The sequence below is a fragment of the Clostridium sp. N3C genome, assembly GCF_900095445.1.
Classification (GTDB): Bacteria; Bacillota; Clostridia; order Clostridiales; family Clostridiaceae; genus Clostridium_AU.
In genome coordinates this window covers 1-57,671 of sequence record NZ_FMJL01000006.1, presented here as the reverse complement: position 1 = coordinate 57,671, position 57,671 = coordinate 1, and the positions used below count along the sequence as shown (strand labels likewise).

48 protein-coding genes and 20 tRNA genes (1 of these 68 running past the window's edge) are annotated in these 57,671 nt (G+C 32.9%); 66 read left to right on the top strand and 2 right to left on the bottom strand.

What is annotated here, in order from left to right:
- The 12 genes from guaA to N3C_RS03975 all read left to right on the top strand — a co-directional run.
- Positions 1 to 107 carry the end of a glutamine-hydrolyzing GMP synthase gene (gene guaA / locus N3C_RS04030; protein ID WP_074364782.1) on the top strand. It extends 1,426 nt beyond the left edge of the window, so the window shows 107 of its 1,533 coding nt (coding positions 1,427-1,533); its start codon lies beyond the left edge, outside the window; it ends in the stop codon at positions 105 to 107.
- Between the two features lie 462 nt (positions 108 to 569).
- Positions 570 to 2,501 (top strand): methyl-accepting chemotaxis protein, encoded by a 1,932-nt coding sequence (locus N3C_RS04025; protein ID WP_083604405.1) that lies wholly within the window; start codon positions 570 to 572, stop codon positions 2,499 to 2,501.
- A gap of 326 nt (positions 2,502 to 2,827) precedes the next feature.
- Positions 2,828 to 4,519, top strand: coding sequence for a sensor histidine kinase (locus N3C_RS04020; protein WP_074364781.1), 1,692 nt, complete (start codon positions 2,828 to 2,830; stop codon positions 4,517 to 4,519).
- On the top strand, positions 4,500 to 5,219 hold the full coding sequence (locus tag N3C_RS04015; RefSeq protein WP_074364780.1) for a LytR/AlgR family response regulator transcription factor: 720 nt from the start codon (positions 4,500 to 4,502) through the stop codon (positions 5,217 to 5,219). The genes N3C_RS04020 and N3C_RS04015 overlap by 20 nt, the downstream gene beginning before the upstream one ends.
- 154 nt (positions 5,220 to 5,373) lie before the next feature.
- Positions 5,374 to 6,582, top strand: coding sequence for an L-lactate MFS transporter (locus N3C_RS04010; protein ID WP_074364779.1), 1,209 nt, complete (start codon positions 5,374 to 5,376; stop codon positions 6,580 to 6,582).
- A gap of 428 nt (positions 6,583 to 7,010) precedes the next feature.
- Complete coding sequence (locus N3C_RS04005) at positions 7,011 to 9,518, top strand: hypothetical protein (RefSeq protein ID WP_074364778.1); 2,508 nt, start codon at positions 7,011 to 7,013, stop codon at positions 9,516 to 9,518.
- On the top strand, positions 9,511 to 9,738 hold the full coding sequence (locus tag N3C_RS04000; RefSeq protein ID WP_074364777.1) for a hypothetical protein: 228 nt from the start codon (positions 9,511 to 9,513) through the stop codon (positions 9,736 to 9,738). The genes N3C_RS04005 and N3C_RS04000 overlap by 8 nt, the downstream gene beginning before the upstream one ends.
- Positions 9,739 to 10,054: 316 nt before the next feature.
- Complete coding sequence (locus tag N3C_RS03995; protein ID WP_074364776.1) at positions 10,055 to 10,678, top strand: HAD-IA family hydrolase; 624 nt, start codon at positions 10,055 to 10,057, stop codon at positions 10,676 to 10,678.
- 135 nt (positions 10,679 to 10,813) lie between these two features.
- A complete protein-coding gene (locus N3C_RS03990; RefSeq protein ID WP_074364775.1) occupies positions 10,814 to 11,998 on the top strand; it encodes an MFS transporter in 1,185 nt (394 codons plus the stop codon).
- A gap of 244 nt (positions 11,999 to 12,242) precedes the next feature.
- Entirely contained in the window at positions 12,243 to 13,946 is a 1,704-nt protein-coding gene (locus N3C_RS03985) for an ABC transporter substrate-binding protein (RefSeq protein ID WP_074364774.1), read from the top strand.
- A 114-nt stretch (positions 13,947 to 14,060) separates the two neighbouring features.
- Positions 14,061 to 15,410, top strand: coding sequence for a glucose-6-phosphate isomerase (locus N3C_RS03980; RefSeq protein WP_074364773.1), 1,350 nt, complete (start codon positions 14,061 to 14,063; stop codon positions 15,408 to 15,410).
- A gap of 1 nt (position 15,411) precedes the next feature.
- Entirely contained in the window at positions 15,412 to 15,852 is a 441-nt protein-coding gene (locus N3C_RS03975) for a YaiI/YqxD family protein (protein WP_074364772.1), read from the top strand.
- A 71-nt stretch (positions 15,853 to 15,923) separates the two neighbouring features.
- On the opposite strand, the gene pulA is transcribed toward N3C_RS03975, so the two are convergent.
- Complete coding sequence (pulA, locus tag N3C_RS03970; RefSeq protein WP_074364771.1) at positions 15,924 to 18,059, bottom strand: type I pullulanase; 2,136 nt, start codon at positions 18,057 to 18,059, stop codon at positions 15,924 to 15,926.
- A gap of 105 nt (positions 18,060 to 18,164) precedes the next feature.
- Here pulA and N3C_RS03965 point away from each other — a divergent pair, with 105 nt between their 5' ends.
- The 8 genes from N3C_RS03965 (at position 18,165) to N3C_RS03925 (ending at position 29,189) form a co-directional block, all read left to right on the top strand.
- The gene (locus tag N3C_RS03965; protein WP_074364770.1) at positions 18,165 to 20,168 is read left to right on the top strand and encodes a triple tyrosine motif-containing protein; all 2,004 of its coding nucleotides are present in this window, start codon (positions 18,165 to 18,167) and stop codon (positions 20,166 to 20,168) included.
- Positions 20,169 to 20,354: 186 nt separating this feature from the next.
- A complete protein-coding gene (locus N3C_RS03960; protein ID WP_074364769.1) occupies positions 20,355 to 21,089 on the top strand; it encodes a pseudouridine synthase in 735 nt (244 codons plus the stop codon).
- 410 nt (positions 21,090 to 21,499) lie between these two features.
- Positions 21,500 to 21,685 carry a hypothetical protein gene (locus N3C_RS03955; protein WP_074364768.1) on the top strand — a complete coding sequence of 62 codons (186 nt, stop codon included), beginning with the start codon at positions 21,500 to 21,502 and terminating at the stop codon, positions 21,683 to 21,685.
- A gap of 191 nt (positions 21,686 to 21,876) precedes the next feature.
- Complete coding sequence (locus N3C_RS03950; protein ID WP_074364767.1) at positions 21,877 to 22,218, top strand: YerC/YecD family TrpR-related protein; 342 nt, start codon at positions 21,877 to 21,879, stop codon at positions 22,216 to 22,218.
- A gap of 239 nt (positions 22,219 to 22,457) precedes the next feature.
- On the top strand, positions 22,458 to 24,722 hold the full coding sequence (gene pcrA, locus N3C_RS03945; protein ID WP_074364766.1) for a DNA helicase PcrA: 2,265 nt from the start codon (positions 22,458 to 22,460) through the stop codon (positions 24,720 to 24,722).
- 14 nt (positions 24,723 to 24,736) lie between these two features.
- Entirely contained in the window at positions 24,737 to 26,737 is a 2,001-nt protein-coding gene (gene ligA, locus N3C_RS03940; protein WP_074364765.1) for an NAD-dependent DNA ligase LigA, read from the top strand.
- Positions 26,738 to 27,229: 492 nt separating this feature from the next.
- Complete coding sequence (locus N3C_RS03930) at positions 27,230 to 27,709, top strand: hypothetical protein (RefSeq protein WP_074364763.1); 480 nt, start codon at positions 27,230 to 27,232, stop codon at positions 27,707 to 27,709.
- An 82-nt stretch (positions 27,710 to 27,791) separates the two neighbouring features.
- The gene (locus N3C_RS03925) at positions 27,792 to 29,189 is read left to right on the top strand and encodes an ABC transporter substrate-binding protein (protein ID WP_074364762.1); all 1,398 of its coding nucleotides are present in this window, start codon (positions 27,792 to 27,794) and stop codon (positions 29,187 to 29,189) included.
- Between the two features lie 41 nt (positions 29,190 to 29,230).
- Here the strand turns inward: N3C_RS03925 and N3C_RS03920 are convergent, their stop codons facing one another.
- Positions 29,231 to 30,601 (bottom strand): hypothetical protein, encoded by a 1,371-nt coding sequence (locus tag N3C_RS03920; protein WP_242944039.1) that lies wholly within the window; start codon positions 30,599 to 30,601, stop codon positions 29,231 to 29,233.
- 130 nt (positions 30,602 to 30,731) lie between these two features.
- Here N3C_RS03920 and N3C_RS15390 point away from each other — a divergent pair, with 130 nt between their 5' ends.
- The 46 genes from N3C_RS15390 to N3C_RS03700 all read left to right on the top strand — a co-directional run bounded on the left by N3C_RS15390 (position 30,732) and on the right by N3C_RS03700 (position 57,637).
- On the top strand, positions 30,732 to 30,866 hold the full coding sequence (locus N3C_RS15390) for a hypothetical protein (protein ID WP_278281009.1): 135 nt from the start codon (positions 30,732 to 30,734) through the stop codon (positions 30,864 to 30,866).
- 39 nt (positions 30,867 to 30,905) lie between these two features.
- Positions 30,906 to 31,649 (top strand): ribonuclease PH, encoded by a 744-nt coding sequence (gene rph / locus N3C_RS03915; RefSeq protein ID WP_074364761.1) that lies wholly within the window; start codon positions 30,906 to 30,908, stop codon positions 31,647 to 31,649.
- A 1-nt stretch (position 31,650) separates the two neighbouring features.
- On the top strand, positions 31,651 to 32,265 hold the full coding sequence (locus tag N3C_RS03910) for an XTP/dITP diphosphatase (protein ID WP_074364760.1): 615 nt from the start codon (positions 31,651 to 31,653) through the stop codon (positions 32,263 to 32,265).
- Positions 32,266 to 32,280: 15 nt separating this feature from the next.
- Entirely contained in the window at positions 32,281 to 32,760 is a 480-nt protein-coding gene (locus tag N3C_RS03905; RefSeq protein WP_074364759.1) for a YfcE family phosphodiesterase, read from the top strand.
- A 130-nt stretch (positions 32,761 to 32,890) separates the two neighbouring features.
- A tRNA-Pro gene (locus N3C_RS03900) sits at positions 32,891 to 32,966 on the top strand.
- A gap of 3 nt (positions 32,967 to 32,969) precedes the next feature.
- A tRNA-Gly gene (locus tag N3C_RS03895) sits at positions 32,970 to 33,043 on the top strand.
- Between the two features lie 5 nt (positions 33,044 to 33,048).
- Positions 33,049 to 33,122: transfer RNA gene (locus tag N3C_RS03890), tRNA-Arg, on the top strand.
- 40 nt (positions 33,123 to 33,162) lie between these two features.
- Positions 33,163 to 33,238: transfer RNA gene (locus N3C_RS03885), tRNA-Lys, on the top strand.
- Between the two features lie 4 nt (positions 33,239 to 33,242).
- Positions 33,243 to 33,318 (top strand) — tRNA-His (locus tag N3C_RS03880).
- Positions 33,319 to 33,321: 3 nt separating this feature from the next.
- Positions 33,322 to 33,396, top strand: a tRNA-Gln gene (locus N3C_RS03875).
- Positions 33,397 to 33,399: 3 nt separating this feature from the next.
- Positions 33,400 to 33,472 (top strand) — tRNA-Lys (locus tag N3C_RS03870).
- A 36-nt stretch (positions 33,473 to 33,508) separates the two neighbouring features.
- Positions 33,509 to 33,592, top strand: a tRNA-Leu gene (locus N3C_RS03865).
- A 44-nt stretch (positions 33,593 to 33,636) separates the two neighbouring features.
- Positions 33,637 to 33,711: transfer RNA gene (locus N3C_RS03860), tRNA-Gly, on the top strand.
- Between the two features lie 3 nt (positions 33,712 to 33,714).
- Positions 33,715 to 33,785, top strand: a tRNA-Gly gene (locus N3C_RS03855).
- A gap of 8 nt (positions 33,786 to 33,793) precedes the next feature.
- Positions 33,794 to 33,867: transfer RNA gene (locus N3C_RS03850), tRNA-Arg, on the top strand.
- Between the two features lie 37 nt (positions 33,868 to 33,904).
- A tRNA-Lys gene (locus tag N3C_RS03845) sits at positions 33,905 to 33,980 on the top strand.
- Between the two features lie 9 nt (positions 33,981 to 33,989).
- Positions 33,990 to 34,065, top strand: a tRNA-Pro gene (locus N3C_RS03840).
- Between the two features lie 3 nt (positions 34,066 to 34,068).
- Positions 34,069 to 34,139 (top strand) — tRNA-Gly (locus N3C_RS03835).
- Positions 34,140 to 34,148: 9 nt separating this feature from the next.
- A tRNA-Arg gene (locus tag N3C_RS03830) sits at positions 34,149 to 34,222 on the top strand.
- 37 nt (positions 34,223 to 34,259) lie between these two features.
- Positions 34,260 to 34,332: transfer RNA gene (locus N3C_RS03825), tRNA-Lys, on the top strand.
- Between the two features lie 8 nt (positions 34,333 to 34,340).
- Positions 34,341 to 34,416 (top strand) — tRNA-Lys (locus tag N3C_RS03820).
- Between the two features lie 31 nt (positions 34,417 to 34,447).
- Positions 34,448 to 34,531 (top strand) — tRNA-Leu (locus tag N3C_RS03815).
- A gap of 23 nt (positions 34,532 to 34,554) precedes the next feature.
- Positions 34,555 to 34,626, top strand: a tRNA-Gly gene (locus tag N3C_RS03810).
- Positions 34,627 to 34,973: 347 nt separating this feature from the next.
- Positions 34,974 to 35,153, top strand: coding sequence for a hypothetical protein (locus tag N3C_RS15245; RefSeq protein WP_074364758.1), 180 nt, complete (start codon positions 34,974 to 34,976; stop codon positions 35,151 to 35,153).
- Positions 35,154 to 35,159: 6 nt separating this feature from the next.
- The gene (locus tag N3C_RS15240) at positions 35,160 to 35,411 is read left to right on the top strand and encodes a methyltransferase domain-containing protein (RefSeq protein ID WP_074364757.1); all 252 of its coding nucleotides are present in this window, start codon (positions 35,160 to 35,162) and stop codon (positions 35,409 to 35,411) included.
- A gap of 385 nt (positions 35,412 to 35,796) precedes the next feature.
- Positions 35,797 to 36,021: a (2Fe-2S)-binding protein gene (locus tag N3C_RS03795; RefSeq protein ID WP_074364756.1), complete on the top strand. Its 225-nt coding sequence runs from the start codon at positions 35,797 to 35,799 to the stop codon at positions 36,019 to 36,021.
- A gap of 68 nt (positions 36,022 to 36,089) precedes the next feature.
- Positions 36,090 to 36,166: transfer RNA gene (locus N3C_RS03790), tRNA-Arg, on the top strand.
- A 113-nt stretch (positions 36,167 to 36,279) separates the two neighbouring features.
- A complete protein-coding gene (locus N3C_RS15385; RefSeq protein ID WP_278281008.1) occupies positions 36,280 to 36,408 on the top strand; it encodes a hypothetical protein in 129 nt (42 codons plus the stop codon).
- A 246-nt stretch (positions 36,409 to 36,654) separates the two neighbouring features.
- Positions 36,655 to 37,578 carry an aspartate carbamoyltransferase gene (pyrB, locus tag N3C_RS03785; protein ID WP_074364755.1) on the top strand — a complete coding sequence of 308 codons (924 nt, stop codon included), beginning with the start codon at positions 36,655 to 36,657 and terminating at the stop codon, positions 37,576 to 37,578.
- A gap of 11 nt (positions 37,579 to 37,589) precedes the next feature.
- Entirely contained in the window at positions 37,590 to 38,021 is a 432-nt protein-coding gene (locus N3C_RS03780; protein WP_074364754.1) for an aspartate carbamoyltransferase regulatory subunit, read from the top strand.
- 9 nt (positions 38,022 to 38,030) lie between these two features.
- Entirely contained in the window at positions 38,031 to 39,227 is a 1,197-nt protein-coding gene (locus tag N3C_RS03775; protein WP_178377759.1) for a dihydroorotase, read from the top strand.
- A 28-nt stretch (positions 39,228 to 39,255) separates the two neighbouring features.
- A complete protein-coding gene (gene pyrF / locus N3C_RS03770) occupies positions 39,256 to 40,140 on the top strand; it encodes an orotidine-5'-phosphate decarboxylase (RefSeq protein WP_074364752.1) in 885 nt (294 codons plus the stop codon).
- Entirely contained in the window at positions 40,140 to 40,877 is a 738-nt protein-coding gene (locus N3C_RS03765) for a dihydroorotate dehydrogenase electron transfer subunit (RefSeq protein WP_074364751.1), read from the top strand. Before pyrF ends, N3C_RS03765 begins: the two co-directional genes overlap by 1 nt.
- Before the next feature lie 13 nt (positions 40,878 to 40,890).
- Positions 40,891 to 41,793, top strand: a complete 903-nt coding sequence (locus N3C_RS03760) for a dihydroorotate dehydrogenase (RefSeq protein WP_074364750.1) — start codon at positions 40,891 to 40,893, stop codon at positions 41,791 to 41,793.
- A gap of 42 nt (positions 41,794 to 41,835) precedes the next feature.
- Positions 41,836 to 42,393 (top strand): orotate phosphoribosyltransferase, encoded by a 558-nt coding sequence (pyrE, locus tag N3C_RS03755; RefSeq protein ID WP_074364749.1) that lies wholly within the window; start codon positions 41,836 to 41,838, stop codon positions 42,391 to 42,393.
- A gap of 239 nt (positions 42,394 to 42,632) precedes the next feature.
- Positions 42,633 to 43,721: a glutamine-hydrolyzing carbamoyl-phosphate synthase small subunit gene (carA, locus tag N3C_RS03750; protein WP_074364748.1), complete on the top strand. Its 1,089-nt coding sequence runs from the start codon at positions 42,633 to 42,635 to the stop codon at positions 43,719 to 43,721.
- Positions 43,711 to 46,893, top strand: a complete 3,183-nt coding sequence (gene carB, locus N3C_RS03745; protein WP_074364747.1) for a carbamoyl-phosphate synthase large subunit — start codon at positions 43,711 to 43,713, stop codon at positions 46,891 to 46,893. The genes carA and carB overlap by 11 nt, the downstream gene beginning before the upstream one ends.
- A gap of 345 nt (positions 46,894 to 47,238) precedes the next feature.
- The gene (locus N3C_RS03740; RefSeq protein ID WP_074364746.1) at positions 47,239 to 48,033 is read left to right on the top strand and encodes a hypothetical protein; all 795 of its coding nucleotides are present in this window, start codon (positions 47,239 to 47,241) and stop codon (positions 48,031 to 48,033) included.
- A 226-nt stretch (positions 48,034 to 48,259) separates the two neighbouring features.
- Complete coding sequence (tig, locus tag N3C_RS03735; protein ID WP_074364745.1) at positions 48,260 to 49,552, top strand: trigger factor; 1,293 nt, start codon at positions 48,260 to 48,262, stop codon at positions 49,550 to 49,552.
- Positions 49,553 to 49,723: 171 nt separating this feature from the next.
- Positions 49,724 to 50,326: an ATP-dependent Clp endopeptidase proteolytic subunit ClpP gene (clpP, locus tag N3C_RS03730; RefSeq protein WP_074364744.1), complete on the top strand. Its 603-nt coding sequence runs from the start codon at positions 49,724 to 49,726 to the stop codon at positions 50,324 to 50,326.
- A gap of 65 nt (positions 50,327 to 50,391) precedes the next feature.
- Entirely contained in the window at positions 50,392 to 51,681 is a 1,290-nt protein-coding gene (clpX, locus tag N3C_RS03725; protein WP_074364743.1) for an ATP-dependent Clp protease ATP-binding subunit ClpX, read from the top strand.
- A 161-nt stretch (positions 51,682 to 51,842) separates the two neighbouring features.
- The gene (gene lonB, locus N3C_RS03720) at positions 51,843 to 53,525 is read left to right on the top strand and encodes an ATP-dependent protease LonB (protein ID WP_074364742.1); all 1,683 of its coding nucleotides are present in this window, start codon (positions 51,843 to 51,845) and stop codon (positions 53,523 to 53,525) included.
- Positions 53,526 to 53,786: 261 nt separating this feature from the next.
- Positions 53,787 to 56,111 carry an endopeptidase La gene (gene lon / locus N3C_RS03715; protein WP_074364741.1) on the top strand — a complete coding sequence of 775 codons (2,325 nt, stop codon included), beginning with the start codon at positions 53,787 to 53,789 and terminating at the stop codon, positions 56,109 to 56,111.
- The gene (gene yihA / locus N3C_RS03710; RefSeq protein WP_074364740.1) at positions 56,111 to 56,725 is read left to right on the top strand and encodes a ribosome biogenesis GTP-binding protein YihA/YsxC; all 615 of its coding nucleotides are present in this window, start codon (positions 56,111 to 56,113) and stop codon (positions 56,723 to 56,725) included. Before lon ends, yihA begins: the two co-directional genes overlap by 1 nt.
- A gap of 155 nt (positions 56,726 to 56,880) precedes the next feature.
- Positions 56,881 to 57,267 (top strand): hypothetical protein, encoded by a 387-nt coding sequence (locus tag N3C_RS03705; RefSeq protein ID WP_074364739.1) that lies wholly within the window; start codon positions 56,881 to 56,883, stop codon positions 57,265 to 57,267.
- A 37-nt stretch (positions 57,268 to 57,304) separates the two neighbouring features.
- Positions 57,305 to 57,637, top strand: a complete 333-nt coding sequence (locus N3C_RS03700; RefSeq protein ID WP_074364738.1) for a hypothetical protein — start codon at positions 57,305 to 57,307, stop codon at positions 57,635 to 57,637.
- The last annotated feature ends 34 nt before the right edge of the window (positions 57,638 to 57,671 follow it).

Genomic DNA, 57,671 nt, shown 5'->3' with positions numbered 1-57,671 from the left:
AGGTATTGGATAAGGTATCAAGAAGAATCGTAAATGAGGTTAAGGGAGTAAATAGAGTAGTTTATGATATAACAAGTAAACCACCGGCAACTATTGAGTGGGAATAGAATGTATTATAAGAAAAACATTAAAAACAATTAGTTTAATAATAACTTGGCATTAAAAAAAGTAGTTTAGATATTTACATATTGTAAATATATCTAAATTACTTTTTTGCTCATTTTGCTAGAAATATATTAGTAATGTTAAAAATGGTGAGCAAATATACCTTATATGAAATTAAATTTGTCATTTTACATGAATATCATATAATCAAGAAAAATGTAGAACTTTGTAGTACAATTAAATTATATGATATAATATAAAATATAGAAGAAAAATTCATTTGAAGGGGGAGAACAAGCAAGTGAAAAAAGTGCTAAACTTTAATTCTAGTATTAAAAGCAAATTAATATTTAGCTTTGTTTCTTTGACTTTAAGTTCATTGTTATTAATGGGTATAATTACTTATGCAAAAGTAGTTAACCAAACAAAAAAAAGATTATACAAATTCTATTCATAAGGAGATAATGCATGTAAATAGCGGTATAGAAAATTATCTAGAATTAATTAAAGAAGATACCATCATGTTAGCTCAAAGTGCTCTTATTCAAGAGGCAGACTCAAGAATAACTTCATATGTTGAAAAAGAAGATCCTTCTGGCAAAGTTCAAATGACACCCCTTGAAAATGATCCCTACGAAGCAAACGTTTACAATTATTTTAAAAATTTTAAAGATGCGCATCCAGAAATAACAAGTGTAGGAATCGGACTTGAAGAAAATGGTGGCTATCTTCTATATCCGGCTTCACCTAGATCAAATGGATATGATCCTAGAACAAGGGATTGGTATAAATTAGCACTTCAAAGTCCCGATCAACCTATTTTTAGTGATATTTATTTTTCTTCAAATGGTGCTATAGATATTATTTGCCTTTTAGCATTGAAGGGGCCTAATGGCGATATTAAAGGTGTTATAGCTTTGAATGTTAACCTTAATAAACTTACAGAAATGATTGGAAATATTGATATAGGAAGGAATGGATACATTGTTGTAGCAGATAAAAATGGTAATATTTTAGCCCATCCTAAAGATACAAGCTTGATTTCAAAAAAGGTAGAGGAATTAAATATAAGTAAATTAGATATTACTAATACTGACAATACTTCTTTGGAGATTAAAATGCCAGATGGTAATAATTATCATATAACCGTTCAAAAACCTTCAAATTCAGGTTCAAGTTTAGATTGGACATATATATGTTTTGTAGAAACAAGTGAATTTATGAGTAGTGCTAAAAGCATAGGAATGATAACCATTTTATTTATTTTAATTTTTTCAATATTGAGCATAATAATAACAATTCTTATTGCTAGAAAAATTGCAAATCCTATAATTGACATTGCTAAGCATCTACAATTAATGGGAAATGGTGATTTTTCAGTAGAAATGGATTCAAAATATTTAAATATTAGTGGTGAAGTAGGTGAAATTGCTAAATCCACTAAAACAATGCAGTCATCACTAAAAGAAATGTTATCAATAGTACAAAATCATTCTAATGCAGTTAATAGTAAAGCGGAAAATTTACATGAGGTTGCTGAATCTGTAGCTAAATCATCAGAAGATGTTGCAAATGCAGCTCAAGAAGTTTCTAAAGGAACAGAACAACAGTCACAAAATCTGATAGATGTAACTAATATACTTTCAAGTTTTGCAAAAGCAGTTGAAACAATGACAACAACATTAACGGATATACAAGAAAAAGCTAATTTCATTAATCAAATTGCAAGTGAAGGAAATAAAAAAATGAGTGGATTAGTTCTATCAGTAGAAAGTGTAGGTACAACTTTTAAAGAATTTGGAGACAAGCTTAGTGTTTTAGGCCAAAATGTAAATCAAGTAAATGAAATTACGAATTTGATAGATAGCATTGCAGAACAAACAAATTTACTAGCACTAAATGCAGCAATTGAAGCGGCTAGAGCAGGAGAAGCGGGTAAAGGATTTGCTGTAGTAGCGGATGAAATAAGAAAATTATCCGAGCAAAGCAAAAATTCTGCTAATAAAATTGCTCAATTATTAGGTAATATTACTTATGATACAGGTGTTATTTTAAAAAATAGTGACAATATGAAAGCTGAATTGAATAATCAATTAATAGGAATAAATGCAACAATAAAATCCTTTAAAGAAATTGTTATTGAAATTGAAAATATAATTCCTGAAATAAGCAATGCAAACTATTTTGCCCAAAATATAAATGAAGAAAAGGAAAATATTTTAGATAGAGTAGAAAGTACATCTGCAATTTCAGAAGAAACATCAGCTTCATCAGAGGAAATAGCAGCTTTATCAGAAGAAATGAGCGCAACTGCTGCGGACGTATTCTCTACAGTGGCTAGCTTAAAAGATATGGCTAAAGAGATGATTAAACAAGTAAATAATTTTAAATTATAATAAAATTTTCGATGGTGTACAACACTTTAAAGACTAAGATTACAAGTACAATCTAGAAAAAGTCTTCTAGATCTGATACTTGTAGTCTTTTTTGATTAGGAAATTATAAAATTTTAGAGTTATAGAGTACTCTATATATCTATAATTAGGCTTGCATTTAAAATAATGTTATGGCTTTTAGATGGTGGGGTTCTAATTTCCTAAGGATGCCATTGTAAAAGTCGCTACTAAATAGTATACTGCTTGCAAGGGATAGTATACTGATGCCTTACTGAGTATATTCTATTAAAAAAGAAGGTCTTTTAAAGAAGGGAGAAGAATTATTATTGAATAATGTATATGACATATTAGTACAATTTCTAGAAAGAGCGGCTTTGCTTCTTATATGCTTATATGCTATGACAAGACTAAAAGGCTTCAGAGAAATCTTTGGTAAAGAAACCTATAGCAAAAAAGATTATATAATTATATGCACAGTGTTTTCAAGTTTTGCAGTATTGGCAACTTATACAGGCCTTAATGTGGAAGGCTCTTTAGTGAATGTTAGAATAATTACTATAGTGTCCGGCGGAATAATATTTGGTCCTGTGGTAGGAATGGTAACAGGGGTCATATCGGGTGTGCACAGATTTTTGATTGATATAGGAGGGATAACCTCAATCCCCTGTCTAATAAGCAGTATAATTGCAGGGGCTATATCTGGATACATTAATAAAAAGATTAAAAAAGAATATAAGTGGATAGCTGGTATAATAGCAGGTGTCTTTTCTGAAAGTATAACAATGACCCTAATACTTTTGTTAAGTAAACCCCACTCTTTAGGTATAGACATAGTTTCTAAAATTGCTATTCCAATGATACTTGGGCAGGTTTGCGTAGGTTTCATTGTTTTGTTAGTTCAAAATGTAGAGGACGAGAAGGAAAAGATAGCTGCTGCACAGGCTAAATTAGCCCTTGATATAGCCAATAAGACTTTACCCTACTTTAGAAATATTAATAGTGATTCTTTAAATCAGATATGTACTATTATAAAAGAGGATATTAATGCGGATGCAGTGGCCATAACTGATACAATGAATATATTAGCTTATGTTGGTCTTGGAAAAGAATATTACAATATTGGTCATGAAATAATAACTGAAGCAACTAAAGAGGCAATAAGTAGCGGTAATATAGTTATAAAAAATGAGGGCTTTGAAGATAAAAGTGGAATGTTAAAATCAGCAATAGTAATACCTTTTAAAGAAAAGGGGGAAGTTACTGGAACTTTGAAAATATATTATAAAAGTCCTCATAGGATAACCTATAATGTACAGACCTTAGCTATAGGACTTTCTCAAATTATATCAACTTTGATGGAGGTTTCAAGGATTGAACATATAAAGGAAATGGCCAATAAGGCAGAGCTTAAAGCACTTCAGACTCAGATAAATCCCCATTTTTTATTTAATGCTTTAAATGCTGTAGCTTCTTGTATAAGAATAGATCCCAATAAGGCCAGGGAACTTATAATAAATCTTTCTAGCTATTTAAGATTTAATTTAGAGTTAAATAGTGAATTTATAGATATAAAGAAAGAACTTAAGCAGGTTATGGACTATATAGAAATAGAAAAGGCTAGGTTTGGAAATAAGCTAGATGTAGTCTATGATATCGATGATGTTAATATTAAAATACCAAGTCTTACAATACAGCCCTTGGTGGAAAATGCCATAGTTCATGGTATTTTAAAGGATAAGGGTAGGGGAACAATAAAAATTAGCGTAAAGGATGAAGGGGAAAAGGTTAAGATTTCTATAATAGACAGTGGTATAGGTATAAGTGAAGATGTAATCCAAAATATTTATAAGGATAAGGTTCCGGGAAATAAAATAGGTCTATACAATGTACATTCAAGAATTAAGCTTATTTATGGAGAAGGACTCGTTATAGAAAGATTGGAAAAGGGAACTAAGATAGAGTTTTATATAAAGAAAAACATAGAAGGAGTTGAACCACATGAAAGCTATAGTAGTTGATGATGAATATTTGGCAAGAGAAGAACTAAAATATTTTATCAAAAATTATAGTCAAATAGAAGTAATAAATGAGTTTGAAGATGGAATAGAGGTATTAAAGTTTATCCAAAATAATCAGGTGGATGTTATATTTTTAGATATAAACATACCATCTCTAGATGGAGTATTACTTGCCAAAAGCATTAGTAAGTTTTCAGTAAAACCCTATATAGTTTTTATAACAGCCTACAAGGAACATGCGGCAGAAGCCTTTGAAATAGAGGCTTTTGATTATATATTAAAGCCCTATTCTGAATCTAGAATTGTATCTGTGCTTAAGAAGCTGGAGAATACTAATAATCATGATCAAAATAAGGTTAATAATTATGTGTCGGATAAAATAAATCTATGGAAAAATGAGAAGATTATAGTGGTGGACATGGATGATATATATTATTGTGCTGCCAGTGATAGAATCACTCATGTTTTTACTAAAAATGAGGAGTACTCGGTAAACTTAAGTGTATCTGAGTTCTATGACAAGTTGCCGAAGAATAAGTTTTTTAGATGCCATAGATCCTACATTGTTAATGTAAGCAAAATACGAGAAATAATACCTTGGTTTAATAATACTTATAATTTAAAACTTCAAGATATAGAGTTTGAGGTTCCGGTAAGCAGAAGCAACATAAAAGAGTTTAAACGGATAATGAATTTATAGGTGCATTCTACTCAAGTTTTTTTGTATTTCACTCATAAAATAATAAATTTATTCTGTACTAAGTTATAATTGACTCATAGTTAATACTTCATTTGATTTTTTACTGGGATTGTAAAGGTTTTCTTAGTACAAATAAATTTAAGGAGTGAAACATATGAAAAAAACATCAGAAAACCGATTATTAATACTTTTAGGTACAATAATCGCTCAATTAGGATTAGGAACAATTTATACCTGGAGTTTATTCAATCAACCTTTAGTAGATAAGTTTGGTTTTCCATTAAGCAAAGTATCCATTACCTTTTCAATAACTAGCTTTGCTTTAGCATTTTCAACATTAGCCGCTGGAAAGATTCAGGATAAATTAGGTATTAGGAAGCTTGTATCCATTGCTGGCCTAGTATTAGGAGCGGGATTAATATTAACATCAATGGTTTCTTCTCTACCAATGTTATATATTACAGCCGGTGTAATAGTTGGAGCGGCAGATGGTATTGCATATATAACCTCCTTATCTAATGTTATAAAGTGGTTTCCTGATAAAAAAGGCCTTATTTCAGGTTTTTCAGTGGGAGCCTATGGCACAGGAAGTTTAGTTTTTAAATATATTAATGGAAGCTTTATCAGTAGTAAGGGGGTATCAGCTGCCTTCTTATATTGGGGAATTATAGCTGCAGCGTTAATTTTCTTTGGTGCCCAGTTAATCAATGATGCTCCAGAGCAAAGTGTGTCTAACACCAATGTTTCAGATAAAAGGGAATTTGCAGTTAGAGAAATGCTTAAAACTAAAGAAGCTTATGCTCTATTTGTAATATTCTTTACAGCATGTATGAGTGGTCTTTATTTAATAGGAATTGCAAAAGATATGGGAGTACAACTCGCTGGACTTGACCCTACTGTGGCAGCAAATGCAGTAGCCATGATAGCAATATTTAATACAGCAGGAAGAATTATTTTAGGCGCTTTATCGGACAAGTTTGGAAGATTAAAGGTAGTAACCTTCTCACTTGCAGTTACAGCTTCAGCAGTATTAATATTAAGCTTTGTGGCTTTAAATTATGGAATTTTCTTTGCCTGTGTTGCTTCCATTGCCTTTTGCTTCGGTGGAAATGTTACAGTGTTCCCTGCAATTGTAGGAGAGTTCTTCGGTGTTAGAAATCAAACTAAAAACTATGGAGTGATCTATCAAGGCTTTGGTATTGGAGCTCTTTCAGGTTCAGTTATAGCTTCTTTATTAGGTGGATTTAAGCCAACCTTTATGGTTATCGGAGCTCTATGCTTAGTTTCAATTGTATTAGCTTATGCAATACAACCTGCAAAGACTCATAAGTATGATTATAGATTAGTGGAAAAGGCAGCTTAAAAAATATGAAATAGTATTTGATTTTGAATTATTCACCAATAGTATAAAATAATTTGATGTTAATAATGTTTCCGAAAAGTAGGTTTTGATTATGGAATAGGTTTCTAATATATCAAGGCCTACTTTTTTATGTTTTGCTGAGCGTTTAATATTTATACAAGTAACAAAAATAAAAGCCAAAAGAGAATTTAAAAAAGAAGCTAAAAATTGAAAATTTAGTTGCTTTGATTTAATATTATTGCTTTTTAAAATTAAATAATCATTAAGAAGGTATACCTATATTTGATGAAATATGTATAATAATGTAGAATATTAGTAATAGATTTAACTCTATATGGTGGTTATATTGAATAAATAGAAGATAGATTAACAGTTAAAAACACAGCATGTATGCAGAACAAAAGTAGTAAGAGGTGTGAAAACTAACAATGAATGATAATGTAAACAGCAAGCAAAATAGTACTACATATTTTGATTATTTTTCAGTAGCTGATATAGTGAAAGAAGCTATCTGTGAATTAAAGAAGAAAGAAAGTGATATTGTAACTAAGCTTAGAGATTATGAGCCCTCTATAGCTTATGAAGCTTTGCTGCAAGTACTAGAAGCAAGAAGGGGAAAAGTTGTTTTAATAGATAAAGATAAAAACAGTTTAGAAATAGCGGAAAATAAATTCGGAACTATAGTGAATAATCTTAAACACACAGTGAATAAAATTATTGATACTGTAGAAAAAGATGAAAAAGTTAATATGATAGGAAGAATAAATGATGTCATAGCATATAATATCGATTTTAACATGTTAAAGAAAGCCAGAGATACATTTATTACTGTACCTGTGATTGTGCAAAATAAGCTAATAGAAAATGAATATATTATTTTTAGAAGTGATAATGCTGAATTTAATATTCCTAATAAGTCCTTGATAGGGAATCATACCTTATTTATTAGCAATAAAGGAAGAGTGATTGTTTACAACTCCGGAGGAGATTTTGGAGGAGAAGCTGTTTACATAACAATATATCCTATAGAGGTTAGTTTTTCGGGAGGTATAGATTTTAAATCTGATATTAATGAAGAGTTTAGTTATAATTATAAAATAAGTATTAATGACTTTTTTCAGTTATTAAAAAAGATTGATAAGAAATGCTTTAGTGTTGACGATTATTATGGAAAGAAGATTATTAAAATTGATGGCAACAGTTATTTTATTAGTAATATAACTATAGATAAAGATAAGATTATAGTAGAAAATCTGAATAACCATAATATTGAAATTAATTATAAGCATATTCAAGAATATGAGTATTGTAATGGCTTACTAAACATAAAGGGATATTTTTCTTTTAAAAATGATGTTGAAGAAAGATATTGTAAAGAAATAAGTTTATTTATTCCCAATGAAAGTAAGTTAGAAAACTTAAGAAGCTTTTTTTATAATAGAAATAACCTAACATCTATAATTCCAGAGGAATCTGAAGTACTGTTTGGAAGATTAACTGGATATGTTAATGATATTTTGTATAATAAGAAAGATATTGCTATTGTAAAAAAGGAGAATATCATTAATTTTGTAAATATTGATTCATTGCGAAAAATATATGGGTTTAGTTTGGAAAATGTTAGTTATTATATTGAAAATAATACTATTTTTATAATTCAAGATAAGAATATCTTTTTGTTAAATTTAGCAGAAGAATATAATGATAAATTTGGATTGAGTGAAAAAACTAATTTTGATAGTAACTTGTATAGATTTGGCTATACTGATGAAGGCTATCCTTTTATCATTAATATAAGCAGTGAAGGAGTTGAATTCAAGCAATCAGCTAATAGAAATTTTCTTTATTTAGAAAATACTCAAATTAAGGATATAACGGTTAAAGAATTTATAGATAGCTCTGAATTTGTAAAGATTAATATAACTAAAATAGATAATGAAAATTTTACTTTTTATTTATATGGCAAAAATGTTAACGAATTGGTGAAGAAAACTTTTAAGAATTCTAAACTAAAATTATATAATTCCTTGAAGGTGGAAGATTTATTTACAAGTTGGGCTAGACAAATAAATGATATTTTGAATTATTATTATTTTGGTTCTTTATTTTGTGTAAAAGAAGAATTAGATAAGTTGCTAGAAGAAAAGTCTAGCAATTTAGATTATGAAGATAAGTTAAAGGCTGTTAATATTCTTTACTATGCAGTACAAGAACAAAAGAAGCAGCTAGATATAGTTGGAATTTACTTGCCTAAATTGCTTGAAAATAATGAGAGAGAGTTAATGAAGAAGTTAGGAAGAAATATAAGTTCTATGCCTTTTAAAGGTCTTCAAAAGCAACTCTTATCCATAGCTTCTCAAATTCTAAGATCTTTAAATGAAATAGAGAGGACTTTAGCACATATACCTTATGCTATTTATCCAAATACTAATACAAGGTTTGCTACAATTAATAGCCGTTATAGGCAGGCAGGTGCACAGGGATTAGTAGGTGCTGCTGGGGCAATATTTACAGGGGCTTTTTCATTGATGGGTATCTTAAATTCAGCAGTGAATATTTTGAATACATATAAAATGGACAAGGAACTAGAGAAAGTAGAAAAAAATAAAGTTGATATATATACATACCAAGCTATTGATTACTTTAAACATATTATGCAAATAATGATTCCTTATTATATAGATGAAGTTAATCAAGCTTTATTTTATACGTTTAAGCAAATATCTCAATATTATGTAAATCTTAATGATTCAAGTGAAGTTAAAATGGAATTAATCCATAGAATTAGTGATTTATATACAATGAAGCAGTTACCAATCAGTGACTTAATGGTGAAACCTAAGAAATATTTAATAGAGCAAATACAAAGTTCTATCAATGTTAATATGGCTGAAATTAATAATAACTTGTTAAAAGGAGGAGGAGAAAATGTTTGACAATCCATTTAGACCAGAAGGTTGGGATGAAAGTGACTTTTTTTTCGATATGAATCATAATGATATACCGGATAATGTAGATTTAGTAACTGACCATGACAATGATGGTATATTACATCATCATGATTTATTTTTTGATATGGATCATGATGGAATTCCTGATAAACATGATGATTTTATTGACTTGGATCACAACGGAATTCCAGATTATAATTATTAATTTTTAATATAAATAAGGTAACAATCAATAGTATAGTGGAAATAAAAAGATATGAAGTTTGCAAGCTTAAAAAATAATTGATTTTATAGCAATTGAAAATAATAGCATTAATTTCCTAGGTTTAAAGATAGGAGATACTTACCAAGATCTAAAAAATAAACCTGTTTATATAGTAGAATTACATCAATTTACATAAGGCTTGGAACCCTTATAAGCAAAGGGCTTCAAGCTTTTTGCTTTTATGATTCTTGCTTTATACTGGAAAAGTTATAGTGTATGATATAATGTGAATGATAAGAAACAGAGGAGGAATAACATGAAGAAGGCTTTTATTTGGGATTTAGATGGCACTTTATTGGATTCCTACGATATTATTGTATCTAGCTTACAGGAAACTTATAAGGAATTTGGAATTGATACTAATAAGGATGACATATTAGAACATTCAATAAAGTATTCCGTAAGCTCGTATATTCAAAGTATGGAGCAAAAGACTGGAATACCCTTTGAAAAAGCAAAGGAACGTTATTCCGAAATTAGTGGTAAGAAAAAGCTAAATATTCAGTTGATTCCACATGCTGAGGAAATACTTGAATGTTTATCTCAACAAGGGTCACAAAATTTTGTTTTTACCAATAGAGGAAAAACTACAGAAGATGTTTTAAAAAATCTAGGTATATTTGAATTCTTTGCAGAAATTATTACTAGTCAGGATGGTTTTCCACGTAAGCCAGCGCCAGATGCAATAAATTATCTTATGGACAAATATCACTTAGATCCAAGCTTCACCTATTATGTGGGGGACAGAACTCTTGATATGGAGTGTGCAAAAAATGCTGGCATAAAAGGAATACTTTTCTTATCAAAGACTAGTGTGGGAGAAAGAAGCGGTTTAGAAGATTTTGTGGTAGAAGATTTGTACGAAATAAAGGAAATTTAAAATATTTATAAATACTATAAAAAAGTCCATTGTATCTTGCTTTGAATATTAATAGACTGAACATGTAAATAACATGTTCAATTGAGCAAAAAATAATTTGTTTAGTGCACTAAAAAATAAGGGTGAGAGGTGGATATGTTTACAGCATTATTAATTATTATTTATATTTCCTTTATTAGTTTAGGATTGCCTGATGCTTTGCTTGGTTCTGCTTGGCCTAGTATGCATGTGGAACTAAATGTACCAGTGTCTTTTGCCGGGATAATTTCTATGATCATTTCGGGAGGAACTATAATATCAAGTTTTTTCAGTCACAAGCTTATTAATAAACTAGGTACTGGAAAGGTTACTGCAATCAGTGTAGCCTTGACTGCTTTAGCACTTTTTGGTTTTTCTATATCTAAATCTTTTTATTTTCTATGTTTTTGGGCTATCCCATATGGTTTTGGAGCAGGCTGCATAGATGCAGCTTTAAATAACTTTGTTGCACTGCATTATAAATCAAGACATATGAGTTGGCTACATTGTTTTTGGGGAATAGGGGCTACTACAGGACCATATATTATGGGATATTATTTAAGCGGCGGCAGGACTTGGAATGGCGGCTATCGAGCTATTAGTATTCTTCAAATTGTCTTAACTGCAATTTTAATATTTTCGCTACCACTTTGGAAGAAGGCAAACTCTCAGGTGTCAGAGAGTAAAAAAGAAAACAAAAGTATTACTATAAAAGAGTTAATAAGCTTAACTAGAGCAAAGCCAGCCCTTATGGCCTTTTTTTGTTACTGTGCTTTAGAACAGACTGCTGCATTATGGGCTGCTAGCTATATGGTTATGAATAGAGGCATAGTAGCAGAGACTGCTGCTAAATGGGCATCACTTTTTTTCTTAGGTATTACAGGAGGAAGGTTTATTTCCGGTTTTATTACTATGAAATTGAAGGATAAGGCTATGATTCGGTTAGGACAAAGCGTAGCATCAATTGGTATAATTATGCTGTTCCTGCCTCTTGGAAATCTTACCTTGATTTTAGGACTTATTCTTATGGGATTAGGATGTGCACCAATTTATCCTAGTTTTATCCATGCTACACCGGACAATTTTGGGAAAGATTTATCTCAGTCCATTATGGGAATGCAAATGGCTTCTGCCTATATTGGAGCAACCTTTATGCCACCGTTCTTTGGAATTTTAGCTCAGAATATTAGTATAAAAGTATTTCCAATCTTTTTAATTATAATAATGACAACAATGATTGTTATGGCGGAGAAATTAAACAAGATAAATACTAAAGAAAATAGTAAATCGATATTTAGCTAGTAAAGGGTATATAGATTCTATGTAAGGACAAAGCTTCTTGCATAGAATCTATTATTTTTATTCCAAATTTTACTTAAATTTGTATAAAAAATAGTAAGTTTATGGTAAGATGTTCTTGCATAAAATATGTAACTGTATTAAGGCTAATAATATGTTTGGTATGAAAGTTAAAGGTTTAAAAAATTTCAATTAAAGATATATTTGAAAGTGAAAATATATATCTAAGTGTGGAAGGAGTATAGGAATGAAAAGAGCTCTAAAACTTTTAATAGCTTCCTCTATCACAACCTTCATGTTATCAGGCTGTATTTGGAATGGTGGGAAGAATCAAGTTAGGAGAGAGCAAAATAAATATGAAGAGATTATTACGATAGGTAGAAAAAGGGCAAATCCTAAGGTGGCTAAAAATAGAGAGGATACTTTAGTAGTGGCAGTAAATGACTTTAGCGGTAGTAAAAATCCTCTTTACACCACTAATGGATATGATTTGTGGCTTAGTACTTTAATCTTTGAGGGATTGGTATGCCATGATCAAGGCGGAAAGATAATAAACAATATAGCTAAAAAGTGGGAAGTTAGTGAGGATGGTAAGAAGTATACTTTTTACTTAGTAGAAGGTATAAAATTTAGTGATGGTTCTGAACTTACTGCAGAAGATGTTGCTTTTACATATACAGCACTATGTGATCCTTCCTACAAGGGGCCCTTTGTTAACAGCATGAGGCTTTTGGAAGGCTATGATTATTATAAATATGGAAGTGAAGAAGAGGTTATTGGTATTGAGGTAGAGGATAAGTATAAAATATCTTTTACCTTTAGGGAAGTCAATTCCTCTTTGATTTATGATTTTGAATTTGGGATTTTACCTAAAAAGTATTATAATTTTACTAAAGGTCAAATTAATGAAATGGATAAAATGATAGATAAACCTGTAGGTTGTGGTCCCTATTGTTTACAATTCTCTGATGGGGATAAAGAGGTGAAGTTGATAAAGAATGAATATTATTGGAAGGATAAACCAAAGATAAATAATATCATATTTAAAAAGGTACCTGGAGATGAGGCTTTAAGACAATTAGCTAGCGGAGAGGTAGATATAGCTAAGTTTATAGCAAATGATCATAGGGTAGAATATTTAAAGACTTTGGGTTACGTGGATTTACATATTTTTGATAGTAATAGCTTTCAATATATAGGGTTAAATTTAAGAAATCCTAAATTTCAAGATATAAGGGTTCGGAAGGCTCTTATATATGGATTAAATAGAGAGAAGCTAATAAAAGAAGTTTATGGTAATTATGGCTCAACCTTTGATACTCCTTTAGCTAAATGCTCTTGGGCTTATCCTGACAATCTAACTCCATATTTGTATGATAAGAAAAAAGCGGAAGAGCTTCTAGAAGAATGTGAATGGACTAAAAGAGAAGATGGATATAGGTATGATAAAAATGGAAATAAATTTGAAATTAAATGGTCAACCTATGGAGATACTAAATATGCAGAGACTTTAAGAAAGCAACTTGTAGAAGATTGGAAAGAAATTGGTATAGAAGTGATTGTAGAGGAAATACCTTTTAGTGATTTAATGAGCAAGATATATGACGAAAGAGACTTTGAGATGTATAATATGTCCTGGGCTTTAACTCAAGATCCAGACCCTTCGGAAATATTTTCTATAAAAGAAGATTATCCAGGAGGCTATAACACCGTTGGATGGAGAAATATGGAGAGTGATAAATTAATTTATTCAGCACTTAAAGAAAGTGACATGGAGAAACGAGGTATTATTTATAGTGCTTGGGCTAAACTAGCCAATGAGGATTTACCTTACATATATCTGTGTCAAAACAAAGAGCTTTTGGGAGTAAATATAAGAGTGAAAGGAGTTAATGTATCGCCGTATAAGGAATGGACTCAAGATGCCTACAAGTTAGAATTAGACAATTAAGTTGTTTAATTGACAGAAAGTTACTGAAATATATAAATTTTTGCTTAATAGACTTGATTTAATTTAGATAATAAAATAAAATTTTATAAGGGATAGAAATGGAGGTTTTATTGAATGGCAAAAGGAATTAGTTTAGATTTATCAAAATTAAGCCCATATGTTGCTGAACATGAAATTTCATATATGGCAGAAATGGTTAAGAGCGCACACAACACTCTACATAATAAAACTGGAGCAGGTAGTGACTTTTTAGGATGGGTTGACTTACCAGTAAACTACGACAAGGAAGAATTTGACAGAATCAAGAAAGCAGCAGAAAAAATAAGACAGGATTCTGATGCACTTATAGTTATCGGTATCGGGGGATCTTACCTTGGAGCTAGAGCGGCTATAGAAATGCTAAATCATAGCTTCTACAATGTGCTTCCTAAGGAAAGAAGAAAATCACCATTAATATTATATGTAGGTAATAACATTAGTTCAACATATATGGCAGACTTACTAGAAGCTATTGAAGGAATGGACATTTCCGTAAATGTTATATCAAAGTCTGGAACAACAACAGAACCAGCTTTAGCCTTCAGAATATTCAAAGACTACATGGAAAAGAAATACGGAAAAGAGGAAGCAAAGAAGAGAATATTTGCTACTACAGATAAGGCTAAAGGTGCTTTGAAGAATTTAGCAGATGCAGAAGGCTATGAAACTTTTGTTATTCCTGACGATGTAGGTGGAAGATACTCAGTATTAACTGCAGTAGGATTATTACCTATAGCAGTAAGTGGTGTTAATATAGATGAAATGATGCAAGGTGCTGCAGATGCTAGAGAAGCTTATTCAACTCCAGAGCTAGCAAACAATGATTGTTACAAGTATGCAGCTGCAAGAAACGTGCTTTATAATAAGGGTAAAGCTATAGAAATCCTTGTAAACTATGAACCTGCTTTACATTATTTCAGTGAATGGTGGAAACAGCTTTATGGAGAAAGTGAAGGAAAGGACAACAAAGGCTTGTTCCCAGCATCCGTTGATTTCTCTACAGACCTTCATTCTATGGGACAATATATTCAAGAAGGAAGAAGAAACATATTTGAAACTGTGTTGAATATAGAAAAGCCAAGAAAAGAAGTAGTAGTTGAAAGCAGTGAAGAAAATATTGATGGATTAAACTTCTTAGCTGGAAAGACTATGGACTTCGTAAATAAGAAGGCATTCCAAGGAACTTTATTAGCTCACAATGATGGAGGAGTTCCTAATATCGTTGTAAACATTCCAGAAATCAGTGCTTACTACTTTGGTTACATGGTTTATTTCTTTGAAAAGGCTTGTGGAATCAGTGCTTACTTATTAGGAATAAATCCATTTGATCAACCAGGTGTAGAAGCTTACAAGAAAAACATGTTTGCTCTTCTTGGAAAGCCTGGTTATGAAGATTTAAAGTCAGAATTAGAAAGTAGACTATAATATGAAAATAATAGTAGACGGAGATGGCTGCGCCGGAAGACATGTAATTGAAAGGATAGCTAAAGACTTTAACATACCTTTGCTTATATTTTGTGATATTCATCATATGATAAGCAGTGATTATGCTGAAGTTAGATTGGTAGATAGCTGCTTTCAAAGTGTTGATATGTATGTAGTCAATAATTGTAGTAGTGGCGACATTATTGTAACTCAAGACTATGGAGTAGCAGCTCTGTGTCTACCTAAGGGAGCAAAGTGTATAAGTCCTTCAGGATATATTTTTAATGAAGATAATATTGATAGGTTACTGTTAGAAAGACATATTAAGTCTGAAATTCGTAGAGCTGGAGGCCGAACTAACAATCCCAAAAAGAGAAGCTCAGAAGATGATAAAAGGCTTGAGAAAAGGTTAATAAAGTTAATTAAAGAGTCAAATATTTAAGATAGAGACCCAGAAGAAGGGTCTCTTATTTTTTACATAAGTATATGAATAAAGAAAGAAGGTGCTACAGTTTACCTGTAAAGCACCATCATTGATGTGGATTCCACAGCAACATTGTTGCCTTCTATAGTTTCAATAATATCAGTGCCAGCAGAATTTTTGTTAACAACAACATTCCAAGAGCCTTCTGGTATACTTACAGAATTACAATGGTTGGCTCCATTATATATTACAACTATATCCTTCCAAGTGTCACCGTTAGCATGGTTTTCAAGAATGAAAGCCACACAGCTTCTGGCTCCTGGCAGGAATTTTAGATGGTTGGCTACTTGCTCCCTATCATACATTCTAAAAGCCTTGTGCTCTTTTCTTAATTTTATTAATCCTTTGTAATATTCCATTACGTCTAAGAAGTTAGCTTTTTCATACCAGTCCATTCTATTTATGGTATCAGCACTGTTGTAGCTATTTTCTATACCACCCTTTGTTCTGCAAAATTCAGCACCAGCATGTATAAAGGGAACTCCTATGGAAGTAAGAACTATTCCGTCTGCTAACTTACTCATATTTTTAAGCTCTTCTTCTGAAGCATCTGGACAACTCAATTTAAGTTTATCCCATAAAGTATAATTATCATGACAAGAAGAGTAATTTATGTTCTGCTCTGGGGAATAGAAAGTAGCAGGTTTTCCAAAGATATTTAGTGCGCAACCGGCTGCACAAAACTTTATAGTGTCTACCGTTGATTCATTATCACTTACGAAACCTCTTTCATGTATATTAAATACGCTTCCTTTTACAGCGTCTCTAATTTTATCATTAAAGAAACCAATGTTCTTCAATTGGAAGCTATTGTATATATTGGCTTTTTGATCATCTCTAAGATTAGTATTAAGATACCAACCTTCTCCATAAACAATGAACTTTCTTCCTAGTGATTTTAGGTTTTCATAGATTTGCTTCATGGTTTCTATATCATGAATGCCCATAAGATCAAATCTGAAGCCATCTAAATTATATTCTTTTGCCCAATACATTACAGAATCGATGATGAACTTTCTTACCATAGATCTTTCTGATGCTGTATCATTACCACAGCCAGTACCTTGGCTTATAGAACCATCATCGTATTGCCTGAAGTAGTAGCCTGGGAAGATTTTTTCAAAATTAGAGGTTTCATGATGAAAGACATGGTTATAAACCACATCCATAATAACACCTAAACCATGCTTGTGCAGAGTTTTTATTAGCTCTTTTAGTTCACGTATTCTGATAGTTGGGTTATATGGATCTGTAGAATAACTTCCCTCTGGTATATTGTAGTTTTGAGGATCGTAACCCCAATTATATTTATAAGGATGTCTTTCATCTACACTTAAATAGGAGTAATCAAATATAGGCATAAGTTGAACATGGGTTACACCTAATTCTAGTATGTGGGACAGTCCAGTACTTACTCCCTTTGAGGACTTAGTATTTTCTTCAGCTAAGCCTAGATACTTGCCCTTATGAGCAATACCACTGTCGGGATGTACCGATATATCTCTTATGTTAGCTTCATATATAATTGCATCATTATAATGTTCAAAGTTTGGTCCCTTATAAGAGTAAAAATTATCAGGTGTTGTTTCCCTTAAGTTTACAATAGCACCTCTTAGGCCATTAATGCCACAAGCTTTAGCATAGGGATCTACAACTTCATTTGTTTCTCCAAATACATTTATCTCATAAGTATAAAAAGATCCCTTTAGATCTCCATCTATCTTAATTTCCCAAAGGCCTTTATCCTCCACCATTGTAAATTTTTTTACTTCTCCCTCTACAGAAGGATCGCCGTTTTCATATATCAAAAGATTTACAAAGGAAGCTACTGGTGACCAAAGTCTAAAAATTGTGTGGTCTTTGGTATATATTGCACCAAGTTCTTTGTTAGTATAGTAGGTATTATGAAATTCTTCTGAGGAGTAAAAGGAAAAATAGCTAACTTTTGCACTGAGATCATTGTAGAAAACAGTGGTTTCTTTTTTTATGTCTATGGCATTTTTAAGATTAATAAGTACTTGGTTGTTGTTTATTGTCACATTCTCTGGATTTATTGAAATATCGCCGTTTTTGACTATAAAATTATTATAATCAAATTGTGAAAAATCTCCAATTAATACAGAAATTGTGGTAAAATTAATTAGAGAACATTTTTGGATATACATTAGCGTCAGTCCTCCTTACATAGTATTACAGTACTATTATATTATAAAGCTTCATTACTTTAAACTAAAAATAAAAATATATCTTATGATGAGGTGATATAGTCTATGAGTAACATGGAAATCAATTTTAGTATTCCAAGCCCAACTGCTAAAAACAATGCTATAAAAGTGTATGTAGACAAGTTTAATGAAGAAAAGCTATTATATAAGTTCATAATAGGTTGTGACGGTATATGGGATACTATTGAGGATTTCACAGAAAAGAATTATACAATTTGGACACCAAATAAGGATGGTAAATACATAGTTATGGTGCAGGCTAAGAAAATGGATAGCACAAAGCCTTTTGATTATGTTGCTAGAACAGATTACATTATAGGTGAAGTAGAAACAAAACTTATTAACCAAGTAAGTCTAAATAACAACCAATTAAAGGTGGGGGACAAGCTTCATGTGTCTGTGGAGTCCAGTGTTGCTCCAGTAGTTTACAAGTACTGGATTTGCAGCGGAGACAACTGGGAACTTATTAAGGATTATAGTGCTGATAACACTCTTAGCATTACAGTTAAAACTGCAGGTAAGCATCAACTTCTAGTGGAATGTAAAATGTTAGATTCCAAGAATAATTATGATGATTTTTATAAGGTGGATTTTAATGTTGATACTGTACAACCATTAGAAATTAAAGATTTTAAGTGTCTTTCTACGGAACTATTAGCTTATAAGGATCTAATATTTCAAGTGGATGCACAATATGAAGATAATAGAATGATTCTTTATAAGTTTATAAAAATTGATGCTAATGGAAAGGCAGAAGTGATTCAGGATTACTCAACTAAGCGAATAGTAAGCTATGTGGAAAGAAAAGCAGGAGACTATAAAATTCTGTGTTTAGCTAAGGATATGTATTCGCAAAATCAATATGATGATAGAGCTTTAATTGCTTATACGGTAAAACCATATAAAGAAATAAAAATTATAAGCTTTACCAGTGATTTAATTTCACCACAGATAGTAGACAGTGATATAGAATTAAGAGCAGTGGTTGATGGTGGAAGAAAACTATTATATAGATATATAATAGATGGTAATTACTCAGAGGATTCTGACTACATAAAAGAGGATCATTATACTTGGAAACCTCAAAAGGCTGGTAAGTATAAAATTACCCTTTGGGTTAAAGATGAGAGTTTTAAAGGAAAGTTTGAAGAAAGTGCTGAGATGGAGTTTCTTATCGATGAAGTATCAAATAATGAAGTGAAAATAAAAGAAGTTATAATGAATAAAGAAGAGAATTTTGTTAGGGGAGAAAATATTCATGTAAGTGTAATGGCTACTGGAGGTTCGGATTTAAGGTATGCTTTCAAGGTTTTAAAAGAAGGAAAGGAAATTGAATGGGTAGATTATAGTACTTGCAATTGGGTTAATTTCACTCCAGAAGGTATAGGCAGTTACACTATGGAAATAATGGTTAAGGATAAGTATTCTAAACAGAAGTACGATTGCCATGAGATAAAGCATCTAGAGGTAATGGAGTTTATACCAGCAGAGATAGACTATGTGCTTATGCCTTCCAAAGAAATTTATATGGTAGGGGATAAAATTAAGTTTGATATAATTACTCAAAGAACAAATGAAACCTTGATAAAGTATGTTTTAAAAATTAATAAACATACGGTAGAAGAAACAGACTATATAGAAGATAAGAGCTATCTATTAGAGCCTAGATGTCGAGGAGAATATATATTAGAAATAATGGCTAAGGATAAGGCAAGTGATCAGTTTTTTGATTCTAAAAAGGTTATCAGATTATATATAAAGGATGCAGTTCCAGTAGCAAACACAAAAATTCTAAGGGATAAAGTAAAATTAAAGGTAAACGAAGGAACAGTATTCACTGTAAAAGCTGATGGGGGCAGGGACTTGCACTATGAATTTTATCTAATGGAGCAAGGACAATGGAATTTGGTACAAAAATATAGTAAGATTAATTATTATAGCTTTATGCCTTATAAACAAGGGACTTATAAATTGTTGGCCTTAGTGAAAAGTTTTTATAATGAAAATTCTTACGAGGACTATGATATGGTGGAATTTAAAGTAGAGTAATTGCTTTATAAAAAATTTAGTGCTGTAGATTTCTTAGGGCTTCTTTCACAGATTTATGTGAAGGAGCCTTAGTTTTCACTTCTATAATTTAATATTGGAATAAGGAGCTTATATATTGTAGAATATAAATTAGACAAAAAATTACCTAGGAAATATAGGTGTATACATATTGAGGAGGGGATTTTCCTGGAACGATTAGATAAAATCTTGAGTAATTTGGGTTATGGCAGCAGAAAGGAAATAAAAGGCATAGTTAGAAAGGGGCTAGTTACTGTAGATAATCAGGTAGTTAAAGATAGTGGCATGTCAGTTGATCCAGAGAAGAGTGAGATATATATTGGTGATGAAAAGGTCATTTATAAAAAATATATTTACTTGCTAATGAATAAGCCTGCAGGGGTAGTTTCTGCTACCTTTGATAATTATGATGAAACTGTGGTGGATTTACTTGAAGTTCAACATAGTGTTTTTAATCCCTTTCCAGTAGGCAGATTAGATAAGGACACCGTTGGCTTTCTTTTACTTACCAATGATGGAGAGCTAAATCATAGATTGATTTCACCTAAATGGCACGTAGATAAAGTTTATTATGCCAAAATAGATAAAAGGGTAGATGAGAAGGACATAAAGTCCTTTCAAAAGGGCGTTGTTTTAGATGATGGTTATAAGTGTCTTCCTGCAAAATTGGAAATTTTGGAAGCTTCAGAAGAAGGCTCTGAGGTATTAGTTACTTTGCAGGAAGGTAAGTTTCATCAGGTAAAGAGAATGTTTGAAAGTGTTAATAAAAAGGTTATGTACTTAAAAAGAATATCCTTTGGACCTTTGAAGTTAGACGAAAATTTAGAAGAGGGAGAATACAGGGAATTAACGGAAGAAGAATTAACTCAGTTAAAAGAAGCTGTAGGATTATTGGATGAATAAATTAAATTTTGAAAGTTTTCCTTCATATTGATTAAATGTTTACAATTTATTTTTTAAAATGGACTTGCAAAATAATGTTGAATTATATATAATAAAGTTGCAAGGATAAATAAAAAGATTAAATAGCCCCCTTTTTATTTAGATGCGAACACAACCTAGCCCCAAGGGTTGTGTTTTTCCTTTTTTGCTTTTTTATTGATAAGATTAGAATGTACTAAGTTTTGAGGTTAATCATGGGCAGATAATATAAATTGAATGATTGCATGCAAAATATCATATTAAAAGTTGCTGTTGAGGATATAGATAAATAAACATATTATTAGGGAAGCTATAATACTTATATTAATGTAGATCCTTAGATAATATTAATTTATGTGATCTCAACTATAATGAAGGCTGGTGACAATTTTATGAAAGTGAGAAAGTTTGATTACATTGTAGTTTATCTTATGATATTTGCATGGATTTTCTTTGGGATTTTAGGGCCTTTAACCTTTAGTGGAATTATTGCAATGTTTACAATACTAGTAATACCAGCTTTGATAATTGGAACTTTGTCCAATATTATTATAAGATTCAATAAAACTAAGATTTAATTATCTTTAATTTCTTCTATATTTCTTTTCAAGAGCTGTTCTTCTGCTGAATAATCCTATCTTCTTTATCTTTCTGCATTTCTTTTTTATTGTCCTAAATGACTTGTTGGTATATAATATTAGTATAGGACTTTAGGAGTTTACCGTGTAAAAGCGACTATATATAAATACATAATTTAGGAGGAAAACATATGAGTGAATATAGATCAAAGCTTCAGGATGCAGAAATGGATTTTCTATTTGATGCTATATTAAGCTTAAAAAATAGGGAAGAGTGTTATCGTTTTTTTGAAGATCTTTGTACAATAACAGAAATCAAGGCTCTGGGACAGCGGATGCAGGTTGTAAAAATGCTTAAACAAGGTAAAACATACAATGATATTGCTCACTTAACAGGGGCAAGTACTGCCACAATAAGTAGAGTAAACAGGTCTCTTAATTATGGAAGTGATGGCTACAATCTAGTGCTTAGTCGTATTAATTGGAAGGAAGAAGTAGATACTGAAGCTTCTAATGATAAGAAAGAAGTATAAAAAGGTTTAAAGTTATATATTTAAAAAAGTTGCCAGAAGCAATATACTAGCTTGTAATTGAGCTTGTTTAGGGCTTCTTATTTTTTTGCTATTATGTATACTAAATTCCTATGCCTATTAAAATATGCTATAATATACTCCGAACAAATGATTATAGAGTATATTAATTGGAAAGTATTATAATAGTAGTTATTTGGTAAGAAGATTAGTAGAAAGCAAATGAATATAGGAGGAAGGACATGGATCTTAAAAAATTGCTTAACCCGGAGCAGTATGACGCTGCTACCACCATTGATGGCCCGGTGCTTATACTAGCTGGTGCTGGTAGCGGAAAGACAAGAGTGCTTACATATAGAATTGCCCATATGATTGAGGATTTAGGAATCTATCCTTCACAAATTTTAGCCATAACTTTTACAAACAAGGCTGCTGGAGAAATGAAGGATAGAGTTAGGAGAATGGTAGGAGACATAGTAGACAATATGTGGATATCCACCTTCCACTCCTGTTGTGTGAGAATCTTAAGACGAGAGATAGATAAACTAGGATATAAAAAGGACTTTACTATTTACGATAGCACAGATCAAAAAACTTTAATTAAGCAATGTATGAAGGAACTTAATATAAATGAAAAAGATATAAGTGACAGTGAAATTATTGGCCGTATTGGAAAGGCTAAGGATAATTTGATTTCTGCAGAACAGTTTAAAAAGGATAACCAGTACAATTTCAGAGATAACAAAATAGCAGATCTTTATTTGCTTTATCAGAAAAAGTTAAAGAGCAATAACGCCTTAGATTTTGACGATCTTATTTTTAAAACTGTAGAGTTATTTAGAACTAATAATGAAGTTTTAGAATTCTACCAGAGAAAGTTTAAATATATAATGGTGGATGAGTATCAAGATACCAATATGTCTCAGTATGAGCTTATACGTTTGTTAGGTAAAGCTCATAAGAATGTTTGCGTTGTAGGAGATGACGACCAGTGCATTTACGAATGGAGAGGGGCAAATATTAGAAACATCCTTGACTTTGAAAAGGACTATCCAGAGGCTAAAGTAGTAAAACTAGAGCAAAACTATAGATCAAAAGGAAATATATTAAATGCTGCTAACAGCGTTATAAAAAATAATAGTGAACGTAAGCACAAGGTTTTGAGAACAGAAAGTGATGCTGGAGAAAAGATAAAGATTTATAGAGCCCCTTCAGATAGAGATGAAGCACAGTTTGTAGCTTCAGAGATAGCAAAGCTTATGGAAGAGGAAGGTAGAAGTTATCGTGATTTTGCTATCTTATATAGAACAAACGCTCAATCCCGTATTTTTGAAGATACCTTTATAAAGAGGCATATACCTTATAGATTAATTGGAGGTCATAAATTCTATGACCGAAAAGAAATTAAGGATATAATGGCTTATTTAAAAGTGCTCAATAATCCAGATGATGATATAAGCCTTCAAAGAATAATAAATGTACCAAAGAGAAGTATAGGAGCAGCTACTGTAGAAAAGCTTCTGCAACAGGCTAATGAAATAGAAGATAGTCTATATAATGTAATGCTGGATGTGGATGTATTACCAACACTATCAGCAAGAAGTAAGACTTCTATTAATAAGTTTATGGATCTTATGGAAAACTTACAGGCATTAAAGGAACAGTTGACGGTTTCAGAATTGGTAAATGCAGTTTTAGAGGATACAGGATATATTAAGGAGTTAGAAAATTCAAAGGAAATAGAAGATGAAAGCCGAGTAGAAAACTTGAAGGAATTAGTTTCTGCTGCTGTTGATTTTGAAAATACGTCAGAGGATAAATCCTTAGCAGCATTTTTAGAAAAGACTGCTTTAGTAGCAGATGTAGATAACTATGATGAAGAAGCGGATTCTGTAGTGATGATGACAGTGCACAGCGCTAAAGGTCTTGAGTTTCCTGTGGTTTTCATGGTAGGTATGGAAAATGGTATATTCCCTGGTAATTCATCCTTTCAAAATCCTCATGAGATGGAGGAGTCTAGAAGGCTTTGCTACGTTGGTATCACAAGGGCTAAGGAAAAGCTCTATATGACCTCTGCGGAAATAAGAATGGTATTTGGAAGAACTTCAGCCTTTGCTCCTTCAGATTTCTTAAATGAGATTGCTTGTGACTTGGTGGAATATATAAACAAGGCACCATTATCTTCAGGGCAGGGAATTCAAAGAAATGGATACATAGGAAACTTTAATTCACAGCCATTAAATAATAGTAGCACAAGCTTTGAAACTGCAGCTAAAGAATTAAGTAAAAAGTTAAATTATTATATGAATGCAGAGCCTGCAAAGCCAAAAGCAGTTTTAACAGAGGCTGAAGCAGTAGTTGGTGCAAAGGTAAAACATGCTAAGTTTGGTGTAGGTACTATAGTGAGTGTTAAGAAGGAAAAGGATGATGTAAAGCTTACAATTGCCTTTGATAACATGGGAATAAAGATGTTTTTATTAAGTATGACACCATTAGAACTTATATAAAAGGTGGTAGAGGTATGGAAGATAAGTTGAAAAGAATGGAGGAGCTCGCCCAAGAGCTTAATAAATACTCTTATGAATATTATGTTCTAAGTAATCCCACTGTGTCCGATAAGGAGTATGATTTAAAATACGATGAACTGAGAAAACTAGAAAAGGAAACAGGAGTTGTGCTACCTTATTCACCAACTTTAAGGGTTGGTGATGTAGTGCTACCTGAATTTCAAAAGTATACCCATAAGGCTCCTTTGTGGAGTCTTGATAAGGCGCAAACTGTAGAAGAACTTAGAGATTGGCATAATAGAAATTTAAGGTTTATAAATGAATATAATATGAGCCATGAGGATAAACTTCCTAAGCCTAAATACATTATTACGAAAAAATTTGATGGACTTACTATAAACTGTACTTATGATGAGGAAGGGATTTTGGTAAAGGCTGCTACTAGAGGGACTGGAGAAGTAGGTGAAGATATTACTGCTCAAGCTAAAACTATTAAAAGTCTTCCTTTGAAAATCGATTATAATCATACAATAGAAATTCATGGAGAGGCTATAATGACCAAGGAAGCCTTTGAAGCCTATAATAAGAAGGCAGAAGTACCTCTTAAAAATTTAAGAAATGGGGCAGCAGGAGCTTTAAGAAACTTAAATGTTAAAGAAACTGCTAGAAGGAATCTTTCAGCCTTTTTCTATGATGTAGGATATAATGAAGGGATACCATTTACTACATATACAGAAATGTTACAGTTTATAAAGGAAAAAGGCTTTCCAATTGATGATTACATAAAGACCTGTGAATCTGTAGAAGATATAGAGAAGGAAATAGAATATGTAGCTAGCATTCGTGATAAATTAAATTATGATATAGACGGTATAGTAATTGCTATAGACCATATGAAGACAAGAGAACTTTTAGGCTACACTGTTAAATTTCCTAAATGGGCTATTGCTTACAAATTTGAGGCTTTAGAAGTTACCACTGAGCTTTTAGATGTAGAGTGGAATGTAGGACGAAGTGGAAGAGTTACTCCTACAGCTATTTTAGAGCCAGTAGAATTAGGCGGCGTAACCGTAAAAAGAGCAACCTTAAACAATATGGATGATATAAAAAGAAAGGGAGTAAGGATTGGAGCTAGAGTATTTGTAAGAAGGTCTAATGATGTTATTCCTGAAATTATGGGAGTGGTAGAAGAAAGCTTAGAAGGTAGTAGAGAAATTCTTCCCCCAAGCAATTGCCCTTATTGCGGTAGTAAAGTAATTCAAGATGGTGCCCATTATTTCTGTGAAAATACCTTATCTTGTAAACCTCAATTAGTAAAGAGTATTGTGCATTATGCTAGTAGGGAAGCTATGAACATAGAAGGTTTTAGCGAAAAGACTGCAGAGCAGCTCTTTGAAAAGCTAGACATAAAATCTATACCGGATTTATATAGGCTAAAGAAAGAAGAATTGCTTACCCTAGATAAGTTTGGAGAGAAAAAAGCTCAAAATTTACTAGATGCAGTGGAAAAGAGTAAAAACTGCGATTTAGCTTCATTTATATTTGCATTAGGCATACCTAATGTAGGTAAGAAAACTTCCAAGGATATAGTTAAGAAATTTAAAAGTCTAGATAGAATTATAAAAGCTTCTGTTGATGAGTTGCTTGAAGTTCAGGATGTAGGCGAAATTGTAGCTAATAGTGTTGTAAAATTCTTTACTCAAGAAAAAATTATTAATAACATAGATGAACTACTAAAACTAGGAGTAAAACCAAGTTTTGAAGAAATAGAAGTGTCCCATAATCCCTTTGAGGGTAAAACTGTGGTAATAACTGGCAGTCTTAAAAACTACAGCAGAACTGAAATAAAGGAAAAATTAGAATCTTTAGGAGCAAAGGTTTCTAGTAGTGTAAGCAAAAAGACCAATTATGTGCTGGTAGGAGAAGATCCAGGTTCAAAGAGGGATAAGGCTATAGAATTAGGAGTTACCATAATTACAGAAGAAACTTTTGAGGAAATGATTAAGGAACAATAATAAAAATAAGAGATTTGGGGGGAAAAAGTTGAAAAAGGTTTTAGATGCTTTGTCCTGGGTATTTGTGGTACTTACAACCTTTTCAGTTATATGTACTCTGCTTTATCAATATAATTTTGCCTATATTGCAGGATTCTCTAGGTATAGTATCATGAAAATATGCATATTTGTCACTATGCTTTTATGGTCCATCAAAATGTTAAAATTAAATTCAGGCAATAAGAAATGGGTATATTCATTAATATTTTTTATATTTGCTTTGACCTCATTTATCTTCATTTTTATTAAAGACGTATGGTAGGTTATATGAAAGCGGCTTAGGCCGCTTTTTCTTTATGGTGATTTTTTATTTGATTTTGTGGATAAGTTAACCTGTAATTAGTTATTTTGTGGATTAATATAATGTAATAAGTGGAAGGATCATAGAGAAGTAGATAGATCTTTCCTTTGGTTTTATCCTTTTGTTTGCAGTAATTTTGAGGTGGGATGTCTTTGCTTTCTTTTATGGATAGTGTTTACTGCAGAATAAGAAGAGAAGAAGCAGAGAAATTGAGAAGGTTTATAAGAAGATTGAAGGTATTAAAATTTTATGAGAGCTTAACAAAAGGCTGTTGGGAGTTTGGCGTACAGGAGAAGATTATAACAAAAAATAATGATATTTTGGAAGTAAAGTTGAGTCGCGGTGAAAAAGAGCTTCTTATAAGGTTTCATAAGTGTTTTAAGGTGCTTGTAGAGGACTATGAGAATTTTATTAATACTTTACAGGAAAATGATATTCATAGGGGGATATATATTACCACTGGTGAATTTCATAAGGACATAATAAGCAATTATTATAGATTAACGGGGGCTAATAATAAGGTTACTTTAGAAGATGGAATAAGTTTTGGAAGAAAGCAGATTGGATGGAGAGGGAAGGCTAGAGATATTTTGGTGTATAAAAAATTCAAATTAGCTAGGTATCTTCCATAAATAATGCAAGTCCATATGTTTAATATGGACTTTATTTGCTAATAATTTCATATATAGACATTGTAATCAAAAGGAGAAAAATATGAAGAAACTCGTATTTTTATTATTACAATTAATATCTATATTTTTAATGACAGCATGCGTACAGGAAAAAAAGTATATGAATGCACAAGTTGAAGATTACATAGTTTGCAGTTTTGGGGGACTACCTAGTAGCTTGAATATGCTAGATAATAACAGTAAAAAGGGAGAGGAACTGTATAAGTACCTTTTTGAAGGACTTGTTAATATGAACAGAAGTAAGGAAATAATACCGGCTTTAGCAGAAAGTTGGGAAATTGAGGACAATGGTATACAATATACCTTTCATATTAGGGAAAAGGCTTGCTGGAGTGATGGAAGTCCTATTTATGCCAAAGATGTGGAAGATTTTTTTAAGTACATATTGTCAAGAGAAGCAGAGAATCCTATGGCTAGAGAGCTTTACCCTATTTTTGGGTCAGAGGACTATTATAATGGTAAGGTTGAATTTGATCAGGTGGCAATAAGGGCTACGGATGCAAAAACTCTAGTTATTCGTTTAAATAGAAGTTATCCAAAATTTTTGGAGGTTTTAAGCAAACCTAGATATGTAATAAGAAAAAGTAAGTTAAAATTAGAGAATTGGAAGGATAATTATTCAAATATAGCATATAGTGGTCCTTTTATTATTAGTGCTATAGAGGAAAAAGGAGTAGTATTGAGTAAGAATCCTAGCTATTGGGACAGTGAAAATATAACAGATGAAAAGTTCCTTTTACTATCTGAAATAAGCAAAGAAGAGGCATTGGCGGCATACGAGTCAGGGCAGGTAGATATTATATACAATCCACCGCTAAGTGAAGTGGAGCGTTTTATTTCTAGTGATAACACTATTATTGTGAACAGTGATGATGTAATAGCTCTTTGTTTTAACGAAAGCTCTGGAACCATTGGCTATGAGAGAAATATAAAAAAAGAAATTATGAAGTATATAAATGTAGATAACTTGGTTAAACAGGGGTTAGCAGTGTTTAAGCCAAATGAATATGGTATTTTTAAACTTATAAACCTAGACTACAATGTAATAAATAGCGGTACAGGAGCCAGTGTCGATAGTGATGAGGATATATCCTTAGTATTAGTTACTGATAGTGATGATATTAATAAGCGTATAGTGAAAAAATTAGTTGAACAAGTTGAAGAGAGTAAAAATATAAAGATTAAGACTAAATATATTATTGCAGAAGAGTTCCAAGAGGAAATTGAAAAAGGGCAATATGATATCATACTGAGAAGATACAATAAGGAGTTTATAGATAACTATAAATATATCCTAGAGGACCATGTTATAGTTCCAATTTTTAATTGTTCCGATGTAATTATAAAAAACAAATATATAGATGGGGTCAAAATTGATGCTGAAGGGAATATTATATTAAATAAGGTTTATCAAAAATAATTGAAGAGAGGAGCTAGATTAGAAGCTTCTCTCTTCTTAAATTATTTTAGCAAGAAGTGTATTGTGTAAAGTAGAGGCATATTTTTGTTACTGTAGAAGCTATTTTTACTAGTTTCAAAGGTATCTTTTTTCTTACTATAGCTAATACTTTTTACAAAAATAGGAGCTAACTCATTGAGTTCAGGAGTAGATAGGGAAGGCATTCTAAAATAATTTTCATCTAACAAGTCTTCCTCTTTATTTGAGAAATTTCTATATCTTTCTGGGCTATTTAGGTTTGGAGAATCTGGCCAACTTAGCACTAAGCCAGAGTTTATCAATTGACGTTTATATACTTCCGTTAATATTTTTTGAGAAGCATCGGGATTTAATTTGTTCATTAGTATTTGGCATAGAGTATATAGCACTATCTCTTCTGCAGAAAAGTCTATGTTCTTCTTTTCTGATTTTTTAATAAACATACCTAAATCATTATCGTAGAAAGAATTAAGAGTTTGATAAATTTTATTTGCTTGATCCCTATATTTAAGTAAAGACAAGTTTCTATAACCACGTACAAAGTTTATGTTAAGCATGCATAAGGAATGAACCCTGTCATTAATTTTTTCATCATTTAAGTCCTTGTACTTTTCTTCCAGTAAGTCAAATAGATCGTAAAGTATATGCATAGCAGCTTCATTTTTACTAGCTTCATAAAAAATATTAAAGGCAAAACACAAATTGTTTAACTCTTCAAAGGATAAATCATAAATTTCTTCTTTATAATCAATAAACATATTAAGAATATCTAGGGAAAAGTTTTTGTAGGCTTCAGCATCTTCGTTATCAGAAAGTAAAGAAGCTTTATAGTATGCAGCCATAAAAAGGGCTTGTTCTGAAAATTTAAATTTACTACTTTTATCCTCAAATTTAAGTTCGCCTGTAAGTTCATTGGAACAATCTTTTTTATCAATAAAAACTCCCTCGCTGCTTCTAAGATTAGAGGAGAAAAAGTCAAGCTGTTTAATTGAAAGTTGAGAGTATATTTTACTTAGAGCAAATAGAGTACTATCTATATTTTCAAAATTTTTATAGTAGTCTGTACAATCCGTTAGCATTAAATTCATATATGCGTTACTACTAGCTAAAATTTCTTTTTTGAAGCTTTCTTCATTCCAACCATTCTTTTCTAGTTTAGGATTTGCCTTTTTGTATATACATAAAAGTGGAGAATTTCTCTTAAATATGTTAATATCAATGTTAGGAAATTTTTTTAGCTTTAGTTCCTGAATAGATGTGCGTATGCCACAGTTAGATTGTAGCACAATATGTTTAAAGGACTCTCTTGAGAAAAAAAGTAACTGTTTTTCAATATTATCTAAGTTTAGAGAGTTCAGTCGAAGAAAAGGTCCTATATATTTCAAAATATTCACCTCATATATTACTCCTTATATAAATAATATGAGGTTAATCAAAAAATAGTTCTATAAAATTCCGTTTTTATAGAAATGATGTGTATGGAAAGTATTGAGCTGTAACTAATATCTTCAGAAAGCAAATTGATTGCCACAGAAAAGGTTAGATCTAACAAAGGAGCTGGAGCTTAAGTGGATAAATCACATTGTTATAGGTAAAATAACAGATAGTAGAGGTATCCTTGTTAATTACAATTATAATAGAAGAAATGCCACCAGATAGGGATTAACTATTTAGCGGCAAATTAAGGGAGGAATAAATTTGCGAATAGATGGAAGAAGAAATGATGCGCTTAGAAATATTAACATTATTAGAAATTATACAAAATATGCTGAAGGATCAGTGCTTATAGAATTTGGAGATACAAAGGTTCTTTGCACTGCTTCTATAGAAGATAAGGTGCCACCATTTTTAAAAGGTACTGGTGAAGGTTGGATAACCAGTGAATATAATATGTTGCCAAGGTCTACCCAAGTTAGAAAGCCTAGGGATATTTCAAAACTTAAAGTAGACGGTAGAACTATGGAAATCCAAAGACTTATTGGTAGAGCTTTGAGGTCTGTAGTAGATTTAAAGGCTCTAGGGGAAAGGACCATTTGGATTGATTGTGATGTAATTCAAGCAGATGGAGGAACTAGAACTACATCTATTAATGGTGCTTTTGTAGCCTTAGTGGATGCAGTAAATAAAATACATAGAGTTACGCCTTTTGATACATATCCAATACGTAACTTCGTAACAGCAGTTAGTGTTGGTATAGTTGGACAAAGTAAATTATTGGACTTATGTTATGAAGAAGATTCTAAGGCCGTAGTAGATATGAATGTGGTACTTACAGATGAAGGAGAATTTATTGAAATTCAAGGTACTGGTGAGGAGAAACCCTTTTCTAGAAAGGATTTAGAGGAATTGTTAGATTTAGCGGAAAAGGGATCAAAGCATATAATACAAGCTCAGAAAAATGCTTTAAAAATGGATTCATTATGGATAGGAACGAGGGGATAATATGAAGAAACTTTTAGTAGCAAGCAATAATCAGCATAAGATAAAAGAAATTAAGGAAATATTAAGGGATATACCAGTAGAAATACTGGGCTTAAAAGAAGCGGGAATAGATATTGATGTAGAAGAAAATGGAAACACCTTTATGGAGAATGCGTACATTAAGGCTAAGGCTATTTATGATCTTTTAGATAATAAGGAAGATTATTTAGTAATGTCCGATGATTCTGGTCTAGCAGTAGACGCTCTTAATGGTGCACCGGGAGTATATTCTGCTAGATTTGCTGGAGAACACGGTAATTCAAAGAAAAATAATGAAAAGCTCCTTTCTATGCTTGAAGGTATTGAATTTGAGAAAAGGACAGCTAGATTTATATGTGCCATAGTATTATTATATGGTGAAGAACAAGCACTTAAGGTTGTAGGAGAAGTGGAAGGATATATTACAGATAAGGAATACGGAAAAGATGGATTTGGCTACGATCCTCTATTTTATACAAAGGAGTTTAATAAAACCTTCGCAGAATTAACCGCTGAGGAGAAAAACTCAATAAGTCATAGAGGAAGAGCCCTAGAGCAACTTAAAAAAGGTCTTGAGAAATTATTAGGTGAAAACTAAAAGGGGGGAGTAGCCTTGCTTATAGCAGTGGTAAGCGACACTCATCGGGATACATATACTATAAACGAAGTCTTAAAAAAGATAGATAAGGCAGATATATTGATACATTTAGGAGATAATGTTGCTGACGCAGTTGAAATGTCTTCTAAGTTTAAGGGGAGAACTATATATGTAAAGGGAAATTGTGATTATGCACCTTCAGTACCTTCAGAAATAGTGGAGGAAATTGAGGGGAAAAAGTTTTTTATTACTCATGGACATAATTATGGGGTAAAACAGAGCTTAGGACAGCTAAAGCAGAAGGCAGAATTAGAGGGGGCTCATATAGTTTTATATGGGCATACACACATATCTAGCATTGTTTATGAGGAAGGGGTATGCTATCTTAATCCCGGCAGTGCTTGGCAGGGGCGAGATGGCTGTGAAAGCATTGCAATGATAGAGCTAAAAGATAGCAATATCAACCCTTGGTTGGTAATTGTAAGAAAATATTGAATATTAAGAGCTCAAAAATCTAAAAAAAATAAAAAAAAAATAAAAAAAGGTGTTGACGAAAGCAAATATATCGTGTAGAATAATCTATGTCGCCGGGGGGAAACAACAAAAAACAAAAACCGGTAGACAACGGGGTGTGGCGCAGATGGGAGCGCGCGTGCTTTGGGAGCATGAGGTCGCAGGTTCGATCCCTGTCACCCCGACCACCTGCGGGTGTAACTCAATGGTAGAGTGCCAGCCTTCCAAGCTGGTTACGAGGGTTCGATTCCCTTCACCCGCTCCAAATATGCGTCTTTAGCTCAGCTGGATAGAGCAACGGCCTTCTAAGCCGTGGGCCAGGGGTTCGAATCCCTTAAGACGCACTTAATAAAATTTGCTAACAATAAATAGCGAATTTTATATGCACCATTAGCTCAGTTGGTAGAGCACCTGACTCTTAATCAGGGTGTCCCGGGTTCGAGTCCCTGATGGTGCACCATATGGTGGACGTAGTTCAGTTGGTAGAGCACCAGATTGTGGCTCTGGCTGTCGTGGGTTCGAGTCCCATCGTTCACCCCATACTGGGATATCGCCAAGCGGTAAGGCACAGGACTTTGACTCCTGCATTCGCTGGTTCGAATCCAGCTATCCCAGCCATTTGGTTCACTAGCTCAGTCGGTAGAGCACATGACTTTTAATCATGGTGTCCGGGGTTCGATTCCCCGGTGAGCCACTAAATCAGATATCTAAAGGTTGATATCTGAATTGTGCAGGTGTGGCGGAATTGGCAGACGCACTAGACTTAGGATCTAGCGCCATTGGCATGCAGGTTCAACTCCTGTCACCTGCACCATTTTTTATGACAAAATACTAATCGAATACTTGCTTGGTAATTATGCGGGAGTGACTCAATGGTAGAGTGTCACCTTGCCAAGGTGAAAGTTGCGGGTTCGAGTCCCGTCTTCCGCTCCATATGCGGGTGTAACTCAATGGTAGAGTGCCAGCCTTCCAAGCTGGTTACGAGGGTTCGATTCCCTTCACCCGCTTTTATTATGCGTCTTTAGCTCAGCTGGATAGAGCAACGGCCTTCTAAGCCGTGGGCCAGGGGTTCGAATCCCTTAAGACGCATTTACATAAAGAGTTTTTATAGCTCATAATTTAATTGGCACCATTAGCTCAGTTGGTAGAGCACCTGACTCTTAATCAGGGTGTCCCGGGTTCGAGTCCCTGATGGTGCACCAATTTTATATCGGGGTGTGGCGCAGATGGGAGCGCGCGTGCTTTGGGAGCATGAGGTCGCAGGTTCGATCCCTGTCACCCCGACCACCTGCGGGTGTAACTCAATGGTAGAGTGCCAGCCTTCCAAGCTGGTTACGAGGGTTCGATTCCCTTCACCCGCTTTTAAATATGCGTCTTTAGCTCAGCTGGATAGAGCAACGGCCTTCTAAGCCGTGGGCCAGGGGTTCGAATCCCTTAAGACGCATTTACATAAAGAGTTTTTATAGCTCATAATTTAATTGGCACCATTAGCTCAGTTGGTAGAGCACCTGACTCTTAATCAGGGTGTCCCGGGTTCGAGTCCCTGATGGTGCACTATATATGGTTCACTAGCTCAGTCGGTAGAGCACATGACTTTTAATCATGGTGTCCGGGGTTCGATTCCCCGGTGAGCCACCAACAGATATCAAAAGCTGATATCTGAAAATGTGCAGGTGTGGCGGAATTGGCAGACGCACTAGACTTAGGATCTAGCGCCATTGGCATGCAGGTTCAACTCCTGTCACCTGCACCATCTTAATAAATTTAATACAATATGCGGGAGTGACTCAATGGTAGAGTGTCACCTTGCCAAGGTGAAAGTTGCGGGTTCGAGTCCCGTCTTCCGCTTTTCAAACCCCTTGATTTTTCAAGGGTTTTTTTGATTGCATTGAAATGTGCATAATATACAATAGAATAGCATGGATACATTATTTGAGAATTTGGTTTGCTAATTTAGTTATATATGGTATTATTTGTTGTTGGATACAGTAAATTTAATAATGGTCTTGATTAAGCAAGAGAAGGAGAAGAATATTATGGATTTTATTAAAGAAAATAGTATGATATGGGATATGAAATATGAGAGCAGAAAACGATGATATTTGGTCTATTCCAGTTTCAAGTGAAACGATTGAAAATGCTAAAAAGGAGTTTTTAGTATTGGATTAACTCCTGGTAAAAACCTTCTAGCGGATTTGTTTCCAGCGGACATTAAATCAAAAAAAGTATTATGCTTAGCTAGTGGTGGTGGTCAGCAAGGAACTATTATGACTGCATTAGGTGCGAAAGTTACTGTGTTTGACAATAGTTTTAAACAATTAGAAAAAGATCAGTTTGTAGCTAAAAGCGATGGATTGACCATTAAAACCGTTTAAGGTGACATGAGAGATTTATCAGTATTTGATGATGAATATTTTTATTTTATTATTCACCCTTGGTCTAATAGTTATATTGATAACGTTCTACCTGTTTGGAAGGAATGTTCAAGGGTATTGAAAAAGAATGGTATATTAATTTCAGGTTTTGGAAATCCATTGGAATACATATTTGATTTAGGAGAATTAGAAAAAGGAAATTTTGTTATGAAACATAAGATGAATTTATATATACATCAATTGCTACAAAGGCTATAAAGCTATAGAAGAACCTACTGTTTTACCCATGTCATTGAATCACTTCAAGGATATATGCTAGATATAAGTGTTTAATCTGGAGGATATTATCAAAAGGCTTTAGTTAAATATATAAAAAACTAGATTTTTATATCTAGTTTTTTATTTTTGAAACTTCTTTTTAATTATATTCTAATTTTGCAATAACTGACCATAAGGATTTTAATACAGGTTGTACCGCCTTAGCAGTTTTATAGCTCACAGTGTTGAAATTAAAAGAAACCTTTAGCTGAATAAGTTTATATTTTAAAACCAATCCTAGAATATAAGGAAAAGGACTTTCATAAATTATAAAATAAGTCTATAATATAATAAATATTAATTAATAATGATTGGAGAATGAAATATGGAACAAAATATAAATAGCGAAATCATGGATAAATTAACAAAGGTGTGCTTGTGCAAAGCTATACCTAGATCTAAAATTAAGGCTGCTATAAGAGATGGGGCACATACCTTAAAGGAAGTGCAGAAGGCTACTGGAGCAGGTTCTGGTGGTTGTCAAGGACGTAGATGTTCACCTAAGATAGAAGAGCTTATTAAGCAGTATAAGAATGGTAAGTGGGAGTAAAATCTTTTTGATAATTATTGATTTTATGAGCTTTTTATAATATAATGACTGAGTAAACTAAATATTAGGCGCTTGTAGCTCAGTTGGATAGAGTTACGGACTTCGAATCCGGAGGTCGGAGGTTCGAATCCTCTCAGGCGCACCATAAAGAAATGATATAGCTAGATTTTTAATTTATAAATCTAGCTATATTTTTATTTTACACTTTTCTTACATATTTACGCCGACCAAAGGAACACTAAAAGTGGAGGTGATTATATGTCCACTAAAAGTGAAAAGAAAAAAAGAAATGATAATAAGAGCACTAACCCTAAAACTGCAAATCCAATAACCATGGATACGGATAATAACATGCATAAACCGGTTAGAGGTTTACCTAATAAATAAGTTAAAGGAGAGGCAGCCATTTTATTGTTGACATAAAAGGTACTCTATGGTAAGATGTTTTAAAAAGTAATATACCTTTAAATTGATCCAGAGAGGTCAAGAAGGAAGTCATATAGTTTAGAGATGTATTCTATGGTATAAGTATGCCTTCCTTTATGGAAGGCATTTTTATTGCGCCAAAATTCATCAATATGACTCTTTACCTTTAAATTTAGCCCAGAGAGGTTAAGAAGGGGAGGAATGGTTATGTTAAAAATAAAACATCTGTTAGATCCAATGGACTTTTCAGTAGAAGAATTGGATGAAATTTTTCAATTGGCAAATCAAATTATATCCAATCCACAGAAATATTCTCACATCTGTGATGGTAAGATACTAGCCACTCTTTTTTATGAACCTAGTACTAGAACAAGACTTAGCTTTGAAGCAGCTATGTTAAGATTAGGGGGAAGCGTTTTAGGTTTTTCTGAAGCTAACTCTAGCTCTGTAGCCAAAGGGGAAAGTATAGCAGATACTATAAGGGTTGTAGATTGCTATGTAGATATTGCAGTGATGAGACATTTTAAGGAAGGTGCCCCTAAAATTGCGGCACAATATTCAAGCATACCTATAATCAATGCTGGTGATGGTGGTCACCAACATCCTACTCAAACTTTAACAGATCTATTAACTATCAAAAATATTAAAGGAAGGCTTTCCGACCTCACAATAGGTGTCTGTGGAGATCTAAAGTTTGGAAGGACAGTTCATTCCTTGATAAAGGCCATGTCCAGGTATCCTAATGTAAAGTTTGTCTTAATTTCACCGGAGGAGTTAAAAGTACCTAATTATATAATTAGTGAAGTCTTAGAAAAAAACAATATTGAATATATAGAAACTAATACTATGGAAGATGTTATAGGAGAGTTGGACGTACTCTATATGACCAGAGTTCAGAGGGAACGTTTTTTTAATGAGGAAGACTATATAAGGCTTAAGGATAGCTATATTTTAGATGGTGATAAGATGAAGCTAGCTTCAGAGAATATGATAGTAATGCATCCTCTTCCAAGAGTAAATGAAATTGCTTATGAAGTGGACAATGATCCTAGGGCTCATTACTTTAAGCAGGCTAAATTTGGTATGTACGTTAGAATGGCATTGATTATTAAGTTGCTAGGATTAATGTAGGAGGATGGAAGATGATAAGTATAAACAGTATAAAAAAGGGTATAGTTATTGACCATATATCTGCAGGCTTAGGCATTGAAATATTTGATTACTTAAAGTTAAAGGGAGCAGATTATACTGTAGCCCTCATTATGAATGCTTCCAGCAAGAAAATGGGTAAAAAGGATATCATTAAAATAGAAAATGAACTTGATATAGATCTTAGGATGCTTGGCTTGATAGATCCTAATATAACAATAAACTTTATAGAAAATGAACAAATAATTAATAAAATGAAGCTAGAGATTCCTACTAAGGTAGAGAATGTTATATTCTGTAAGAACCCTAGATGTGTAACTTCTGCAGAAGAGTATATTCCACACGTATTCCACCTTGTAGATTACAAGGAGAGGTTATATCGCTGTGAATATTGTGATGACATAGTAAGGTTTAAGGATCTTTAAGGAGGAATAATGATGGAATTATTGGTAAAAGGTGCAAGGATAGTGGACTGGAGCCTAGATTTTATAGGAGATATATATATTAAAGATGAAAAGATACAGGAGATAGGAGCAGAAATAAATAGACCTGTAGAAACCATAGATGCTAAGGGTAAAGTTGTAATGCCTTCTTTTATAGATTTACACTGTCATTTTAGGGATCCAGGTTTTACTTATAAGGAGGATATAGTTAGTGGTTCAAGGGCGGCGGTAAGAGGAGGATATACTGCAGTAAATCTTATGGCTAACACTAAGCCTGTTTGCAGTTCGTTAGAAACGGTAAACTATGTTCTTGAAAAGGGTGCGGAAACGGATTTAGTGCACATACACCAGTGTATGTCCATAACAAGGGATTTAGAAGGTGTAGATCTTAGTCATTTGGAAGAACTTAAACAGCACAATGATAAGGTGAAATTCTTATCTGATGATGGTAAAGGTGTAGCTGATAGTAAGGTTATGATGGAAGCAATGCTAAAGGCAGCTAAGCTAAATTTAACAGTTATATCTCATGCGGAGAGCCCAGAGTTTAGCAATGTAGATATGAGATTAGCAGAAAACACCATGACTTGGAGAGATATATGCCTTTCAAAATATACAAATTGTAGATTGCATCTTGCCCATGTAAGTACTAAGGAAGCTATAGAGTATGTAATTGATGCTAAGAGTAAGGGCTATGAAATAAGCTGCGAAGTGACTCCTCACCATATAGCTCTTACAGATCAAATTAAGTATAGGGTTAATCCGCCACTAAGAAAAGAGGATGATGTAGAAGCTCTTATTAATGCAATAAAGAAAGGGTATGTGGATTGCATTGCTACAGACCATGCTCCTCACAGTAAGGAAGATAAGGAAAAGGGAGCACCGGGAATCAGTGGCATAGAAACTGCTTTTCCAGTTTGTTATTCTAGTCTGGTTGAAAATAATCATATCTCCTTAAATATGTTATCGGAGTTAATGTCTAAGAAACCAGCAGAAATAATGGGATTGAAAAAAGGGAAGATTCAAATTGGATATGATGGGGATCTGGTAATAGTAGACATAGATAATTCTTATTATATAGATGTAAATGATTTTGAATCTAAAGGGAAAAATAGTCCTTTCCAAGGATATAAGGTTAAAGGAAAGGTTTTATATACAATTAAAGGTGGACGAGTTGTTTATAAGGATTAAATGATAAAAAGGAGCGGTGGTTGTAATTATGATTATTGATAAGTTATATGAGAGAGTGAAAGAAAGGGGAGTTGTTTGCGTAGGATTGGATACGGATTACGGCTATCTACCAGAGTCTTTTGCAAATAACTTTGAAAATATAGGAGAGGCAGTTTTTCACTTTAATAAAAGAATAATTGATGCAACTTTAGATATAGCAGCTTGTTTTAAGGTTCAAATAGCTTATTATGAAGCTTATGGTCTTAAGGGCATGGAAGCCTATGCCAAAACCTTAAAATATTTAAAAGAAAAGGATGCTGTAGTTATAGCAGACGTAAAAAGAGGTGATATAGCAAAAACTGCAGAAATGTACGCTAAAGCCCATTTTGAAGGAGATTTTGAAAGTGACTTTATAACATTAAATCCTTACATGGGCATGGACACTATAGAACCTTTCTTACCATATTTAAAGAACAAAGAAAAAGGAATATTTGCTCTTGTTAGAACCTCAAATCCAGGTTCAGAGGATATACAGTATATAAATAGTAGGGAAGATAGAAGAATTTATAACATAGTAGGAAATAAGATCAATAGTTTAGGAAAGGAATATAGAGGCCTTTGCGGCTATAGTTCTATAGGAGCAGTGGTAGGCTGCACCTATAGTTATGAGGCGGAAGAAATAAGAAAACAATTAGATAGCACCTTCTTCTTGATTCCAGGCTATGGTGCTCAGGGAGGTAAGGCTAAGGATGTGGCTCTTTACCTTAAGGATGGTAATGGTGGTGTAGTAAATTCATCTAGAGCTATATTACTAGCTTATAGAAAAAATGAAAATGGTGAAAAAGAATTTGATCTATGGGCTAGAGAAGAAGCAATTAGAATGAGAGATGAAATCTCAGATGCATGTAGAAAGGCAAAGGAGGTTACTTGCTAATGCCTCAGTATAAAAAAGCTAAAATTATTAGCAATGAGAAGATAGTGAACGGAATTTACAAGATGGCAGTAGAAGCAGAAATAAAGGAAGATATAAAACCAGGACAGTTTTTTATGTTGAGATCTTGGCAAGATGAGCCAGTGCTTTGGAGACCTATCAGTATATGCGAAGTTAAAGAAGGTGCTTTAGTATTCCTTTATGCGGCGGTAGGAAGAGGGACAGAAAGGTTAACAGAGCTAAAAAAAGATGAAGAGTTACAAGTTATGGGACCTTTAGGCAACGGGTTTGACTTAAGAAATATACAGGGGAAGGTAGCCTTGATAGCTGGTGGAATAGGTATAGCACCTATGGTGGAACTGAGTAAAAGAATTAAAAATGCAGAGCTTGATTTATATGCTGGATTTCGAAAGGATATATATGCTGTAGAAGATATAAAACCATATGTTAACAAGGTCTATATATCCACAGAGGATGGAAGTGTGGGACATAAGGGCTATGTAACTGAAATTTTTGATGCTTCAGCCTATGATTTGGTATTGTGCTGTGGTCCGGAAGTAATGATGGAAAAGGTTGTTAAGGAATGTTTAGAAAAGGATATAAAAATATATGTGTCTATGGAAAAGCATATGGCTTGCGGTATAGGTGCTTGTTTGGTTTGCACTTGCAAGACCAAAGAAGGTAATAAAAGAACCTGTAAAGAAGGACCAGTATTTGATGGTGAATCTTTAGTAATTTGAATAGGAGGAGCTTATGTTAACTAGAGAAATTTGTGGTGTTAAATTTAAAAATCCTGTGATAGCGGCTTCTGGTACCTTCGGATTTGGAAAAGAATATTCAGAGTTCTATGATGTTTCTTTATTAGGAGGCATTTGCACAAAGGGGTTAACCTTATATCCTAAAGAGGGAAATGACGGCATTAGAGTTGTGGAAACTCGAGGAGGAATCTTAAATAGTGTAGGCTTACAAAATCCTGGTATAGATAATTTTATACAGAAAGAACTACCATACATGGAAAGTTTACAGACTAATATTATTGCTAATGTAGGTGGCAACAATATTGAGCAATATATGGAGGCGGTAGAAAAGCTAAATGATACCTGCGTACATATGATAGAGCTAAATATTTCTTGTCCAAATGTAAAGACTGGTGGTATGGCCTTTGGAATTAAGTGTGAAGATGCCTATGAGGTAGTTAGCAAGGTAAAATCCGTATGTAAAAAGCCTCTTATAGTAAAACTTTCCCCTAATGCTGAAGATATTGTAGCTATGGCGGTAAAATGTAGAGAAGCAGGGGCAGATGCCTTATCCTTAATTAATACTATTAAGGCTATGGCTATAGATGTGAGAAAAAGAAAACCAGTTTTTGAAAATGTTACGGCTGGTTTGTCCGGTCCAGCTGTAAAACCTATAGCTTTAAGAATGGTATATGAGGTATGTAAAGCGGTAGACATACCGGTAATAGGTATGGGAGGAATAATGACAGGACAGGATGCCCTTGAATTTATTATGGCTGGAGCCACAGCGGTACAGATAGGAACAGCAAATTTTATACAACCGGATATAGGAATTAAGATAATTGAAGAGATACAGGAATTTATGATTGAGGAAGGTATTAAGTGTATAGATGAAATAGTGGGAGTAGCTTCCTTGTAATTTAGTATAATTAATTATTTAAAATTAAATGGAGGGTTTAGTATGGTTATTGAAACACTTAAGGAATGTGAAGCTTTATTGGAGGGACATTTTCTTTTATCCAGTGGAAGACATAGTAATAGATACTGCCAATGCGCAAAATTATTGCAGTATCCAGATAAGGCAGCTAAAGTTTTGGCGGTGGTGGCAGAGCAGCTTAAGAAAGTAGAATTTGATAAAGTAGTAGGACCTGCTATGGGTGGAATAATTGTAGCCTATGAAATAGGAAGACAGACTGGAAAGCCTGCTATCTTCACTGAAAGAGAAGATGGCAAAATGACTTTAAGAAGAGGTTTTGAAATTAAACCTGGGGAAAAGGTTATTATTACAGAGGATGTAGTTACTACAGGTAAATCTGCTTTAGAGGCTATAGAAGTAGTAAAGAGCTTAGGAGGAATAGTGGTAGGTATAGCTTGTATTGTAGATAGGGGTACTTGTAAGCTTGAATATCCAATTTATAGTTGTACTAAAATGAATATTGAAAGTTATGATAAGGATGAATGTCCATTATGTAAGGAAAATATACCTTACGTTAAACCAGGAAGTAGAAATATTAAATAATATATTATCATTGCAAAGGGATTCAATGAATTTGAATCTCTTTATTTTTGCATGAAAATAAGGAGTATACAATGATAGTGTAAGTAATAGGTCCTGTCAGAATATTTGCTAATATAGATAAAATAACGATAATATCGTATTTAAATGCTATTGACAGAAAGGAAAATCTATGATAAATTTTGTATAAATATTAGTTTGTTATGAATAAATATTCAGAGGATTTGGGAGGATGTATAGTCATGGATGGAATAGTTTATCTAGAAGATGGTTCTATTTATAAGGGTAAAGGTTTTGGGAAAAAAGGTGTTTCTGTTGGCGAAATAGTATTTAATACATCTGCAACAGGATATCAAGAGATTCTGACGGATCCTACCAATGCTGGGACTATTATAACTATGACCTATCCTGTAATAGGAGGAATCGGCGTTAATAGCATAGAAAACGAATCTAGCAACATATATGCAAAAGGATTTATAGTAAAGGGGCTTTCAACAATAAGCTCTAATTACTTAATGGAAAAAGATTTAGAAGATTTCCTTATAGAAAAGGGAGTTGTAGGAGTTGCTGGTGTGGATACCAGAAGTATTACTAGAAAAATAAGAAGTAAAGGAACAATGAAATGTGTCATTGCAAATATAGATATATCTACCGATGAGCTTAAGAAAATAATAGAAGAAGAAAAAGAAAAGGAAGAAAACTTTGTTAAGGAAGTAAGTACAAAAAAATATGTGCATATTCCAGGAACGGGCACAAAAGTTGCTGTGGTAGACTTTGGAGTGAAAAATAGCATTATTAAAAGTTTGAAAGATAGGGACTGTGATATAACTATAGTTCCATACAACACAAGTTATAAGGAACTAAGAAATTTAAATCCTGACGGTGTTTTACTTAGCAATGGTCCAGGAAATCCTAAGTTAGTTCCTGAAGGAATAGAGTTAACTAAGCATCTTCTAGGAAAGTTACCGATCTTTGGTATAGGACTAGGACATCAGATTTTAGCTTTAGCTCTTGGAGCAGATATCTATAAGATGAAATGTGGACATAGAGGTTTAAACCACGGGATATATGATTTTGAAAGAGATAAAGCTTATATAACTTCTCAAAATCATAGTTACGCTGTAAAGGACCAAGATTTGGATAAACTAGGCATTATCGTTACTCATAAAAATTTAAATGATGGCTCTGTAGAGGGATTAAAACATAAGTATTACCCTGTGTTTTCTGTGCAATTTAGTCCAGAAGGGGCACCAGGGCCTACTGATATGGAATATATATTTGATAAATTTATTGATATTTGTGTTGGAAAAGAGGTAAAGTATGGGGCTTGATAAATCATTAAAAAAAGTTTTAATTATTGGTTCAGGACCAATTGTAATAGGGCAGGCGGCAGAATTTGATTATTCTGGTACTCAAGCTTGCAAGTCATTGAAGGAAGAAGGAATAGAAACTATACTATTAAACAGCAATCCGGCTACAATCATGACAGATACAAATATTGCAGACAAGGTATATATTGAACCTATAAACCTAGAAACTATAGTAGCCATATTGGAAAAGGAAAGACCACAAGGAATTTTAGCAGGCTTTGGAGGTCAAACTGCCTTAAATGTAGCTATGCAGTTAAAAAAAGAAGGCATATTAGATAAATATAATGTAAGACTTTTAGGTATTAACAGCGAATCTATAAAGAAGGCTGAGGATAGAGAAGCCTTTAAGGATTTAATGATGGAAATAGGACAACCAGTTCCTCAAAGTATAATAGCTACTAATTTAGAGCAATGTTTTGATTTTGTTAAGAAGGTTGGTTTTCCCGTAATAATCCGTCCAGCCTATACATTAGGTGGTACTGGTGGTGGTATAGCTGAAAATATGGAAGAACTAAAAGAGATCTGCAGCAGAGGCATAGAGATGAGCCCCATTGGCCAAATTCTTTTGGAACAGAGTGTGGCTGGTTGGAAGGAAATAGAGTATGAGGTTATGAGAGATGGAAAGGACAACTGCATTATTATATGTAGTATGGAGAATATAGATCCAGTAGGTATTCATACCGGCGATAGTATTGTAGTTGCTCCAACTCAAACTTTAACGGATAAAGAATATCAAATGCTTAGAAATGCTTGCGTTGATATAATAAGAAGCTTAGAAATTGAAGGAGGCTGCAATATCCAATTTGCCTTGGATCCTAAGAGTAGTAATTATGTAGTTATAGAGGTTAATCCAAGAGTAAGCCGTTCCAGTGCTTTAGCTTCAAAGGCTACAGGCTATCCTATAGCTAAAATAGCCTCTAAAATTGCCATTGGCTATAGTTTAGACGAACTTACAAATAGTGTTACAGGAGCTTCTAGTGCATATTTTGAGCCTACTATAGACTATGTGGTTATTAAAATTCCAAAGTGGCCTTTTGATAAGTTTTCTACTGCTGAAAGAAGTCTAGGCACTCAAATGAAGGCCACAGGAGAGGTTATGGCCATAAACAGAAGCTTTGAAGGAGCACTTTTGAAAGCTATTAGTTCTCTAGAAGGTATGCCAAAGGGATTAAGATATAAAAAGCTTCATGAAATCAAAAATGATGAACTACTTAAAAAGCTAGAAGCTCAAGATGATGAAAGAATTTTTGTATTGGCAGAGGCTTTAAGAAGGGGAGAAAGTGAGGAAAACCTTCACAATTATACAAAGATAGACCCTCTATTTATTAGGGCTATTAAAAATATTGTTGATATGGAAAAAAGTCTTGCTAATTATAAGGAAAAAAGTCAAGTTATTTATGATGCTCAAGCCATGGGATTTACTGACGAAGAAATTTGCGATTTAACAGGCTTAGATTATGAAGGTTTGAAAAAAATAAGAAGCAACAAGGAAATCTTCCCCGTGTACAAGATGGTAGATACTTGCGGTGGAGAATTTGAAGCTAACACCCCTTATTACTATTCTTGCTACGATGAAGAAGATGAAGTGCTAGTATCGGATAATAAGAAGATTCTAGTAATTGGATCTGGTCCTATAAGAATAGGTCAAGGTATAGAGTTTGATTATTGTTGTGTACATGGGGTTTGGGCTTTAAAGGAAGCTGGTTATGAAGCTATAATAGTAAATAATAATCCAGAGACAGTAAGTACAGATTTTGATACTTCTGATAAATTATATTTTGAACCTTTATATATAGATGATGTTATGAATATTATTAAGAAGGAAAAGCCTGAGGGAGTAATTGTTCAATTTGGTGGTCAAACCGCTCTTAATTTATCAGAAAAGCTTAATAGCAGAGGGGTAAAAATAATAGGAACTCCTTTTGAATCTATTGACTTAGCAGAAGATAGAGAAAAGTTTAGATTGCTACTAGAGAAGTTGAACATTCCAAGTCCTAAGGGTGAGGCGGTAAGTTCAGTAGAAGAAGCAAAAGAAAAGGCTGAGAATTTAGGCTATCCAGTAGTGGTACGTCCATCCTATGTAATAGGTGGTAGGGCAATGGAGGTAGTGTATGATTCTAATTCTCTAGAAAGATATATGAAGGAAGCTCTATCATTAAAAAATGGTCATGTAATATTAATGGACAAATACATTAGAGGTACTGAAATAGAAGTTGATGCTTTATGTGATGGCGAAGATATTTTAATTCCAGGTATAATGGAACATGTGGAAAGGACAGGAGTTCATTCCGGAGATAGCATAACAGTATATCCTTCCATTACTTTAAAGGACGAGGTTATTAATAAATTAAAGGAGTATACCTTGAAAATTGCTAAAGAGTTGAAGGTAATAGGTCTAATAAATATTCAATATGTCTTTGACGGGGAAAGGGTCTATGTAATAGAAGTAAACCCAAGGGCCTCCAGAACCGTACCTATTTTAAGTAAGGTAGCTGGAGTGCCAATGGTATCTATAGCTGTACAATTAATGCTAGGAAAGAAATTAAAAGACCTAGAATATGGAACAGGCTTGAAAGAAAAAAGAAATCTTTATGCGGTCAAAGTTCCAGTGTTCTCTGGAGAAAAGTTGGCAGATGTTGATATGTATTTAGGACCGGAAATGAAGTCTACTGGTGAAGTGTTAGGTGTAGATGGAGATTTAGAAAAGGCCATATATAAAGGGTTTACTGCTGCAGGTACTAAGATCTTAACAGAAGGTAGTATTTATGTATCCTTAAAAGAGGTTGACAAGGCAGAAATCTTTGAGCTTATAAAAGAAGTTGAAGCTATGGGGTTTGAAATATATGGTTCAGAAGGTACAGCTAAATATCTTGAAAGTAAGGATATAAAATGCAAGGCTCTAAATGGTGAAGAAGTAATAGATTATATTTCTCAAGGTAAGATTCAAATAGTATTAAACACACCTACCAAAGGAAATAATATTGAAACTAAGGGCTTCAAAGTAAGGCGTAAAGCAGCGGAGCATAGGGTACCTACTTTCACTTGTATCGATACTTTTAAGTGCTATTTGAAGGCTGTTAAAATTAAGAAGTCTGGTGTAATTGTGGAACCTAAGGCAATGTCAGAGTATTAATTATAATAAAAATAAAGAAGAGTTTTTTACAGCCATACTGTGAAAAAATTGAATTTATAAAATAAAAGATTCAGATAAGCTGAATCTTTTATTTTATTTAGCTGAATAATAATGAATAAGATTACTTTACATAAAATATATTTTAGAAAAGTAAATTATACTAAATTTAGGCTTTGCGAAACCTTGTAAATTACTACTATTTTTTTCTTAAAATTATTTGATGAGTAATATATTTTCATTTATAATATTAATGATATAATATGTTGGGGATTAAACTTTTGCTAAATTATATCGTACATTTAAATAGATAGGGTGAATATTAATTGTTGTTAGGAGGAGAATGATTTGGCTAAGCCAAGTATATTCAGCAGCGAATATGAAAAAAAGATGAGAGCAAGAAAGAGAAGGAGAGTAATAATAGTTCTTTGTCTAGTTATTGGCGGGGCATATTTTTTGTTCACATCTACCTATAATAAGTGGCAAAAACAGCATGTTAGTGAGTTAGAAAAAAAGCAGGAAGAAAGTGGGTATTTAAGTAATAAAGATTCAAGTGATAAGAAAAATAAAGACAAAGATAAAATAGATGATACTAAAAAGAAGGAAACAATAGTTGAAGATAAGGTGATGAAGCTTACCTTAGATAATAATAAAACGTATCAGATAATATATACTGAATCTGATAATAAAAAGGTTATTAAAAATTTGATAGCAGAAGATAATTCTATCTTTTCTTTTAACATTAATCCAGATGGCAGCAAAGTGGTTATATTGGATGAAAATCAGGATTTATATGTAGCAGATTTAGAAGGAAATAAAAAGAATATCACAAAGCCAGAGTATATTACAACAAAGGGAAAGGTTATACCTAAGGCTCAGCAACTTCAGTATCATCCAGATTTTATATGGCACTCTTCTCCAAAGTTTATAAACAATGATACCATTGTTTATATATCACATTTACCTTTTTTTAATACAAAACTAACGGTGTATAAGGTAAATATAGACAATGGAACTCATGATAGAATATTACCTTATTACGGTAAAGAGGTAAACTTTGAGAATTTAGAGGAAAAGGGACTCAAAGTTAATATAGATGGAGTTGTTAGATACATAAGTAGTGACGGAAAATTTGTTGAGTAATTTAGTTGAAAAGTATTTTATAGTGAACTTATTTTTGTCATATGGAATATTATTAACACTTTATGGCAAAAATTTATTAAGGATTGAAGAAAATACGATATAGAGGTATAATATTGCTTAAAAATGTTATATTTTATTTGCCTAAAATTTTTAAAATATGATATAATATCTTAGTTAAAAAATCTAGTTTTTAAAAGGTTTTATGGAATTAGGAGGAAGAATCGTGATGAACATCAAATTCGAAAAAGTTGAAAAAAACACTGTAAAGTTAGAAGTGACAGTGGAAGCAGAAAAGTTCAATGAAGCATTAAAGAAGGCTTATGAAAAGAATAAAAGCAAATACAACATTCCAGGTTTCAGAAAAGGTAAGGCTCCAATGAACCTTATAACTAAAATGTATGGCGAAGGTGTATTTTATGAAGATGCAATAAATATTTGTATTGAGGATACATATCCTAAAGCTTTAGAAGAGCACGACATACATCCTGTAGATTATCCAGAAATCGATATAGTAGAAATAGGTTCAGGAAAAGACTTAGTTTATACTGCAAAAGTTGTAACAATGCCTGAAGTAGAATTAGGAGAATATAAGGGACTTGAAGTTAAGAAGGTTGAGTATCCTGTAACAGATGAAGACGTGATGGAACAATTAAAGTCCATTCAGGAAAGAAATGCTAGAATAGAAACAAAGGCTGAAGGCACTGTAGAAAATGGAGATATAGCTGTTATCGATTTTAAAGGCTATATAGATGGAGTTGCCTTTGAAGGTGGAGAAGGAAAGAACTTTTCATTGGAAATCGGATCAAAAAGCTTCATAGACAATTTTGAAGAACAGCTTATAGGTGCAGCAGTAGGTGAAAAGAGAGAGGTTAAGGTTACTTTCCCTGAAGAGTATGGAAGAGAAGATTTAAATGGTAAAGCTGCTGTTTTCGAAGTTACTGTTAACGAAATTAAAGTAAAAGAATTGCCTGCATTAGACGATGAACTTGCTAAGGACGTTTCAGAGTTTGATACATTAGAAGAATTAAAGAATGATATAAAGACAAAGATGGAAAAAGCAAATGAAGAAAAAGCAAAGAGAGAACTTGAAGAAGAAGTTATTTTAGCTGCTTGCGATAATGCTAAAATTGATATTCCTGAAGTTATGATAGATAAAGAAATTGATGGTATGTTAAAAGATATGGAAGCAAGACTTAAGTATCAAGGATTAGATTTAGAAACATATTATCAATATACTGGTAGCAATGAAACTAAGATGAGAGAATTCATGAGAGAAAGCGCTGTTAAGAAAATTAAGTCAGACTTAGTTCTTGCTGAAATAGCAAAGGTTGAAAAAATTGAAGTAACAGAAGAAGAATTAAAGGCTAAGGCTGAAGAGATTGCTAAGCAGTATGGTCAAGAGGATATAGAAAAGACTGTAGACTTCCTTCTAAAGGTTCAAGGCCAATACTTAAAGATAGATGTTACTAACGAAAAGGTAATAAAGTTACTAGTTGACAATTGTAAGACTGTTGCATAAAAAAGTTAGAATTATAATTGCCAGAACAATTTCTGGTAATTATAATTTGGAAAATATAAGGTCAAAATAGTAATGCTAGCATATACTTTATATTGAGCACAAAAGATTCCTTAGTTAATTAGGATAGATTTGTAGAGAAAGATTGAATATTAGGTAATAGGAGGGAGTTATATGAGTTTAGTACCAGTAGTAGTTGAACAGACTAATAGAGGTGAAAGATCCTACGACATTTACTCCAGATTGTTAAAAGACAGAATTATAATGCTTAGTGATGAAGTTAACGATGTAACTGCAAGTTTAGTAGTTGCTCAGTTATTGTTTTTAGAAAGTGAAGATCCTGATAAGGATATTTATTTATACATAAACAGCCCAGGAGGATCTATAACTTCTGGAATGGCTATTTATGACACAATGCAGTATATTAAGCCTGATGTTAGCACTATTTGTATAGGAATGGCTGCTTCTATGGGAGCTTTCTTGTTGGCTGCAGGAGCTAAAGGTAAAAGATTTGCTCTACCTAATAGCGAGATTATGATACATCAGCCTTTAGGTGGATTCCAAGGTCAGGCTACTGATATAGATATTCATGCTAAAAGAATTTTAAGAATGAAGGATACTTTAAATAAAATATTAAGCGAAAGAACCGGCCAGCCATTGGAGAAGATAAAGCAAGATGTTGAAAGAGATTATTTCATGACAGCAAATGAAGCAATGGAATATGGCCTTATAGATAGAGTATTAACTAAGAATAATATATCCAATGAAAGCAAATAGTATAATTATACTTCCGTATTAGTTGTGGGGATGTTTGGCGCAATATCCATTAGCGAGGTGTTTAGATGGTTAAATATGATGATAAAAAGCAACTTAAGTGTTCCTTTTGTGGTAAAAATCAGGATCAGGTTAGGAGACTTATAGCAGGCCCAGGGGTCTATATCTGTGATGAATGTATTGAATTATGTTCAGAAATTATTGCAGACGAATTTGAAGACAATATTCAATTAGATGTTAATACATTACCAAAGCCAGTAGAGATAAAAAACTATCTTGATCAATATGTTATAGGACAGGATGATGCTAAGAAGGCTTTGGCGGTAGCAGTTTATAATCATTACAAGAGAATTAACAGCAACAAAAATGATGGTGATGTAGAATTACAAAAAAGTAATATTCTATTATTAGGACCTACTGGTTCAGGAAAGACCCTTCTTGCGCAAACCTTGGCAAAATTTCTCAATGTACCCTTTGCCATTGCTGATGCTACAACTTTAACTGAGGCAGGATATGTTGGTGAAGACGTAGAAAATATACTTTTAAAGCTAATTCAAAATGCAGATTATGATATTGAAAGGGCAGAAAAAGGTATAATTTACATTGACGAAATTGACAAGATAGCAAGAAAATCTGAAAATCCGTCTATAACAAGGGATGTTTCTGGAGAGGGAGTACAGCAGGCTCTTTTAAAGATTTTAGAAGGAACTATAGCTTCTGTACCACCACAGGGAGGTAGAAAGCATCCGCATCAAGAGTTTATACAAATAAATACAACTAATATTTTATTTATTTGTGGTGGTGCTTTTGATGGTATAGAGAAAATAATAGAAAAAAGAACAAGAAAGAGTTCTATAGGTTTTGGGGCAGAAATTCAGACTAAGGCCGATAAGGATATAGGTAAAATGCTAAAGGAAATTTTACCAGGAGATTTATTAAAGTTCGGTCTCATTCCTGAATTTATAGGAAGAATTCCTATTGTAGTTACTTTAGATTCTTTAGATAAGAATGCTTTAGTAAATATACTAACACAACCTAAAAATGCCCTAATAAAACAATATAAAAAGTTATTTGAAATGGATAATGTAGAGTTAGAGTTTACTGATGATGCAGTAGAGGCAATTGCTGAATTAGCATTAGAGAGAAGCACAGGAGCCAGAGGTTTGAGGGCTATTATTGAAGATGTGATGAAGGATATCATGTTTGAAATACCTTCTAATGAACAGATTTCAAAAGTAATAGTAACCAAGGAAACCTTAAGCACTAAACAACCTCAAGTAGAATTAACGGAAGGCCAAAAAAGATTACCTATAAAATCTAAGAAAACTAAGAGCCGAAAGGGCATTGAAACAGCATAATTTAAGAGCATGGATTTCCATGCTCTTGAATTTTTATGGGTAAGAATATAAAACGTAACTATGGTAAATAATAGAGATATAAGTTCAAAATAAGAAAATTATAAGTAAAATGGAAAGGAAGGTATAAGGCTTTACTCCTCAGTTTAAAGCCTAAGGGGGAAATGATTAATATTTTAATTATTGTTCAATTCTTTTTTACCATAGTTACAGGGGTATATTTTTTAAATGCCTTAAAAGGACAGACTTCAAATAAAGTGCTAATAGATAAAGAAAATAAAAAAGAAATGGAAAAGCTGAGAAAAATGCGAGCTTTAAGTTTAACAGATCCCTTAACTGAAAAAAGTAGACCTACAAGCTATAAGGAAATTATAGGCCAGGAAGATGGGATAAAAGCTCTTAAATCTGCATTATGCGGAAAAAATCCTCAACATGTAATTATATATGGTCCGCCGGGGGTAGGGAAAACTGCTGCAGCACGATTGGTGTTGGAGTATGCTAAAAAACAAGCAGAATCACCTTTTACCAAGGATAGTAAGTTTGTGGAGATAGATGCAACCACAATTAGGTATGATGAGAGAGGTATTGCGGATCCCCTTATAGGCTCTGTACATGATCCTATATATCAAGGAGCTGGAGCCCTAGGCATAGCAGGAATTCCTCAACCCAAACCTGGTGCCGTAACAAAGGCACATGGAGGTATCTTATTTATAGATGAAATAGGAGAATTACAACCTATAGTATTAAATAAGCTGTTAAAGGTTTTGGAGGATAGAAAAGTATTTTTAGATAGCGCCTATTACAGTTCCGAAGATCCTAACATACCACCTTATATAAAGGAGATTTTTGAAAATGGTCTTCCTGCAGATTTTAGATTAATAGGTGCTACCACTAGAAGTCCAGAAGAAATTTCTCCTGCAATTCGTTCAAGATGCATAGAAATATTTTTTAAGGCCTTGCAGTGTGAGGATATAATGATCATTGCAAAAAATGCTGTTAAGAAATTAGATTTAGATGTGGAGGAAAAGGCACTTTATTTAATAGGAAAATACTGTACCAACGGAAGAGAAGCAGTTAACTTAGTACAATTAGCTGCAGGAGTTGCTTTAAATGATGGTCGTAAGATTATAAATATAGATGATATTCAATGGGCTGTAGAAAATGGAGCTTATACACCTAGAATTGAAAAAAGCATTAAAGAAAAGCCTAAGATTGGATATGTTAATGGTTTAGCTGTATATGGGGCCAATATAGGAGCAATCATGGAGATAGAGGCTGCCGCTAAAAAAGTAAAATTTAACAAAGGTAAAATAAAGGTTACTGGTATTGTAGAAGAGGAGCAAATTAATTCTATAGATAGAAAGATAATAAGAAAGAGCAATGCAAAATGTTCTGTAGAAAATGCACTTACGGTTTTGACAAATATATTTGATATAGATTGTGAAGAATATGATATACATATAAACTTTCCAGGTGGGGTACCAGTAGATGGACCTTCTGCTGGCATAAGTATCACCAGTGCTATTTACAGCGCAATTAAGAGGTTGCCTATAAGCAATAAGATAGCTATGACAGGTGAAATATCCTTGCATGGAGAAGTAAAGGCTGTTGGCGGGATAAATGCTAAAATAGCTGCTGCTAGGAAGGCAGGAGTAAAAAAAGTTATTATACCAAAAGAAAATTGGGTAGATAGGCATAATGAATTTAAGGACATTGAGATTATAGCGGTAAGTCATATAAAGGAAGTAATACCTTTTGTCTTCGAAAATAATGAATCTGATAATGAAATTAGCATTGAAAAGGATAATAATGTAGGAATAAAATCAGCACAACCTAATATTCTATAGAATAGAAATAAATTAATAGCTATAGTTGCATATTTGTAAATAAGCTTGCGCTACCGCAAGCTTATTTATTCTTAAAAGAAGGATTTGGAGCTTCTTTTGAATTATAGGCTTCTAATAGGCAATCAACATTGATTATTACTTATATATTATTGACTATTAAGTGAAATTAATATTAAATATAATTAAAGCCGTAAAATTCCTACTTTATGGCTAGGATACACTTGAAAATTTGCGTAGAAGAAAGTGAGGGGTAGGTTGGTTATGGAAAATGAAAATAGAGAGTTACCTCTTATACCCTTAAGAGGACTTACAATATTTCCATATATGGTTTTACATTTCGATGTTGGTAGAGATAAGTCCATACAAGCTTTAGAAGAAGCTATGTTAAATGGACAGGAAATATTTCTTATAGCTCAGAAAGATGCGAAAATTGAAGAGCCGGATAAAGATGATATATTTGAAATAGGTACCTTGTGTAATATTAAGCAACTTTTAAGGTTGCCTGGAGATACAGTTAGAGTATTAGTTGAAGGTAAAAGTAGAGCTAAGATTGTAAATTATATTCAAGAAGATCCATTTTTTAGAGTGGAAGTTGAGGTGCTTCAGGAGTCTGAGTGCGTTCAAGATCATAAGTGTGAAGCTCTAGTTAGAAAAATTAAGGAGGCTTTCGATGAATATGTAAAGCTTTCTGGAACTATGCCTAGTGAGGTTCTTATTACCTTAGATGATATAGAGAGTCCAGGAAGGCTGTCAGATATAGTCTCCTCTTATTTAATGCTAAAACAAGAAAAGAAGCAGGAACTATTGGAGGCCATTGATGTAAATGAAAGGCTTGAAAAGTTACTTGTTATTATAAACAATGAAATTGAAATCTTAAATTTGGAGAAAAAAATAGGAGTTAGAGTAAAGAAAAAAATTGATAAGGTACAAAAGGAGTACTACTTAAGAGAGCAGTTAAAGGCTATTCAAGAGGAATTAGGGGAAGATGATGAGGATCAAAAGGAGATAAAAAAATATAAACAAAGAATCAATAAGGCAAAGTTACCTAAAGCTGTAAAGGAAAAGGCCTTATATGAATTAGATAGGCTTGGCAATATGGGAGGATATTCTGCAGAAGGTAATGTTATAAGAACTTACCTTGATTGGGTTTTGGATTTACCTTGGAATACAGAAACTAAGGACAATTATGATATAAAGAAGGCTAGAGAAATATTAGAAGCTGAACATTATGGCTTGAAGGATGTTAAGGATAGAATAATAGAGTATCTAGCAGTTAAAAAAATGAGTAAATCATTAAAGGGACCTATACTATGCTTAGTTGGTCCTCCAGGAGTAGGAAAGACCTCTATTGCCCGTTCTGTAGCTCATGCTTTGAACAGAAACTTTGTGAGAATGTCTCTTGGTGGAGTAAGGGATGAAGCTGAAATAAGAGGTCATAGAAAGACTTATGTAGGAGCAATACCTGGTAGAATAATATATGGTATGAAACAGGCTAAGTCAAAGAATCCTTTATTTTTGTTAGATGAAATTGATAAGATGAGTAATGATTTTAGAGGAGACCCAGCGGATGCATTGTTAGAGGTATTAGATCCAGAGCAAAATAGCACCTTTAGAGATCATTATTTGGAATTAGAGATGGATTTGTCTAATGTAATGTTTATTACTACTGCCAATACTCTAGATACTATACCAAGACCTTTGCTTGATAGAATGGAAGTTATAGAGGTTTCAGGTTATACCTATGAGGAGAAATTACATATTGCTAAGAGACATTTAATACCTAAGGTATTAAAGGAGCATAATGTTGAAGAAGGTGTTATATCAATTTCTGATTCTTGTATTTCTTCAATTATAGAGGGTTATACACTGGAATCTGGAGTAAGAGACTTAGAAAGAAGAATTGGAGCTGTAGTAAGAAAATCCATAGCGGATATGCTTGAAAATGGAAAGAAATCCATTAATATAACAGTTAACCATCTAAAGAAGTATTTAGGAAGTCCTATATATACTTATGATAAAGTAGATAAAGAAGATAAAATAGGTGTAGTTATGGGAATGGCTTGGACAGCTTATGGTGGAGATACCTTACCAGTAGAAGCAACTATAATGGAGGGTTCAGGAAAATTAGAGCTAACAGGAAAGCTTGGAGAGGTTATGCAGGAATCCGCCAGGGCTGCATACAGCTATGTGAGGGCGCATGCTAATGAATATAACATAAATCCTGATTTTTATAAGGATAAAGATATACATATTCATGTTCCTGAAGGAGCGGTACCTAAGGATGGACCTTCCGCTGGAGTTACTCTTGTAACAGCACTGGTTTCAGCTTTAGGGGAAAGAAAGGTAAAACATAATGTAGCCATGACTGGAGAAATAACCTTAACCGGTAGAGTATTGCCTATAGGAGGTTTAAAAGAGAAAACATTAGCCGCTTTCAGAGCTGGTATTGATACGGTAATAATCCCTGAGGCTAATAAAAAGGACATGGAGAAGATACCAGATAGTATAAAGAAAAAAGTAAAGTTTATACTAGCCTCAAAAATAGATGATGTATTAAAGAATGCACTAATGGAGGAAAATAAATAATGGAAATTAAGAAGGCAGAATTTATAATATCCGCTGCCAGTAGAAGTCAATATCCCCAAGATGGTAGGGTAGAAGTAGCTTTTGTAGGACGTTCTAATGTAGGTAAATCATCAATAATAAATGCTTTAACTAATAGAAAATCCTTAGCCAAGGTTGGTAATACTCCTGGTAAAACTAGATTAATTAATTTCTTTTTAATAAACGATGATTTCTATTTGGTGGATTTACCAGGATACGGTTATGCTAAAGTGTCTAAGGGTGAAAAGGAAAAGTGGGGTAGACTTATGGAGGATTATCTTACTGGCAGGGAGACATTAAAAAAAGTAGTACTGTTAGTAGATAGTAGACATAAACCTACGGAAGATGATGTAATGATGATAGAATGGATAAGATATCATGGATATGATATCCAGGTTATTGCTACAAAGGCTGATAAAATTTCTAGGAATGAAATGCAAAAAAATAAAAAAATAATTAAGGAAACCCTTAAAGTAAGAGATGAGGAATTATTCTTTTTCTCTTCTACTAAAAGGGAAGGTAAGGAAGAGCTAATTAATAAACTTTTTGATGATTTATCAGCAAATAATAACATTGCAGAACCAATGGAAAGTTAAATACAACTTTTCTTAGAGCTTAGGAGTTGTCTCGGAAGAGGCTACTCCTTTTTTTACTTCTAACCTTTTACTTTTAGTGTCAATTTATAAATGAAAGAATAGTATATATTATGAATACGGAAGCGGCAATAGTAATGGGGAGGAAGTGAAAATGGATGAGCGGCATATTATCAGAGTTATCCTCAAGCTTTTGCGGAGGAAAGAGCTGTGATAAAAATAAGGGAGGCAATGATGTATTAAATAGCGGTATTTTTATATGGATAGCTCTGGCTGTATTGTTATGCATGTGCCGAGGAGGAAGTAGCTTTGGCGGTTTTGTAGTAAACCCCTGTTGCAAGTCTAAGGAACATAGTGGGTCTTCTAAAGGTAAAGGAGTAATTGTTTTCCTAATCCTTCTGTTTCTTCTTTTTGCAGGAAATGGAGATGGCTTAGCTGGTAATCAGGGAAATGTAAATACTAATATTATAAATGTTGGAACATCAGATGAAAACTGTGATGATGATTATTATGAAGAGTGTAGCTGCAATAGTAGTAAGTGTTGAATAGAGTGAAAAACATAGACTATAAGGAGGATAGTATATGGAACTTGGCAGATTCAAGCTTCCCAAGAGCACTAATAATTTTCTTATTTGGGCGTTGATAGCTATAATTGTTTTTGGCTTTGGAAAACCATCTAGTATTCTTGGGTTAAGTTATGGTAATACAGAGGATAATAAGAATCAAGGAGGCAGTAAAAAACGTTGCTCAGGAGGAAAAGATAGTACATTACCAGCTCTTAGAGGAGGATTAGTTCCTTTTGCTGGACCAATGAAATTTAATAATTTTTTAGGTGGCAATGGATTATTTATTTTGGCAGTAGTAGCCCTATTGTTACTATGCAAAGATGATAAAAAATCTAATGATAAGAAATAGTAAAGGGGATGAGGAAGAGCTTAATAGTATAAAA

Bases quoted from the DNA above. Each gene is read 5' to 3' on its own strand.
- carA (WP_074364748.1), top strand. From the start codon at position 42,633: ATGGATGGAATAGTTTATCTAGAAGATGGTTCTATTTATAAGGGTAAA.
- N3C_RS03765 (WP_074364751.1), top strand. From the start codon at position 40,140: ATGCCTCAGTATAAAAAAGCTAAAATTATTAGCAATGAGAAGATAGTG.
- N3C_RS03980 (WP_074364773.1), top strand. From the start codon at position 14,061: ATGGCAAAAGGAATTAGTTTAGATTTATCAAAATTAAGCCCATATGTT.
- pyrE (WP_074364749.1), top strand. From the start codon at position 41,836: ATGGTTATTGAAACACTTAAGGAATGTGAAGCTTTATTGGAGGGACAT.
- N3C_RS03955 (WP_074364768.1), top strand. From the start codon at position 21,500: ATGAAAGTGAGAAAGTTTGATTACATTGTAGTTTATCTTATGATATTT.
- N3C_RS03995 (WP_074364776.1), top strand. From the start codon at position 10,055: ATGAAGAAGGCTTTTATTTGGGATTTAGATGGCACTTTATTGGATTCC.
- N3C_RS03760 (WP_074364750.1), top strand. From the start codon at position 40,891: ATGTTAACTAGAGAAATTTGTGGTGTTAAATTTAAAAATCCTGTGATA.
- tig (WP_074364745.1), top strand. From the start codon at position 48,260: ATGAACATCAAATTCGAAAAAGTTGAAAAAAACACTGTAAAGTTAGAA.
- N3C_RS03910 (WP_074364760.1), top strand. From the start codon at position 31,651: ATGAAGAAACTTTTAGTAGCAAGCAATAATCAGCATAAGATAAAAGAA.
- ligA (WP_074364765.1), top strand. From the start codon at position 24,737: ATGGAAGATAAGTTGAAAAGAATGGAGGAGCTCGCCCAAGAGCTTAAT.
- N3C_RS03780 (WP_074364754.1), top strand. From the start codon at position 37,590: ATGATAAGTATAAACAGTATAAAAAAGGGTATAGTTATTGACCATATA.
- N3C_RS04000 (WP_074364777.1), top strand. From the start codon at position 9,511: ATGTTTGACAATCCATTTAGACCAGAAGGTTGGGATGAAAGTGACTTT.
- yihA (WP_074364740.1), top strand. From the start codon at position 56,111: ATGGAAATTAAGAAGGCAGAATTTATAATATCCGCTGCCAGTAGAAGT.
- N3C_RS03705 (WP_074364739.1), top strand. From the start codon at position 56,881: ATGAGCGGCATATTATCAGAGTTATCCTCAAGCTTTTGCGGAGGAAAG.
- N3C_RS04025 (WP_083604405.1), top strand. From the start codon at position 570: ATGCATGTAAATAGCGGTATAGAAAATTATCTAGAATTAATTAAAGAA.
- N3C_RS04010 (WP_074364779.1), top strand. From the start codon at position 5,374: ATGAAAAAAACATCAGAAAACCGATTATTAATACTTTTAGGTACAATA.
- N3C_RS04015 (WP_074364780.1), top strand. From the start codon at position 4,500: ATGAAAGCTATAGTAGTTGATGATGAATATTTGGCAAGAGAAGAACTA.
- lon (WP_074364741.1), top strand. From the start codon at position 53,787: ATGGAAAATGAAAATAGAGAGTTACCTCTTATACCCTTAAGAGGACTT.
- N3C_RS03795 (WP_074364756.1), top strand. From the start codon at position 35,797: ATGGAACAAAATATAAATAGCGAAATCATGGATAAATTAACAAAGGTG.
- N3C_RS04005 (WP_074364778.1), top strand. From the start codon at position 7,011: ATGAATGATAATGTAAACAGCAAGCAAAATAGTACTACATATTTTGAT.
- N3C_RS15385 (WP_278281008.1), top strand. From the start codon at position 36,280: ATGTCCACTAAAAGTGAAAAGAAAAAAAGAAATGATAATAAGAGCACT.
- N3C_RS03985 (WP_074364774.1), top strand. From the start codon at position 12,243: ATGAAAAGAGCTCTAAAACTTTTAATAGCTTCCTCTATCACAACCTTC.
- pyrF (WP_074364752.1), top strand. From the start codon at position 39,256: ATGATTATTGATAAGTTATATGAGAGAGTGAAAGAAAGGGGAGTTGTT.
- N3C_RS03775 (WP_178377759.1), top strand. From the start codon at position 38,031: ATGATGGAATTATTGGTAAAAGGTGCAAGGATAGTGGACTGGAGCCTA.
- pyrB (WP_074364755.1), top strand. From the start codon at position 36,655: ATGTTAAAAATAAAACATCTGTTAGATCCAATGGACTTTTCAGTAGAA.
- N3C_RS03925 (WP_074364762.1), top strand. From the start codon at position 27,792: ATGAAGAAACTCGTATTTTTATTATTACAATTAATATCTATATTTTTA.
- N3C_RS15240 (WP_074364757.1), top strand. From the start codon at position 35,160: ATGAGAGATTTATCAGTATTTGATGATGAATATTTTTATTTTATTATT.
- clpX (WP_074364743.1), top strand. From the start codon at position 50,392: ATGGTTAAATATGATGATAAAAAGCAACTTAAGTGTTCCTTTTGTGGT.
- N3C_RS03700 (WP_074364738.1), top strand. From the start codon at position 57,305: ATGGAACTTGGCAGATTCAAGCTTCCCAAGAGCACTAATAATTTTCTT.
- carB (WP_074364747.1), top strand. From the start codon at position 43,711: ATGGGGCTTGATAAATCATTAAAAAAAGTTTTAATTATTGGTTCAGGA.
- clpP (WP_074364744.1), top strand. From the start codon at position 49,724: ATGAGTTTAGTACCAGTAGTAGTTGAACAGACTAATAGAGGTGAAAGA.
- N3C_RS03990 (WP_074364775.1), top strand. From the start codon at position 10,814: ATGTTTACAGCATTATTAATTATTATTTATATTTCCTTTATTAGTTTA.
- pcrA (WP_074364766.1), top strand. From the start codon at position 22,458: ATGGATCTTAAAAAATTGCTTAACCCGGAGCAGTATGACGCTGCTACC.
- pulA (WP_074364771.1), bottom strand. From the start codon at position 18,059: ATGTATATCCAAAAATGTTCTCTAATTAATTTTACCACAATTTCTGTA.
- N3C_RS03950 (WP_074364767.1), top strand. From the start codon at position 21,877: ATGAGTGAATATAGATCAAAGCTTCAGGATGCAGAAATGGATTTTCTA.
- N3C_RS03975 (WP_074364772.1), top strand. From the start codon at position 15,412: ATGAAAATAATAGTAGACGGAGATGGCTGCGCCGGAAGACATGTAATT.
- lonB (WP_074364742.1), top strand. From the start codon at position 51,843: ATGATTAATATTTTAATTATTGTTCAATTCTTTTTTACCATAGTTACA.
- N3C_RS03965 (WP_074364770.1), top strand. From the start codon at position 18,165: ATGAGTAACATGGAAATCAATTTTAGTATTCCAAGCCCAACTGCTAAA.